This is a genomic window from Curtobacterium sp. NPDC087080, from assembly GCF_044745105.1.
Classification (GTDB): Bacteria; Actinomycetota; Actinomycetes; order Actinomycetales; family Microbacteriaceae; genus Curtobacterium.
The window spans coordinates 858,265-908,118 of record NZ_JBIUZP010000001.1; the positions used below are offsets into that span (position 1 = coordinate 858,265).

At 70.8% G+C, this 49,854-nt stretch carries 42 protein-coding genes (1 of these 42 only partly in view); 19 read left to right on the forward strand and 23 right to left on the reverse strand.

Annotated features, from left to right (window positions below; translation table 11 throughout):
• From ACIPEQ_RS04040 to ACIPEQ_RS04055, 4 genes are all read left to right on the forward strand, one after another.
• Positions 1 to 242, forward strand: partial view of an HNH endonuclease family protein gene (locus ACIPEQ_RS04040; RefSeq protein WP_402714152.1) — the end only. Its footprint begins 553 nt before the window's first position; only the last 242 of its 795 coding nucleotides appear in the window; its start codon lies off the left edge, out of view; its stop codon occupies positions 240 to 242.
• 135 nt (positions 243 to 377) lie between these two features.
• On the forward strand, positions 378 to 1,169 hold the full coding sequence (locus tag ACIPEQ_RS04045; RefSeq protein ID WP_402714153.1) for an SDR family oxidoreductase: 792 nt from the start codon (positions 378 to 380) through the stop codon (positions 1,167 to 1,169).
• Between the two features lie 181 nt (positions 1,170 to 1,350).
• On the forward strand, positions 1,351 to 1,791 hold the full coding sequence (locus ACIPEQ_RS04050; RefSeq protein WP_209676676.1) for an SseB family protein: 441 nt from the start codon (positions 1,351 to 1,353) through the stop codon (positions 1,789 to 1,791).
• Between the two features lie 319 nt (positions 1,792 to 2,110).
• Complete coding sequence (locus tag ACIPEQ_RS04055; protein WP_402714154.1) at positions 2,111 to 2,899, forward strand: hypothetical protein; 789 nt, start codon at positions 2,111 to 2,113, stop codon at positions 2,897 to 2,899.
• Positions 2,900 to 2,918: 19 nt separating this feature from the next.
• On the opposite strand, the gene ACIPEQ_RS04060 is transcribed toward ACIPEQ_RS04055, so the two are convergent.
• A complete protein-coding gene (locus ACIPEQ_RS04060) occupies positions 2,919 to 6,404 on the reverse strand; it encodes a TM0106 family RecB-like putative nuclease (RefSeq protein ID WP_402714155.1) in 3,486 nt (1,161 codons plus the stop codon).
• A gap of 451 nt (positions 6,405 to 6,855) precedes the next feature.
• On the opposite strand from ACIPEQ_RS04060, the gene ACIPEQ_RS04065 reads away from it, so the two are divergent.
• Positions 6,856 to 8,028: an HNH endonuclease gene (locus ACIPEQ_RS04065; protein ID WP_402714156.1), complete on the forward strand. Its 1,173-nt coding sequence runs from the start codon at positions 6,856 to 6,858 to the stop codon at positions 8,026 to 8,028.
• Between the two features lie 210 nt (positions 8,029 to 8,238).
• Here ACIPEQ_RS04065 and ACIPEQ_RS04070 read toward each other — a convergent pair whose 3' ends face one another.
• The 3 genes from ACIPEQ_RS04070 to ACIPEQ_RS04080 form a co-directional block, all read right to left on the reverse strand.
• The gene (locus ACIPEQ_RS04070; RefSeq protein ID WP_402714157.1) at positions 8,239 to 9,273 is read right to left on the reverse strand and encodes an HIRAN domain-containing protein; all 1,035 of its coding nucleotides are present in this window, start codon (positions 9,271 to 9,273) and stop codon (positions 8,239 to 8,241) included.
• Between the two features lie 78 nt (positions 9,274 to 9,351).
• Complete coding sequence (locus ACIPEQ_RS04075) at positions 9,352 to 11,073, reverse strand: DNA/RNA helicase domain-containing protein (RefSeq protein ID WP_402714158.1); 1,722 nt, start codon at positions 11,071 to 11,073, stop codon at positions 9,352 to 9,354.
• The gene (locus ACIPEQ_RS04080) at positions 11,060 to 11,380 is read right to left on the reverse strand and encodes a nucleotide pyrophosphohydrolase (protein ID WP_400337622.1); all 321 of its coding nucleotides are present in this window, start codon (positions 11,378 to 11,380) and stop codon (positions 11,060 to 11,062) included. The genes ACIPEQ_RS04075 and ACIPEQ_RS04080 overlap by 14 nt, the downstream gene beginning before the upstream one ends.
• A 180-nt stretch (positions 11,381 to 11,560) precedes the next feature.
• Between ACIPEQ_RS04080 and ACIPEQ_RS04085 the strand changes: the two genes are divergently transcribed.
• From ACIPEQ_RS04085 to ACIPEQ_RS04100, 4 genes are all read left to right on the forward strand, one after another.
• A complete protein-coding gene (locus ACIPEQ_RS04085) occupies positions 11,561 to 13,651 on the forward strand; it encodes a UvrD-helicase domain-containing protein (protein WP_402714159.1) in 2,091 nt (696 codons plus the stop codon).
• A gap of 75 nt (positions 13,652 to 13,726) precedes the next feature.
• Positions 13,727 to 16,405, forward strand: a complete 2,679-nt coding sequence (locus ACIPEQ_RS04090; RefSeq protein WP_402714160.1) for a DEAD/DEAH box helicase — start codon at positions 13,727 to 13,729, stop codon at positions 16,403 to 16,405.
• 91 nt (positions 16,406 to 16,496) lie between these two features.
• On the forward strand, positions 16,497 to 17,693 hold the full coding sequence (locus ACIPEQ_RS04095; protein ID WP_402714161.1) for a hypothetical protein: 1,197 nt from the start codon (positions 16,497 to 16,499) through the stop codon (positions 17,691 to 17,693).
• Complete coding sequence (locus tag ACIPEQ_RS04100) at positions 17,690 to 18,307, forward strand: GIY-YIG nuclease family protein (protein WP_402714162.1); 618 nt, start codon at positions 17,690 to 17,692, stop codon at positions 18,305 to 18,307. Before ACIPEQ_RS04095 ends, ACIPEQ_RS04100 begins: the two co-directional genes overlap by 4 nt.
• Before the next feature lie 61 nt (positions 18,308 to 18,368).
• Here ACIPEQ_RS04100 and ACIPEQ_RS04105 read toward each other — a convergent pair whose 3' ends face one another.
• Positions 18,369 to 18,896 carry a DUF6998 domain-containing protein gene (locus tag ACIPEQ_RS04105; RefSeq protein WP_402714163.1) on the reverse strand — a complete coding sequence of 176 codons (528 nt, stop codon included), beginning with the start codon at positions 18,894 to 18,896 and terminating at the stop codon, positions 18,369 to 18,371.
• 101 nt (positions 18,897 to 18,997) lie between these two features.
• Positions 18,998 to 19,984, reverse strand: coding sequence for an AraC family transcriptional regulator N-terminal domain-containing protein (locus ACIPEQ_RS04110; protein ID WP_402714164.1), 987 nt, complete (start codon positions 19,982 to 19,984; stop codon positions 18,998 to 19,000).
• 122 nt (positions 19,985 to 20,106) lie between these two features.
• Here ACIPEQ_RS04110 and ACIPEQ_RS04115 point away from each other — a divergent pair, with 122 nt between their 5' ends.
• Complete coding sequence (locus ACIPEQ_RS04115; RefSeq protein WP_402714165.1) at positions 20,107 to 20,880, forward strand: SDR family NAD(P)-dependent oxidoreductase; 774 nt, start codon at positions 20,107 to 20,109, stop codon at positions 20,878 to 20,880.
• A gap of 82 nt (positions 20,881 to 20,962) precedes the next feature.
• Here the strand turns inward: ACIPEQ_RS04115 and ACIPEQ_RS04120 are convergent, their stop codons facing one another.
• Positions 20,963 to 21,178 carry a DUF1653 domain-containing protein gene (locus tag ACIPEQ_RS04120; protein ID WP_402714166.1) on the reverse strand — a complete coding sequence of 72 codons (216 nt, stop codon included), beginning with the start codon at positions 21,176 to 21,178 and terminating at the stop codon, positions 20,963 to 20,965.
• A 207-nt stretch (positions 21,179 to 21,385) separates the two neighbouring features.
• On the opposite strand from ACIPEQ_RS04120, the gene ACIPEQ_RS04125 reads away from it, so the two are divergent.
• Positions 21,386 to 22,138: a hypothetical protein gene (locus ACIPEQ_RS04125; RefSeq protein WP_402714167.1), complete on the forward strand. Its 753-nt coding sequence runs from the start codon at positions 21,386 to 21,388 to the stop codon at positions 22,136 to 22,138.
• Between the two features lie 119 nt (positions 22,139 to 22,257).
• Entirely contained in the window at positions 22,258 to 22,707 is a 450-nt protein-coding gene (locus ACIPEQ_RS04130) for a very short patch repair endonuclease (protein WP_402714168.1), read from the forward strand.
• An 83-nt stretch (positions 22,708 to 22,790) separates the two neighbouring features.
• Here the strand turns inward: ACIPEQ_RS04130 and ACIPEQ_RS04135 are convergent, their stop codons facing one another.
• From ACIPEQ_RS04135 to ACIPEQ_RS04155, 5 genes are all read right to left on the reverse strand, one after another.
• Positions 22,791 to 23,723 carry an NADP-dependent oxidoreductase gene (locus ACIPEQ_RS04135; RefSeq protein ID WP_402714169.1) on the reverse strand — a complete coding sequence of 311 codons (933 nt, stop codon included), beginning with the start codon at positions 23,721 to 23,723 and terminating at the stop codon, positions 22,791 to 22,793.
• A 93-nt stretch (positions 23,724 to 23,816) separates the two neighbouring features.
• The gene (locus ACIPEQ_RS04140; protein ID WP_402714170.1) at positions 23,817 to 24,272 is read right to left on the reverse strand and encodes a hypothetical protein; all 456 of its coding nucleotides are present in this window, start codon (positions 24,270 to 24,272) and stop codon (positions 23,817 to 23,819) included.
• The gene (locus ACIPEQ_RS04145; protein ID WP_402714171.1) at positions 24,269 to 25,135 is read right to left on the reverse strand and encodes a hypothetical protein; all 867 of its coding nucleotides are present in this window, start codon (positions 25,133 to 25,135) and stop codon (positions 24,269 to 24,271) included. The genes ACIPEQ_RS04140 and ACIPEQ_RS04145 overlap by 4 nt, the downstream gene beginning before the upstream one ends.
• A gap of 9 nt (positions 25,136 to 25,144) precedes the next feature.
• A complete protein-coding gene (locus tag ACIPEQ_RS04150) occupies positions 25,145 to 25,450 on the reverse strand; it encodes a hypothetical protein (protein WP_402714172.1) in 306 nt (101 codons plus the stop codon).
• Positions 25,443 to 26,279 carry a hypothetical protein gene (locus ACIPEQ_RS04155; protein WP_402714173.1) on the reverse strand — a complete coding sequence of 279 codons (837 nt, stop codon included), beginning with the start codon at positions 26,277 to 26,279 and terminating at the stop codon, positions 25,443 to 25,445. Before ACIPEQ_RS04155 ends, ACIPEQ_RS04150 begins: the two co-directional genes overlap by 8 nt.
• A gap of 112 nt (positions 26,280 to 26,391) precedes the next feature.
• Between ACIPEQ_RS04155 and ACIPEQ_RS04160 the strand changes: the two genes are divergently transcribed.
• From ACIPEQ_RS04160 to ACIPEQ_RS04185, 6 genes are all read left to right on the forward strand, one after another.
• Positions 26,392 to 28,827, forward strand: a complete 2,436-nt coding sequence (locus tag ACIPEQ_RS04160) for an ATP-binding cassette domain-containing protein (protein ID WP_402714174.1) — start codon at positions 26,392 to 26,394, stop codon at positions 28,825 to 28,827.
• A 166-nt stretch (positions 28,828 to 28,993) separates the two neighbouring features.
• Positions 28,994 to 29,278 carry a hypothetical protein gene (locus tag ACIPEQ_RS04165; RefSeq protein WP_402714175.1) on the forward strand — a complete coding sequence of 95 codons (285 nt, stop codon included), beginning with the start codon at positions 28,994 to 28,996 and terminating at the stop codon, positions 29,276 to 29,278.
• A gap of 259 nt (positions 29,279 to 29,537) precedes the next feature.
• Positions 29,538 to 30,383, forward strand: coding sequence for an ABC transporter ATP-binding protein (locus ACIPEQ_RS04170; protein WP_402714176.1), 846 nt, complete (start codon positions 29,538 to 29,540; stop codon positions 30,381 to 30,383).
• Complete coding sequence (locus ACIPEQ_RS04175) at positions 30,380 to 31,195, forward strand: ABC transporter permease (protein ID WP_402714177.1); 816 nt, start codon at positions 30,380 to 30,382, stop codon at positions 31,193 to 31,195. The genes ACIPEQ_RS04170 and ACIPEQ_RS04175 overlap by 4 nt, the downstream gene beginning before the upstream one ends.
• A gap of 53 nt (positions 31,196 to 31,248) precedes the next feature.
• Positions 31,249 to 32,454, forward strand: coding sequence for a sensor histidine kinase (locus tag ACIPEQ_RS04180; protein WP_209824931.1), 1,206 nt, complete (start codon positions 31,249 to 31,251; stop codon positions 32,452 to 32,454).
• Positions 32,451 to 33,077 (forward strand): response regulator transcription factor, encoded by a 627-nt coding sequence (locus tag ACIPEQ_RS04185; protein WP_250368542.1) that lies wholly within the window; start codon positions 32,451 to 32,453, stop codon positions 33,075 to 33,077. The genes ACIPEQ_RS04180 and ACIPEQ_RS04185 overlap by 4 nt, the downstream gene beginning before the upstream one ends.
• 77 nt (positions 33,078 to 33,154) lie before the next feature.
• Here ACIPEQ_RS04185 and ACIPEQ_RS04190 read toward each other — a convergent pair whose 3' ends face one another.
• The 8 genes from ACIPEQ_RS04190 to ACIPEQ_RS04225 all read right to left on the reverse strand — a co-directional run bounded on the left by ACIPEQ_RS04190 (position 33,155) and on the right by ACIPEQ_RS04225 (position 41,604).
• A complete protein-coding gene (locus tag ACIPEQ_RS04190; protein WP_402714178.1) occupies positions 33,155 to 33,337 on the reverse strand; it encodes a hypothetical protein in 183 nt (60 codons plus the stop codon).
• Between the two features lie 33 nt (positions 33,338 to 33,370).
• Positions 33,371 to 33,667: a hypothetical protein gene (locus ACIPEQ_RS04195; protein ID WP_402714179.1), complete on the reverse strand. Its 297-nt coding sequence runs from the start codon at positions 33,665 to 33,667 to the stop codon at positions 33,371 to 33,373.
• 244 nt (positions 33,668 to 33,911) lie between these two features.
• On the reverse strand, positions 33,912 to 36,080 hold the full coding sequence (locus ACIPEQ_RS04200) for a glycoside hydrolase family 36 protein (protein WP_402714180.1): 2,169 nt from the start codon (positions 36,078 to 36,080) through the stop codon (positions 33,912 to 33,914).
• Positions 36,077 to 36,970 (reverse strand): ABC transporter ATP-binding protein, encoded by an 894-nt coding sequence (locus ACIPEQ_RS04205; RefSeq protein WP_250368545.1) that lies wholly within the window; start codon positions 36,968 to 36,970, stop codon positions 36,077 to 36,079. Before ACIPEQ_RS04205 ends, ACIPEQ_RS04200 begins: the two co-directional genes overlap by 4 nt.
• The gene (locus ACIPEQ_RS04210; RefSeq protein WP_250368546.1) at positions 36,967 to 37,824 is read right to left on the reverse strand and encodes an ABC transporter ATP-binding protein; all 858 of its coding nucleotides are present in this window, start codon (positions 37,822 to 37,824) and stop codon (positions 36,967 to 36,969) included. Before ACIPEQ_RS04210 ends, ACIPEQ_RS04205 begins: the two co-directional genes overlap by 4 nt.
• Entirely contained in the window at positions 37,821 to 38,885 is a 1,065-nt protein-coding gene (locus ACIPEQ_RS04215; protein WP_402714181.1) for an ABC transporter permease, read from the reverse strand. The genes ACIPEQ_RS04210 and ACIPEQ_RS04215 overlap by 4 nt, the downstream gene beginning before the upstream one ends.
• A 12-nt stretch (positions 38,886 to 38,897) precedes the next feature.
• The gene (locus ACIPEQ_RS04220; protein WP_209824948.1) at positions 38,898 to 39,887 is read right to left on the reverse strand and encodes an ABC transporter permease; all 990 of its coding nucleotides are present in this window, start codon (positions 39,885 to 39,887) and stop codon (positions 38,898 to 38,900) included.
• A 28-nt stretch (positions 39,888 to 39,915) separates the two neighbouring features.
• Positions 39,916 to 41,604, reverse strand: a complete 1,689-nt coding sequence (locus ACIPEQ_RS04225; protein WP_402714182.1) for an ABC transporter substrate-binding protein — start codon at positions 41,602 to 41,604, stop codon at positions 39,916 to 39,918.
• 106 nt (positions 41,605 to 41,710) lie between these two features.
• Here ACIPEQ_RS04225 and ACIPEQ_RS04230 point away from each other — a divergent pair, with 106 nt between their 5' ends.
• Positions 41,711 to 44,221: a glycosyl hydrolase 2 galactose-binding domain-containing protein gene (locus ACIPEQ_RS04230; protein WP_402714183.1), complete on the forward strand. Its 2,511-nt coding sequence runs from the start codon at positions 41,711 to 41,713 to the stop codon at positions 44,219 to 44,221.
• A 68-nt stretch (positions 44,222 to 44,289) separates the two neighbouring features.
• On the opposite strand, the gene ACIPEQ_RS04235 is transcribed toward ACIPEQ_RS04230, so the two are convergent.
• The 3 genes from ACIPEQ_RS04235 to ACIPEQ_RS04245 all read right to left on the reverse strand — a co-directional run bounded on the left by ACIPEQ_RS04235 (position 44,290) and on the right by ACIPEQ_RS04245 (position 49,702).
• Positions 44,290 to 46,443 (reverse strand): alpha-galactosidase, encoded by a 2,154-nt coding sequence (locus ACIPEQ_RS04235; RefSeq protein WP_402714184.1) that lies wholly within the window; start codon positions 46,441 to 46,443, stop codon positions 44,290 to 44,292.
• Complete coding sequence (locus tag ACIPEQ_RS04240) at positions 46,440 to 48,455, reverse strand: beta-galactosidase (RefSeq protein WP_402714185.1); 2,016 nt, start codon at positions 48,453 to 48,455, stop codon at positions 46,440 to 46,442. Before ACIPEQ_RS04240 ends, ACIPEQ_RS04235 begins: the two co-directional genes overlap by 4 nt.
• Positions 48,456 to 48,538: 83 nt before the next feature.
• A complete protein-coding gene (locus tag ACIPEQ_RS04245) occupies positions 48,539 to 49,702 on the reverse strand; it encodes an ROK family protein (RefSeq protein ID WP_402714186.1) in 1,164 nt (387 codons plus the stop codon).
• Between the last annotated feature and the right edge of the window lie 152 nt (positions 49,703 to 49,854).

The following is a 49,854-nucleotide window of genomic DNA, read 5'->3' on the forward strand; positions in this document are numbered from 1 at the left end:
GCGCGCAGCAGCTCAGCCAGGAGCAGCGCGAGGCCCTGGCGAACGACCCTGCGAACCTGTTCGCCGTCGACGGCCACTCGAACGCGCAGAAGCGCTCGGGCGATGCGGCGACCTGGCTCCCCGCGGACACGGCGTTCCGCTGCACCTACGTCGAGCACCAGGTCACGGTGAAGACGGCCTACCGGCTCTGGGTGGCGCCGGCGGAGCGCGACGCGATGGCGCGGGTGCTCGACCGGTGCTGAGCACCTGATCAGATGATGGCCCGCCTATACGACAGGTGTAGCCTAACGTCCATCGATGCACGCGCATCGATCCGGACTCGTCGCCCCACCGCTGGACCCGAGCCCTTCACCGTCGAAGACCGCAGGAGGCCATCCATGACATCCACCACCCGCTTCGCCGACCGCGTCGTCCTCATCACCGGCGGCGGCTCCGGCCTCGGCCGTGCGACCGCCGTCCGCCTGGCCGCCGAGGGCGCGCAGCTCTCGCTCGTCGACGTCTCCTCCGACGGACTCGAGGCCACGAAGGCCGCCGTCCTCGAGGCGACCCCCGACGCCCAGGTGCTGACCACCGTCGCCGACGTCTCCGACGAAGCCCAGGTCGATGCCTACGTCACCGCGACCGCCGAGCGGTTCGGCCGCATCGACGGCTTCTTCAACAACGCCGGCATCGAGGGCAAGCAGAACCCCACCGAGTCCTTCACCGCCGCCGAGTTCGACAAGGTCGTCTCGATCAACCTGCGGGGCGTGTTCCTCGGCCTCGAGAAGGTCCTGAAGGTCATGCGCGAGCAGGGCTCCGGCAAGGTCGTGAACACCGCGAGCGTCGGCGGCATCCGAGGCGTCGGCAACCAGTCGGGCTACGCGGCCGCCAAGCACGGCGTCGTCGGCCTGACCCGCAACTCCGCCGTCGAGTACGGCCAGTACGGCATCAGCATCAACGCCATCGCACCGGGCGCGATCTGGACCCCGATGGTCGAGAACTCGATGAAGCAGATCGACCCGGAGAACCCGCGGAAGGCCGCCGAGGAGTTCATCCAGGTCAACCCCACGAAGCGCTACGGCGAGGCCCCCGAGATCGCTGCCGTCGTCGCCTTCCTGCTGTCCGACGACGCCTCGTACGTCAACGCCGCGGTGATCCCGATCGACGGCGGGCAGTCGGCCAAGTACTGAGCGTGGTCCGTCCGGCGCCCGGCCAACCTGGTGGGTCGGGCGCCGTCGTCGGTCTGGAGGCACGCCCCACCCCCGCAATGCCGCTGACGTCCGGTGGGGAGCCGGCAGCGGCGGCGCCGCGTTCGGTTCCGCTCCGGCGACGTGGGAGCATGGCCGGGCACACCACGGCGGAGGGAACCCCATGAGCAGCAACGACACGAGCGGGTCGGCGTTCGGCCCCGGTGCCGGCAAGACCGAATCGCCCGCCGGAGCCCTGCGGCGCCGCATGGCATCGTCGGCGCAGGGGTTCCTCGGCAGCGCAGCCTGGGTGCCGTGGAAGCCGGCGGACGACCCCGAGGGTGGGAGCATCGCGCACGTGATGATCCGCGACCTGCCGTTCGTCCCGGTGTTCACCGACCCCGCGCAGCTCAGCGAGGGTGTGCCCGGCACCGAGGCCCGCCCGGTCCGCATGGCCGAGCTCGTCACCGCCGTGCCCGAGGAGTTCGGCATCGTCGTCGACCCGACCAGCGCCGAGGACGCGAACTTCCTGCACGCCGACGTGCTCGCCGGGATTCGGGCGCAGATGCGCGGCGAGATCCCCGGCGACGACGCCCCCGACGCCGCGGACTCCACCCAGGGCTAGGTCGCTGCTGACCGCGCGGGTCCGCCCGGGACCGGCGCGGCGGACCTGCTGACTGCGATCCGCGGCTGACGATCCCGGTTCAGGATCCCCGACGATCGCGCACCGAGATCGTCACGCGCCGGATCGCGATCGTAGTGGCGCGACTGCCCCTCTCTGACCACTGCACCGACCCAGTCCTGGGGATTCTTCAGGATCGGCTCGATCGGCACCATGGGATGGTTGCCGAACCGAGGGGGCGCACGTGCCGTTGGGTGGACCCGGACCGCGAGACTGGTCGCCGAGCGAGCCGTCGACCCCGCCAACGCGGACACGTCGAGGGATGCCGCCGCTGTACGCGCCGTCTCCGCTCCTCACCGCAGCCTCCGCAACGGACTGCACCCCGCCCCGCACCCGCCCGTGGGCCTTCGCGACCCTGTCGATGCTGCTCGGCCTGGGGAGTGTCGTGCTCGCGCTCGTGGAGCCGCAGCACCAGGGCGTGCCGTCGGGCTTCATCGTCAGCACGATCGGCGTGACGGCGATCGTCTGCGGCGTCCAAGCAGTCCGTCGTGCCCGATGGGGCTCGGTCGTCTCGAGGGCGTTCGGCCGGGTCGGGATCGTCCTCGGCGCGGTCGGCTCTGCGCTGATGCTCTACGCCCTGCTGGCGTTCGGGCTGGTCAGTGTGGGGGTCCAGCTGCCCGCGCTCTCGCTCCCGGCTCTGACGTCGACGACGACCCCCGCGCCCTCCGTCGTCGAGCCCGACACCGGCACGGCCGCGCCTCCTCCCGCAGCTGACCCAGCGGCCGTTCCCGAGGCATCCAGCGAGCAGCCGTCGGGAGCCCTGACCGTCGACGGCGAACACAACGCCCTGATGCAGAGCGCTGGCACGCTGTCGTTCGCCATGCGTCAGTACTTCCCGAGCGGCGTCTACCCGTCGGAGCTCGTCGTCGCTGAACAGCCGAGCAGGCTCGCGCTCACGGATGGGACCGGGCTCGCCTCGTTGCCCGAGGGCACCCGAGTGCTCTACTCGGTCGCCGCAGATCGCTCAGCATGGTCAGTCACCCTCGTAGGTTCGCAGCACGGCTCCGTCGTGACCTACAGCTCGGCGGTCGGCACGATACAGGCCGGTTGACCTCGGTCGCCCTGCGGCGTCAGCGGCGCGGCTCCACCAGCTCGATGAACCGCGAGAGCAGGGACAGCCCACTGATCGACGGCGGCAGCCCTGTGGTGAGCGCCGGCGAGTAGACGAGGTACGCCGCCCACTGCGCCCGGGACAGCGCCACGTTGAGCCGGTTCGGCATGAGCAGGAAGTCGAGCCCGCGCGGGATGTCCGCCGCACTCGAGGCCGCGAGCGATGTGATCGACACCACGGCCTCGCGCCCTTGGAACATGTCGACCGTCCCGACCTGGGTCCCTCGGAGTCCGGCGCGGTCGAGGGCCTCGCGGATGAGGGCCCCTTGCGCGTTGTACGGCGCGACGACGATGACGTCCTCGTCCGTCAACGACCGCGACACCTCGCCGTCGACCCACCGGCGGCCGATCAGGCTCTGGGCGAGCTCGACGACACGTGCAGCCTCCTCCCCCGACGACGTCGTGTTGCCGCTGTGCACGACCGGCACCGGGTGGACGCCCGGGTCGAGATCGTCGAGGTGCCGACCACTCACGATCGACGTCAGCTGCCCGTCGTACGACAGCCCCGAGACCGACGCGGTCAGCGCGGGCTCCATCCGCCGGGTGTGCGCCAGGAAGTAGCCGAACTCGGGCGGGAGCACGTGCCCCCCGTCCGCCAGCCACCCGAGCGCGGACTGGTCCACCGGCTCGGGGTGCGACCCCTGCGACACCTGGGGCAACTGCTGCGGGTCACCGAGCAACAGCAGGCGCTGCGCGGCGATCGACGACGCGATCGTCGGGGCGAGCGAGAACTGCCCGGCCTCGTCGACCACGAGCAGGTTGAGGGAGCGCCGCGGGATCGTGCCCTCGTTCGCGAACGTCCACGCGGTGCCGCCGACGACTCCCCCGGTGCCGGTCTCCGCGCAGGACGACAGGAAGGCCGAGACGGCGGCGTTGTTCTTCACCGGCGTCCACGCGGCGGCCTCGAGCTCGTCCTCGCTGGCACCGGACTTCGGCACCTTCACCACGCGGTCGGCGGACACACCAGCGCGGACCACCGACGACAGGAAGTTCTCCGAGGTCGCGTGCGACTGGCCGACGACCCCCACGCGCCACCCGTGCTCGCGGACGAGCCGGGCGACGACGTTCGACCCGACGTAGGTCTTGCCCGTGCCGGGAGGGCCCTGGATCGCCAGGTACGACCGGTCGAGCCCGAGCAGCGTCGTGACGACCGCGGAGACTGTGTCGTCGCCTGCCACCGGGGCGAGGGCACCGCGCGGCGGCACCCGGCGCAGCAGGTCGAGCGCGGGGTCGGGCAGCATCGACGGCAGGGCGTCGAGCACCTCCTGCCCCCACTCGGCGATCGCCTCGGGCTGCGGCTTCGCCCGCGGCGGGGCGGCCGGCGCAAGCGCGACCGGGAAGTCGTGGTGCGGTTCCCCGCCGCCGACCGGCAGGCTCTCCTTCACGAGGACCTCGAACGCGTCGCCGTTGTCGGCCGCTTCCAGCACGACCGCGCGAGCCGACGCGCCCTTCGAACCCGGCGCCGGAGCGCTGACCGACGGCGGGAGTGGGTCGTCGTAGACGAGGTGGGGCGTGCCTCCCGGCCGGATCCGCGAACCGGGCGCGAGCGTCCCGGACAGGCGGATCTCCCGTGACTGCGAGCGGGCACGCGGCAGCGTGTCCCAGTCCCGCTCGACGGATGCGCGCTCGACGACGAGGACGTCGCGGGTGTCGGCCCAGTCGTCGACGGGGTTGCGGAGGCGGTCGAAGTGGTCCTGCCAGAAGGTCTTGGCCTCGCGGCGGTGGTAGTCGATCGCGGCGGCCGCGAGTGCCAGAGCGGTCTGGTCGGCGTCACGGTCGAGGGGGTCGACGTCCGCGATCTGCGCGGCGAGGGCCGTGTACACGGGGTTCGGCTCGCGCTCGACGGGGATCGGTGGCAGGAGTTCCGTGTCCTCGGTCGCCGGCTCCGTGCGCGGGGGCCGGAGCGACAGCAGCCAGTCGCGGAGCCGGAGCGTGGAGCGGCAGTCGTAGGCGTTGTAGTCGGCGACCTGGTCGAGCATCCGCTGGCCCTCGGCGGCGTCGCCGTTACGGAGTTCCTCGATCGCCTCGACGTAGGCGGTGATGCTGTCGGCGGCGTTCGTGACGTCACTGAGGCGGAGGTCCTCGCCCATGTACAGCGGCTCGAGCTTCTTGATCGAGTAGCTGTGGCTGCCGACCACCAGGGCCTTGCGGACGATCGGGTACAGGTCGACGAGCACGCCGGCGCGGAGCAGGTCGTCGACGTCGTCCTCCCCCACGCCGTGTCGGGCGGCGAGGGACAGCAGGTGCGTCCGCTCGTACGCGGCGTAGTGGTACACGTGCATGCCCGGGTGGTGCGCGCGGCGTTCCTTGACGAAGGCGAGGAAGTCGACCAGCGCCTGGCGCTCGTCGCGGATCGTGTGCGCCCAGAAGGCGGTGAAGTCGGCGCGGTCGTCGACCAGGCCGAACAGGTAGTCGAGACCCCAGTGCACGCCGTCCTCGGTGTGCAGGGGGTCGCCCTCGAAGTCGAAGAAGACGTCGCCCGGGTCGGGCTCCGGGATCGCGTCGAGGGCGCGGGGGTCGTGGAGTTCGAAGCGCGGTTTGGTCTTGTTGGCTCGGCCTGCTTGCTGCTCGGCTTCGGTCTCGGTCTGGAGGCGCGCCTGCCGTACCAGCCGATCTTGCGTCGACCGCGACATGCCGGGCACGGCGGCGGTGCGGTCCGCCAGGTCGTCGATCGTCCGCACCCCCTGCCGGATCAGCTTCGTCCGCTGGTCGAGGCGCATACCGGCGACGAGGACCAGGTCGCGGTGCTGCTGCACCTGGGTCTGGCAGATCGTGCAGCGGCCGCAGCTGGAGTAGCGGGGGTCGCCCCACTGCAGTTCCTCGTGCTCCTGCATCCGCTCGGCGATGACCCGTTCGAGCTCGGCGCGCTGCGTGCGGTAGACCGGGGCGATGTCGGCGAGGTCGTGGGTGGTGGTCGTTCGGTCGCCGAGGACGAGGTGGACCTGCTCGCCGGTCGGGATGCCGTGCGCCTGCATCTGCTCGGCGTAGGCGGCGAGCTGAAGCAGGGCGCTGATCTTGGCGTGGCGGGCGAGCTTGGTGTCGTAGACCTCGTAGGCGCCCTGGCCGTTGCGGAGGATGAAGTCCGCGAAGCCGATGAAGCCCGGGCGGTCGGGGGTGGGCGGCTCGTGGAAGGTCGGTTGGTAGAGGACGTCGGCACCGGTGGTGAAGGCGGCTCGCGCGTCGGCTGCGGCTCGGGCGTAATCCGGCGGGGCGGGGCGCTCGAACTCGACCACCTGCCGGGTCTGCTTGAGGATCTCGAGGTAGTCGAGCTCGTGCTGGTCCCCCAGGCGTGCGGTGCGATCGAGCATGTCGTCGTGCTCGTCGGGCAGGGGGCCGCCGCGGCCGAGCTTGGCGTCGAGGCGGCGGAGGAACGCCCACTCGCAGGTCGCCCACGTGCTGAGGTCGCTCGGGCTGAGGAGGACCTGGCCGTCGGTGCTGATCTGCATGCGCTCCCCCGTGTCGTCTGGTGCTCTCCGAGCCTAGGGGCGAGAGCCGACAGGCCGGCCTCCGACCAGACGGACATCGATGTCTCTCACCGGGATCGCTACAAAGAAGACAGGTTCGCTGCGTCAAGCCGCCAGGACGACAGGCCACCGGATCGCGCTGCGCGGCCGCCGGCAGCTACCTCAGCGTCTCCCTGGGTTCCACGACGAGCACCTCACTCGGAGCCACACCGGCCTGCGGCTCCTGCACTTCACGGACAGCGAGGACCTCGGTCCATCCAGACTGTCTTGCCGGACGACGTCCATCCTCTTCGCCGACGATGGTCCCGGCAGCAGGACGCTGGCGGCCTACCAGCCTTTTGCAGTCGCCTTCTTACATGCGACACCCAGGCACGCGCACGAGGCCAGCTTCCAACCTGCTGCCGCGCTTAGACATAGCAGGCAAGATGTAAAAGTGACGCTCACTTCCCATTCGACACTCCGGGATCGGCTCCTCACCTACCTTGCTGGAGTAGGGGGCTCCTCGACGAGGGCCCAAGCACTCGACGCACTCGACGTGCTTTACGCCGGCCAGTGGACAACAGAGGACATCTCACACCAGAACACCAGGCAGTTCGAAACAAAGTGGCGAAATCGCGTCAGCTTCGAACGACAACGGCTGGTGGAACGCGGAGTGTTGCAGGCTCGTTCGGACGGCGTCTGGGCGCTAGCCGACGGCTTCGATCCCTCCCGCATAGACCTGCCGCGACTGGCAGCTCGGAACGCTGAGATACGACGTCGCGAGTATATGTGGGTCGCCGCGAAGGCTGCTGGAGCCCCGGACGACATCCTCCCGAGGGCACTGGAACCGTTACACCTGCGAGCGGGTGGGCGCGGAATCTATGTCGACGTGGCCACAACGAAAAGTGCGATCGCCCCCGCTGGCGTTGCAGTCTCCTTTCTCGATCTCGGACAGGCCTACGCTAACGAGCGCAATGTACACGGAGTCATCTACCGGCTGCCGCGGACCACGCGTGAAGGTAGAGATCAGGCGGAAATTGCGGCCACCGTTCGTGCTTACGAGCTGGCGATGCCGGTGTTCGTAATCCTGCCGGGTGCCCGACCGGCGTCCCGATCGGTCCGCCGCGCAGTCGTCGAGAGCGTCGACATTACGCGGGGTTCGGTACTCATCACGTTCCTGGACGATGATCCGCTTCCGCCAGAGCCTGGGAATGATGAGAACGACGAGTTCGAGCTCGTCATCGATGACGTCGAGACTCGTTGGCAACGACGCAAAGCAAGACCGAACCAAGCGCGATTCGCATTTGCAGTACTGCAGAGGTACGGAGCTCGTTGCGCTGTGTGCGACCTCGACGCGGAGCCCGTCATCGAAGCCGCACACATCCGCACTAAAGCCTTACAGGGCTCCGATGACGCCCGCAATGGGATCCCGCTCTGCAGCAATCACCACCGAATGTATGACGCAGGATGGTACGCCTTCGAACCCCTGACAACCGAGGTGGTGTTCAGGGTTCAGCAAAACAAGGGCCAGTCGCGGGTGATCCGGAGCAACCTCAGCCATCTCCCGCTCCAGCCCAGCAGGAAGGCTCTGGAGGATGCATGGGAACGTTGGTCTGCCACGTCCTAGCGGGGCGTCACCAATCAACGGCCACAGAAGCCGATGAGACACCCCTCCCTCAACACCTCGCATCGGCGGGCGATGTCTACCCGACCCTTAGCAGCGAAGTCGAGCACCTCGCGGGGCGCTCTCCAACGTTCCGGTCAGCCCAGGGCGCGGCCTGCACAGTCCGCGGAAGCGGTCGTGACCACAGCGTGGCGGACAATGACCAGAGCGAGATCAGCTGAGAAACTGATGGACCGCGGTCACCAGGCCACCACCGAGGCTGAGGAGCCCCACGCCTACCACGGCACATCCCGATTTCGCTGCCGCAGCTACTTGCTTCTTCCCGGCCGACGGCGCGGTTCCCGGCGCTTTCCTCGGGGTCGCCTCGGTCCGTTGCGGAGACGCCGAGCGAGGGAGTCCAGTGTAGGACGGTGGAACATCGTAGCTGGCCGCGGGTGCGACGAGTTGTGCCATTGTCCGGGCGTCACCATCCAAGTATGAATTCTCAACTTCGCTGGCCTTCGAAGCCTGCAGCACGACCTCCGCGGCAAGAGCTGAGCCTTTGAGGTGTGCCCATGCTGCGACGGCGAGGCCCTTCGCGGCGTGGTGGTCAACGAGCGCGAAGTAGTGCCGAGACGACTGAGTACTCAGCTCCCCAACCCGCTGCCCGTTCACACGTACTTCGATGAACTCGCGCTGCCCACCACGCGCCTTCTCCTCGCTTCCTCGATGCAGCGTTACCAGCAACAAAGACCGGTCCGCTTGACCGGCAAATGGAGCGAGAACGTCAAAGTGCTTTTCCTCGCCCGTAACCTGCAACCCCGACCCCCAGGGCAGGATCGAGTACGGCTCGGATGGGCCGTCATTCAGCGGTACGATGAGGTGCGGTTCTGGAAGCGCTACTCGAACATTCGAGTGGAAGCGGGCTCCCTTGCCCTCCCAGTCATCGCGCAATACGCCCCAAACTCTTGCGGGAACGACCGCAGTCACTCCCGACGCGGCGAGTCGGTGCAGGATCGGAGCGAATGCTCGGGCATCCGCGCGAGTCAGGTACCCCACTACCGCGCCCTGGACCCGTACGCTGATCGCGCGCGAATCATAGGGGTTGTCGGGCTCTGGAACAAGGAGCGCCTCGGTCTGTAACTCCTTGTCCTGGTCCTTGGCCAGGCGCCCAAGTAGGGCACGGATGGACGCTTGGTACTGCGACTCCCCTGCCACCTCGAGATTTGGCCACGTGGCGTTGGGGACGGCGTAGAGGGAACTGCTCACGACCTCACCATAGTGAGTCATGCCTCCCTTCAGCAGCCCCCAGCATTGGTGGCTTGTTCTGTGGACGGCGAGCTCGACTCACCCGTCCCGCATGGCCTCTCGCAGCCGCTCACGCAAAGCTGGGTCCACGACGTAAACGTACGTCCCGAGCACTCCTCGCGTCATGAGGACCGCGTAGACGTTGGACACGAACCGAAGGATGTCGTCGTCCGAGTACGCGATACCGAGGCGCGGATTGTTCTCCATGCCCTTCTTGTCGAAGTAGTTCGTCCGATCGAACACGATCCGCTGGGTCTCCGGATCGAAGCGCATGTCCGGGCCGATGATGACTCCCGCGTAGTTCAGGTCGTAGCCCTGCACAGTGTGGATCGAACCGACTTGCTCCAACGCGCCCGCTGACGTGATCCAGTCCTTCTGCGTCTGGTTCCACCTCAGGCGTTGCCCGTGTATTTCGATGTCGTAGGCGTCCGCGTCGTTCTTGCTCTTCCATTCCCATGCGTACCCGGCCACGAGGCGTGCGAGCCCCACCTCGCCGTCGCGTGCACGGATTGCCTCGTGCATCTCCCCCAGGTCGTCGAAGAAGCGCAGCTCGTAGTCGCCGAAGTCCGCTCGCTCCCGCTGCTCACCACGGAGCAACCCGCGAACGAACGACACGTAATCCGAGCCACCTCGCACTCGCATCTGTGTGAAGAGCCGGTAGTGGCGATCCGCTTCGCGAGCCCCTGCGATGAGTGCCCTCTGCGTGCTCTGCGGGAGGTCGGCCGGTCGGACACTCTGGTCGGAGTCGATCAGGAAGATCTGGTGCCGACTCTGTCTACGGATCCAGTCGGCCTGGGTCAGGTGGTCCGCGTCCTCACCGAAGAGCTTCCGGTTGATCTCGCCGAAGTTCTTGTTCTGCATGCCGGAAACTTGGTTGGCTCGATGATTCAACCGATGAGACTCGTCCACGACGAGCAGGTCCCATCGCTCATCGCTCTGCCCCACCTCGAACGGTGTCAGAACCATCCCCTTGTCGAGCCCCGGGGTCTTCGCAAAGATGCGTTTGAGCGATGCGCGCAGTGCCTGCTGCGGCACGACGAGCCCGAGCCGCGCGCTGCTCAAGCGGTTGCGATTCTCCTCGGTGAAGAAGTCGGAGAACAGCGCGTCGCTCTCGAGATCGTCGAATCCCTTTCCTGCAGCGATGTCACGGAGGAGCTTGAGGAGGTAGACCGCGACGATGGTCTTGCCCGTGCCGGGGTCACCCTGAACTGCGATCGGCGCAGCTGCATCGAGCTCCCAATCGTCGAACAGGCCCTCGAGGATGTCCTCCATCACGACCGCTTGATCACGATTGAGGGCCTTGAACGGTGACAGCTTGAAGAGTTCCCGGTTCTCGATCTCCGGCAAGCTCCGCGTGAACACATCCTGACGCCGCAGGGCATCGAAGATTTCCCGGAACGTCTCGCGGTAACGAGGCCGGTCGTAGTACTCGGCGTCGACGATCCCCTTGTTGCTGTTCAAGACCGTGTACTTGCCATCTGCGGCGAGCAGAGCGATGAGTTGCGACTCAAGATCGAGGCAGACGGACTTGTTGAAGGTGTCATCGAGCACGAGGCGAACCGCCTTCAGCGCTCCGCGCTCAGGGGAGTCCAGGTGCTGACGCATGCGGGCGGCCGTGTTCAACGTCTCCCCGACGTAGACCCGTTTCCCGTCGTCGAGGATGTACACGACCGGCCAGTTGATGAAGCGATGGTCGACGTCTCGCCAAGACCGAAGATGCTCGGCGGTGAAGGGCAGCTTCTCGATGTCAAAGCTGGTCATACTTGGTGCTCCGCCCTCGAGCTCGCTCAACCGGGTACTTGGTCCGCGTCACGGCGAGCTTCTCCCGGATGAGAGCGTCGGGCGAGACACCGACCCGGTCGGCCAAGAGAAAACAGTACGTGAGGACGTCCGCAAGCTCGCCGCGCACCCGCGACTCGTCACCCTCCGCATCCCATTGGAAGCACTCGAGCAGCTCCGCCGCTTCGATCGAGATGCTCTTCGCGAGGTTCTCCGAGGTGTGGAACTGCGCCCATTCGCGTTCTCGGACGAACGCGCGGAGTTCTTCCTGGAGTTCGTCTTCGGCCATGCCGAGACGGTAGCAGCGCGGACGTCGCGGACAGCATCTCCGTTGAGCACCAGAGCGCAACTCACTTGCACCCCAAACGGGTACTGACCCCGCGCGCCCCACATCCACGAGGATGGTTCAGCACCGCACGCCCAGGGGACGACGCGCGCTGCGACGCACAGGATCCCCGGGGAACGCACCATGACGATGGCCGGAGAATCGGCAGGCGCTGAAGCCCGCCGCCAGCGAAGCCTCGCAGCCGAGCACCGCCGCCGCGCTGACGACGCCGAGCAACGCGCCTCCCGCTACGAGATCGCCGAACGCACCGAGAGCGAATCCGCTCGGATACTCGCCCCACTCGCCGGCATCGGCTACCACCTCCTCGCCGACCGCCGCTGGCCCGGCAGCCGCACCGCCCAGGTCGACATGGTCGTCGTCGGCCGCTCCGGCGTCTTCATCGTCGACACCAAGGCATGGCGCGACGTCGCCGTCCACAACGACCGCATCACCCGCGGCCAGGAGGACGTCACCGACGACATCGCCCGCCTCGCCGACCTCGCGTACAGCACCGAGGCCGCCCTCGTCGACATCGGTCTCGCGCCCGGCGAGGTCCACGCGGTCGCCGCACTCGCCGGCCAGAAGAAGATGCACGCCAGGGTCGCCTCCGTCGACATCGTCGGCGTACACGACCTGATCGGACACCTCACGAAGCGCGGCGCACGGCTCTCCGCCAAGCGCGTCGACGAGGTCCTTGCCGCGCTCCTCGAGCACTTCCCCGTCATCGGCGAGGCACCGGCGGCACCGCAACAGCTCGTCGTCCCCGCCCCGGTACTCCCCCGTGACCCGGCGCCGGTGCTCGACGACGAAACGGTCGACCACCTCCTCGACGGCGTTCTCGAAGCACCCATCGAGGACTGGATGGCCTTCCTCGACCCGGCTCAGGCCAAGCTCGTCCGCCGCAACTTCAACGGTCCCGCTCGCATCCGCGGTGCCGCCGGCACCGGCAAGACCGTGGTCGGTCTGCACCGTGCCGCTTACCTCGCGCGCGCCACCGGTGGTCGCGTCCTCTTCACCACCTACATCCGCACCCTTCCCGCGGTCCTCGAGTCGCTGCTCGAGCGGCTCGCGCCCGACATGGTCGGCCGCGTCGACTTCGTCAACGTCCACGCCTTCGCCAACCGTCTCCTGAAGGAGCGCGGGGTCACCTTCACGATCGACACCCTGGAGGCACAGCGCGCGTTCTCCGATGCGTGGAACGTGATCAGCGCCTCCAGTCCGTTGAAGGCGGCCCGCTTCACGCGCCGCTACTGGGAGGACGAGATCGCCTACGTCATCAAGGGTCGCGGTCTGACGCACTTCGACGAGTACGCTGACCTCGCCCGCGTCGGCCGGAAGCACGCGCTGCCCGTCGAGGTCCGCCAGGCGGTCTGGGACCTGTACGAGGCGTACTCGGCGAACCTCCGCCGTCGGGGCGTGTGTGACTTCGAGGACACGGTGCTCCTGGCGCGCGATGCGCTGCGCGAACTCCCCCTCGACCGGTACGACGCCGTCATCGTCGACGAGGCCCAGGACCTGTCGTGCGCGATGGTCTCGCTCCTGCACGCCCTCGTCGGCGACCGCCCCGACGGCTTGACGCTCATCGGCGACGGCCAGCAGACGATCTACCCCGGCGGCTACACCCTCGGCGAGGTCGGCATCAGCCTCGCGGGCCGAGGCGTCGTCCTCGACGTCAACCACCGGAACACCGCCGAGATCCTCGACTTCGCGAAGCAGATGGTGACGGACGACCAGTTCATGGACATCGAGGGCATCGACGGGGCCGGCGACGCGGTGTCTGCGGTGTCGCGGTCCGGCGAGCGCCCCGCAGTGCACCACTTCGCCGATCGTGACGCGCACGACGCAGGGTTGCTGGCGCGGGTCGAGCAGGTCCTCCGGCTCGTCGGGACGGGCCACGGCGACGTCGGGATCCTGACGGCGACGAACCCCCAGGCCGACAAGGTCCGGGCGGTGCTCGACGCCGCTGGTGTGCCCTCGGTGTCGCTCAAGTACTACGCCGGCAAGAGCTCGGACCAGATCCGCGTCGGCACGATCAAGCGCGCGAAGGGCCTCGAGTTCAAGCAGGTGCTCCTGCCCCACGTTCCAGCGAAGCTGCTCGCGGATGCGCCGGAGACTGAGTCGGTCGCGGATCGCGAACGGCGCGAGCTCGACCGGCGGGAGCTGTACGTGGGGATGACGCGGGCCCGTGACGGGCTCTGGGTTGGATCGCTCGGGAAGACTCGCGCGAGCCGCTGACCCACGGCCGGGCTCCCGGTACCGTCGGAGCACGCCGCATCCTCTCGTTCCACCAACGACACCTCGGAGCACGCCATGGCCGACAAGGCAGCACGCAACCGGATCGACGCCCTGAGCCAGGCAGCCATCGGCGTCACGGAACACCGGACCGCCGTGCAGGCTGCCGCCGATGCTGCCGTCGTCGCGCTCCGCCAACGGCGAGCGTCCGTCCACGTCGACGACGTCCGGGCCGATCTCGTCCCGCTCGTTCCATCGGATGCCGACTTCGCAGCTGACCTGGTTCGCCGGCAGATGTTGCCGCGGGTCGACGCTGAGGCGAGCTCGGTCGTGCGCGTGCTGTCTGATGACGTCCCTCAGGCTTTTGAGGACGCGCGCCGCGGAACCGGCTTCACCGCCCTGTTCTCGGGCCGTGAGCGCCGTGAAGCGGCCGCTCGGGGCGATGCGTTCCTCGACCAGACGCTCAAGTGGTTGGACCGTACCGGAGCCGTGCAGCGCCTCCAGTCCGTCGATGACCGGCACGTCCCCAGGCCGGCCGTGCCGCTGGAGGCGCTGACCGACCCACGCGGTCCGCTGGCGACGGTCGCACCCGACCTGAGCGGTGGCGCCCCGCTTGCACTCGACGGCATGAAGGACCTCCCCGCGATCGTGACCCGACTCGCTGACGCGATCACGCGCGAACGCATCGCCCACGCCGACGTCGTCGAAGCGGGCCGAGCGGACCGGGAAGCGGCAGCACGGTACGAGCTCGACCGCATGGACATCGATCGGCTGCGCGATGCGACTGGCGACCGCCTGCGCCTCGGAGCACTGCGCGACGCCGGGGTGACCACCGTCGGTGCGGTGCTGCGGAACCCGGTGTTCCCCGGACAGTTCGCCGGGGTCGGCGAGGCGACGGCATCGCGTATTAACGGCGCCGCCCGCGCGCTGGAAGTGGCAGCGAGAGAGGACGCGGTCGTCCGCATCGACCCCGCCCGGCGTGACGACCAGTCGCTCGCACTCGTGCGTGCCCTGCTCGAGTGGGAGGTCGCGAAGGCCGTCGTCGGCCCGCGTGAACAGAACCTCGTCGACGGACTGCGACCGCTGTCCACGATGATCGAGCGCGGCGCATCGATCGCTCTCGTCATCCCGGACCAGCGCGCGACGGACCCGACCGCCGTCCGTCAGACGATCCTCGCGGCGGCCGAGGATGCCTGGCACCGTGCGCAGCGGGTGGACGAGCGCGCTCGGGCGACACCGGGCGACCCGTGGCAGGACTTCCTGCAGCGGCCCGCTGCGTTCTTCGCCCTGCTCGACGAAGCCGGACTGACGAAGCCAGCGGGTGCTGCTGCCCGCGGCGACCTGGGCGACGAGTTGATCGCGCAGGTGGAGGGCTTCTCGCTCGACACTTCGCGGCTGTCCGCGTCACTCCGCGGGTACCAGCGATTCGCTGCGGCCTTCGCGCTCGTGCAGCAGCGGGTCGTCATCGGCGACGAGATGGGCCTCGGCAAGACCGTCGAGGCACTCGCGACGATCGCACACGTCGCCGGCACGACGCCCGGTCAGACTCCGCACTTCCTCGTGGTCTGCCCGGCGGCCGTCGTCGCGAACTGGGTCCGTGAGGCCGAGCGGCACACAGACGTCCGCGCCTTCCGGCTGCACGGTCCGGCTCGACTGCTCGGTCTGCGGCTCTGGACCGACGAGGGCGGCATCGGCGTCACGACCTACGAGACGCTCGAGTGGCTCCGCACCCGTGTGCCCGAGGAGCTGCGGTTCGCCTCCGTGATCGTCGACGAGGCGCACTACGTCAAGAACCCCGAGGCGAAGCGCACGATGAACACGCGCGCGCTGCTCCGGCGAGCGGATCGAGCAATCCTGATGTCGGGCACGCCGCTCGAGAACCGCGTCGACGAATTCCGGGTGTTGATCGACCACATCCGCCCGGACCTCGTGGTGGACCAGTCCGACGACAGCCCGATGCTGTTCCGGAAGCAGATCGCGCCGGTGTACCTGCGCCGTCGTCAGGAGGACGTGCTCACCGAGCTCCCGGAGCTGGTCGAGGTCGAAGAGTGGACCGACCTGACGGACACCGAGGCAGCGCAGTACGCTGATGCAGTTGCCGCAGACGACTTCCACGCGATGCGTCAGCTCGCGATGCTCGGCGGCACACAGTCGAGCAAGGTCGAGTCGCTCGTGGAGATCGTCGACGAGGCGCGGGCCAACGGCCGGAAGGTGCTCGTCTTCTCGTACTACCGCTCCGTCCTCGCCGCGGCTGTCCAGGCCGTTGCTGACGGCGGCGCGGTATTCGGTCCCCTCACCGGGAGCACGCCCGCCGCGGCACGCCAGGACCTCGTCGACGAGTTCGCCGCCGCCGAACCAGGAGCGGTGCTCGTCTCGCAGATCGAGGCTGGCGGCGTCGGTCTCAACATTCAGGCCGCATCGGTCGTCGTGATCTGCGAGCCCCAGCTCAAGCCGACCACTGAATGGCAGGCAATCGCCCGGTCGCGGCGGATGGGGCAGCTGCAGTCGGTGCAGGTCCATCGGTTGCTGTCCGAGGACGGCGTCGACGCAGCGCTCGTCCGGATGCTGGCTCGCAAGGCGCAGACCTTCGAGGACTTCGCGGCGGTCAGCGAAACGGCCTCGGTGTCGGCGCAGGCGGTGGACGTGTCGGACTCGAAGCTGATCGCGCAGGTGTTGCGAGAGGAGCGGGAGCGACTCAACGTCTCGGAGCCGGTTCCCGAGCGAGCTGACGAGGGCGCCGGCGCCGGCGCCGTATGACTCAAGGCTGGCTCCGTAACGTCTCTCGTTCGTGCAACCATGTGCTTCATCACCGCGTACCCGAGCGCGGCTCAAGACGAAGGACCCCGCGATGACCGACATCGACGCCCCTGACGAGACGCTCGAAGCAGAGGTCCCAGCCGAGGAGGCGACCCGGGAGATCGCTAAGGCCGTCACCGGCCGACGCGCGCTCGCCCGTCAGTACGTGAAGTGGCTCCGGCGACGGAACCCGTCGGCGACGCCGACTGAGATCGTGCAGATGCTCGAGCGTCACTACGTCACCTCGATCACCACCGCTGGTGCGGCGATCACGGTCGGCTCGATCGCCGCTGACATCGCGATCGCGTCGATCCCGATTGCCGGCCCTGCCGTCGCCGGAGCGAAGAGCGCCGGCGCACAGGCTGCGAAGACGGGCACGAAGGTGGCCCTGAAGACTGCCGCGAAGAACGCGGCACGCACGGGTGTCAAGGGCGCCGCGGCGCGACTGCTCCCCGCCGGTGACCAGCAGCTGCAGTTCGAGATCACCGCCGTCTTCGGTCTCGCTGTCGCTGACCTGCACGGCATGGACCTCGACAAGGACCAGGCTCAGGCGCTCGTCCTCGGCCTGACCAACGAGCGGGTCAGCCAGCAGCAGATCGCAGCCATGGCGACCGATGTCGCCGAGGTGACATCCGAAGGCACCGTCTCGACCGGCCAGAAGATCGCCGCTGGTCGCGACGACTGGTCGCACTGGGCGACCACGTTGTCGGATGCGCTCCCGGGCGGCGCCGCGCAGAGCCTGATGCGCACGATCCAGACCGGTGAACTCGATCCGGTCCGAGAGGGGCTCACGGGCAAGCAGCGTGCCTCGATCGAGTACGGCGTCGGCGCAGTCACTGGTGGGGTCGCGCGCTTCGTCTTCGGACGCGACGTGGTCAAGTCTGCGAAGACTGCGTTCCCCGAGCCGCCGGCGGAGTTCCCGGATCACCTCGCCCTGACCGTGAAGACCGACGGTGACGACGAAGAGTCCGACAACCGCGCCCTCGCCGCTCTCGAGGACGCCGCTCGATCGACCGGCACGTGGGTCAGCGGGGCTGCGGGCGCCGTCGGCTCCGGCGTATCGAGCGCGGCGAGTGGTGCGACGCGGGTGTTCCGCCGAGTCGACCTGGACGGCGACGGCGAGCCGGATGAAGCGCAGGCGCTCACTGCGGTGAAGAACGTCGGCGGCAAGGTCGCGGGGGCCGCGGACGCCGTCGGAGAACGAGTCGCGGGGCTGTTCAAGTCCAAGAAGAAGAGCGACGGAGAATGAGCGCGCTCACCTCGGCCGCTCGGCCCGAGGAAGTACTCGCTGAGGCCGTCGGAGATGCGGTCCAGGCGCTGGGCGGGCAACCTCGCCGCGCAGGCGCAGCGGACGTGCCGAACGCGCCGGGGCTCTACGCGATCTGGGCAGATGGAGCCGTGACCGAACAGCTCGGCATCGGCCAGGACGGCCGCGCAGCGCCGATCTACATCGGCAAGGCAGAACGGAGCCTGCGCGAACGCGACCTCCGCGCCCACTTCGGCGTCGACGACGCGAACGTGCGATCCGGTTCCTCGACGCTCCGCCGCTCGTTGTCGGCGCTCCTCGCCGATGAACTCGCACTGCGTCCCGTCCCGAGGGGCAAGATCGCGGGCGACGCGTCGAAGGGCTTCTCGCTGCATCCGGAGGACGAGCGACGCTTGTCCGCGTGGATGCAAGACCGGCTCGAACTGACGACCTGGGCGCTTCCTACGGCGCTGGGCATCCGACTCGGGGACGTCGAGTCGCGGGTCATCCGGCACTGGGATCCGCCGCTCAACATCGTGCACGCACTCACTCCTCGGACGGCGCTGCGTGCGGCACGGGCGGCGTTGCGGTCCAGAGCACACGCCACGATCCCCTGAAGGCAGTCGAGGCTGGTCTCCGCAGCTGGACGGGATCGAACGATCCGGGCGATCGCCGCGTTCAACCCAAGGGTCGATCGTCGGCGGGACCGTCGATGCGCCCGTACGCGGCCTCGACCCGGGCGGTGACGTCGACACCAGCCCCCTGCACCTGCCGCACGAGGATCGCGAACGAGTTCGTGTGCTCCACACGCCGTCCGAGCGCTTCCGTCTCGACCCGGCCGACCTCGCGCGCCCATACGAGGTCGTAGGTCGACGCGTCGAACACCAGGAACAGTGCCGCGTCGAAGTCCCACGACCGGAACGCCGAGAACGTCTGCGACCGCTTGTCGTCCGGCCGCACGAGTCGCGCCTTCACCTGCAGTCGCCGCCCGTCGGCGGACCACAGGTCGAAGCTCTTCTCCGAGTTCGGCGCGAGCTCGCCGCCGTAGGCGCGGAGCGCAAGGCTCTCCGCAAGGTCACCGAGCGGCGAGTTCCGTGTCCGAATCAACCCGCGCCGCAACAGCTCGTCGATGACCGCCACCGAGGAGGCGAGGAGCTGCCGCACCGTCAGAGCGGCCGGGTCGAACGGTGGTCGGTGCGTGGGCATGCGCCGAGCCTACGAAGTCACCACAATCTGACGGGAGGCGCGGGACCGGCCGGCACCGCGCCTCCCGGCCGTCCGCGGCTCACCACCCGGACGCAGCGGGATCAGACGGCGACCGCGACCGCCAGCTGCCCCCGCACCACCACCGCATCCGCCGCCGGCGGCCTCCCGTACGCCTCCCGGTAGTCCCGCGAGAAGTGCGACGCACTCCGGAACCCCACCGCAGCCGCAGCCCGCGCCGCAGTGTCCCCGTGCACCACCATCCGCCGCCGCGCCTCCCCCAACCGCGTCCGCTTGAGGTACTGCGCCGGCGTCATGCCCGTCGCCTCCTTGAACCGGGCGAACAACGTCGACTCGCTCACCCGGAGTTCTCGCGCGAGCCGTTCCATCGACCACCCCTCGGCCATCCGTCCGGTGAGCAGCGCCGTGGCTCCGGCGACCACCGAGGGCCCGGTCCCGTCGAGCGCCGCCGTGATCCGCGGCGCCTGTTCGGTCTGGAGCAACCGCAGCACGATCTCCCGTGACACCAGCGGGAAGAGCACGGGAATGTCCTCCGGCGCGTCGAGCAACCCGACCAGCCGGGCGAACGCGTCCGCGAGCGGCGCCGTCCAGCTCCCCAGCCGAGGCAACGACGACACCGCACCGGACGCCGACGAACCCGAAGCAACCGCAGCCGCGATCGCAGCACCAGCCGGCACCGTCATCGAGGCGACGACCTCCCCGACCACCGCCGGGTCGAGCCGCCACACCACGGCGACGAAGCCGTCCTCCCCCGCCGCGTCCACCACCCCGGCGACGACCGGCAGGTCCACGGGCGTGATGATGAACCGCTCCCGCCCCCACACCTGGTCGTCATCCCCGACGATCGAGCGCTTCCGCCCGCGCAGCACGACCGACATCGACGGCTCGTAGCGCCGGTCGAACAGCCCGGTCGGCTCGTACACCTTGGACACCGTCAACCCGAGCGCTTCCGCGTGGTGCGCCGACCCGACACGAGCAACCGCATCCTGCCGGTCCCGCCCCGGCACGGCTGCGTGCGCGGACGCGGTCGCCGCCGCACGGTCGAGGTGCTGCGCGATCCGCTCGTCCACACCGCCACGCTACCCACGCGTCGAGCGCTGCGACAGCGTGCAGGGGTGCCGCTGCGGGATCCGGCAAGCTCCTCGCGGATCCGGGCAAGCCGCGGCGACCGAGCACGCCGGAGCATCGACCCATGACCACCGCACCGAACGACCAGACCACACCCCGCACCGCCCTCGTCACCGGCGCCTCGAGCGGCATCGGCGAGGCCATCGCCCGCGAACTCGCCGCCGCCGGCCTCACGGTCGCCGTCCACGGCCGGAACGAGCAGCGCACCCGCGCCGTCGCCGAGGACATCGAGCGCCAGGGCGGTCGCGCCGTCGCCCTCACCGCCGACCTGTCGCAGAGCCCCGACGTCGTCCGGGCCCTCGCCACCGAGGCCCGGGACCAGCTCGGCGGTCACGTCGACGTCCTCGTCAACAACGCCGGCGTCTACCCGGGAGGCCCCACCGAGTCCCTCGACGACGCCACCGTCGACGCCCTGCTCGCCACGAACATCCGCGCACCCCACGTCCTTGTCGCGGCCCTCGCCCCCGGCATGGCGGAGCGCGGCAGCGGCCACATCGTCAACATCGGCTCGTGGATGGCCCGCGTGGGCGTCCCGTTCATGGCCCTCTACCCCGCCACGAAGGCTGCCGTCGAGCAACTCACCCGCGCCTGGGCCGCCGAGTACGGCCACCGCGGCATCCGCGTCGTCACCGTCGCTCCGGGAGCGACGGCCACCCCGGGCAACGCCGACTCGGCCGACGTCCTCGCCGCGATGACGAAGGGCACCCCCGCGGGCATCCCGGTACAGCCGGTCGACATCGCCCGCGCGGTCCGCTGGGTCGTCTCCGACCAGGCCGCGTTCGTCACCGGCGGCACCATCGACGTCGACGGCGGCATCGCGTCGACGCGGCTGAGCTGACCGCAGCCGAGCGGTCGACGGAACCACGTGACGGACGGGAGGCGCGGTGCCAGCTGGCACCGCGCCTCCCGTCCGTCAGCGCTCAGTCCGTACCGACGAACCGCGGCCCGTCGTACCCGTCCCGTGAAACGTGCGCCGTGAAGTCGGCGAGCGACCGCACCCAGTGCCCGCGCTCCCCGTAGAGCGCCTGGTACACGACGACCGGTTTCTCGGTCTCGACGTCCTTCGCCACGAGGACCACCTCGTACTCCCCGCCCTTGAAGTGCCGGTACCGCCCAGGGGTCACGTCGCTGCTCACCCGCACGATCGTAGGGCTCCTCGCAGCCGCGAGCCGTCGAGGGGTGACCACCCGACGGACGGCAGGCACGCAGGGGTCCGCCACCGCGCCTCCCATCCGTCACCGGGTCGCGTCCGACCGGACTGACCAGGACCGCGGGTCCTGCTTGACTGGACTCACCAAGGGGAACGACGGTCGGCGTGGCCCGACAGCACGAGGGGGAACCACATGACCACGCTCAGCACCCGGGAGCGGGACCGGCGCGGCGGACGCATCGTGCTCGCCATCCTCGCGCTCGTCGCCGCGGCGGTCTCGGTCTGGCTGCACTTCCACACCGGCACGATCCGCCCGTCGGTGTTCTGGGTGCCGACGCTCGTCGGGCTGGCGTACGGAAGTGTCGTGTGGCCGATCGGTCAGCGTCGCAGCTCCGGGTGGTGGCCCAACCTCGTCTGGGTCGGGTTCCTCGGCGTCTTCTTCGTCCTGATCGCGACGAAGACGTTCTCCGCGCCGGCATGGTTCCTCGCCGTCATCGTCGGGGCGCTGCTCACCGAGGCCGTCGTCCCGGCGAAGCGCGCCGCACCGTCCACCGTCGCGAAGCTGCCCCTCGACCAGGTCCGCCCCTGGTCCGGCTCCGGTATCACGGCGGCGGTGACGGAGCGGCCCTTCGGCCAGCCTCACGCGAAGCCGGCCGTCCGCGTGACCACGCAGGACGGGAGCACCGTCTTCCTCGTGATGGCCCTCGCGACGTTCTTCGACGGCGAGACCGGCATCGCGGAGTCCGCGAACGGCGAGCAGCTGACATTCCTCACGCGCAAGGGTGTGGCGCCGAAGTCGTCCGTGCTCGACGACGCGACGCCGGGGTTGGCGGACGGCACGCTGTTCCTCTTCACCGGCCGACAGGACGCCCGGCCGTCCGCGGTCTTCAGCGACGAGGATGCGACTGCCTTCGAGCAGTGGGTGCGGACGATCCCGGAGGACTGAGGAGTCGACCCAAGAGGCGGCGGGTCGGTCGTTCCTGCACAGCTCGACGAGCGTCGAGGCTCCCCACATCGTCGAGGCTCCCCGACCGCGATCCCGCTTCGCCGCGCAAGGCTCGAGTCGTGGAGCAGTGGGAAGCGGACGACGCGCGCCGCCGGCACATGGCGCGCTTCGGTCAACGGGACACCGCGCCCGAGTTCGCTGTCCGGCGGGAACTCCACCATCGGGGCCGCCGGTTCTTCGTCGATCGACAGGTGAGTCGCCGGTGCCGCGTCCGCCCCGACCTCGTCTTCCCCCGCGCACGGGTGGCCGTGTTCGTCGACGGCTGCTTCTGGCACCACTGCGAGGAGCACGTGCAGCTCCCAAAGGCGAATGCTGAGCTGTGGCGGCGCAAGCTGCTGGCGAACCGGCAGCGCGACGCCCGGAACCAGGCGATCCTGACCGCTGAGGGCTGGCGCGTGGTCCGATCGTGGGAGCACGACGACCCCGCGGCGGTCGCAGACCGCGTCGAGGACGAGCTCGACCGCTGGGCCGCCATCGTCGGCCGCCCCGCAGAGCGGAGACGACCGTGAAGGGATGAACCGACGGACGGGAGGCGCGGTGCCAGCTGGCACCGTCCTCCCGTCCGACAGATGGTCGCGACCGCGACCCGCACTCACCAGGTGAGCACGAAGCGTCCTCGCGTCCCACCGGCAGCCAGCCGCTCGTGCGCCTCCGCAGCACGCGTAGCGGGCAGCACCTCGGCCACCCGCGGCGTGAGGACCCCGTCCTCCACCGCCTGCCGCAGCTCCTCGAGCAGGTCGAACGACGTGTACTCCGAGAACACCATGATCCGCTCGAACCGGATGCCGCGAGCGCCGTTGCCCTCCCAGCCCCGAACGTCCGCGAAGAACCCGCCGTCCCGCACCGCGTCGACGACCTCGTCCCGCTGCACCGCGGCGTCGGCGAGCGCGTCGACCCCGTCGTGCTCGATGCCCCGCACGGCCGCTGCGAACCCGTCGCCGCGGCGCACCATGTGGTACGGCCCGAGGGAACGCACGAGGTCCTCGTCCTTGGGCGCTGCATCGGCGATGACGGTGATGCCGCGCTTCTCCGCGAGCTGCACGACGTAGTTGCCGAGCAGCCCTGCGGCGCCGGTGACGGCGAGTGTGTCACCCTCCGCCAGATCGGCTCGCGCGAGGATCTGCAGCGCGGTCAGCCCGTTCATCGGGACGGTCGCGGCCTTCTCGATCGACAGGCCTGCCGGGATCCGCGTGAAGGACCCAAGCGGTGCGACGAGGTACTCCACGTAGGCGCCGCCGTGCTCGGACAACGGCAGGGCGATCGCCATGACCTGGTCACCGACCTGCCAGTCCTCGACGTCGGGTCCGACCTCGTCGATCACCCCGGCGGCGTCCATCCCGGGCACGTACGGCGGCGAGGCTTGGGACGAGTCCCGCTGCCCTTCGCGCAACCCGGTGTCGGTGGGGTTCACGGCGAACGCCTGCACCCGGATGCGGACGGTGCCGGGGCCGGCGTGCGGCTCCGGGACCTCGTGGACGGCGAGGGCTTCGGGCCCTCCGAACGTTTCGACTCCGACGACCTTCATGTCCTCCGGTCTACGCGCCCCGGACCCTGCGGATTCAGCGGACGTTGCAGGAGCGAACGCTTGCGGCGGATGCCGAATCCTCTCGCTCGGTCGTCACGACAGGACCTGGGCGAGCTGGAGGAAGAGCATCGGCAGGAGCGTGCAGACGGCCAACAGCAGGACGACCGCGCACACGGCTGGTGCCGCATCGCCGCTCGGCCGGCCGAGCCGCTCCTGCCGTCGCATGCGGAGGAGGCCTAGGGCGGGCACCCCGATGCCCATGACTGCGGCGATCACGCCCAGCAGCAGCCTGCCGTCGCCGGACCACTGGGTCGACGAGGGTCCCGCGGTGGACAGGATCGACGCCAGTGCCAGAGACCAGCCGATGAACAGGGAGATGATGCTGCCCGCGATCCACCCGGTGCTCGTCAGGTCCTCGCCGCCCGGCTGGCCCTCACCACCCGGCTGGCCCTCGCCACCCGGCTGGCGCTCACCACCCGGCTGGCGCTCGCCACCCGGCTGGCGCTCGCCACCCGGCTGGCGCTCGCCACCGGGACCGCTGCGGGTCACTCCTCGTCGACAGCGTTCGGGTCGACCAAGCACCCGCTCTCGAGCAGCAGGTCCTCGGCGCGCTGTCCGACCGTCGCCCTGCCGTGCCAGTCGTCCGCTACGAACAGGTGGCCACCGCCACCGTCGAACCGTTGGTACAGCTCGTAGCCCTCGTCCTGCAGCAGGCGCAGCGCGGGCTCGCTCATCCGGGCGCCTTCGGCATCGGACACGGTCGCGGACGGCGAGGGCACCGGCGAACCGGACGCCGCGGGCGCGGGCGCCGCCGCGGACGGTGCCCAGTCTGCGACGAACCAGGAGTAGCGCACCATCGTGCCCGCGCTGTGGTTGTCCAGGCGGCAGGTGTCCGTCTCGACCTCGGCCGGCGGCGCCGAGCTGTCCCGCCCCATCGCCGCGACGACCCGGTCGCCGAGCGCCCGCAGCTCCTCCTGCGCCTCCGCCACGGTCCGCGCCGTCTCCCCGTCCGTCGGCGGCTGCGCACGCTCGGCGGCGTCGGAGGCCATGCGCGCCCCCTGGAAGAACGGCAGCGGCAACAGCGTGACCCCGCCCAGGGCAGCCAGGAGCAAGCACATGGTCGGACCGACGATGCGCGCCGATCGGCCGTCGCGCCGCTCCCGGCGGAGGCTGAGGAAGCCCCAGAACGGCACGCCGAAGCCGAGCGCCGCGGCGATCAGGTAGGCGAGGAGCATGCCGCCGTCGGACCAGCGGCCCGACCACGGTCCGGCGGTCGACAGGACGGAGGCCAGCGCCAACCACCAGCCGACGAACAGCGCGACGATGCTGCCCGCGATCCAGCCGCCGGCGCTCGCACGGCCCTCTCCGCTCGGAGCGCCGCTGCCCCTGGTCCCGTCATCGTCCGTCGTCACGCTTCCCCCTCAGTTCCACGTCCGCATCGCCACGACCACCGCGACCGGCAACGACACCGCGAGCACGATCCCCACGACGACCGCCAGCGTCCGCGCCACCCGGATTCCCTGCTGTCCGACCCAGATCAGCAGCAGGATCGCCGCCAGGTAGAGCGGCGGGACGAACAGCAGCGGCACGAAGCCGAGCCCGGTCCACTCGACGAGCGCTCCCGCGAGCATCTCGTATGCGGTGCAGCCGGCAGCCACCAAGAGCGCGACCCAGACGCCGACGGGTGTCCGACGTCCCCGCGCACCGACAGACACGTGCTCACTCATCCTCGTCGTACCCGTCGCCCGGTCCGCCCGCCAGGCAGGTCGTCTCGAGGTCCACCTCACCCGAGAGCTTCGTCACCCCGGCGTACGCCTCGTGCAGCCATCCGTCCCCGTACCCGCGGACGTCCCAGCCGAGCGGGTCCGCATCCCGGAGTCCGGCGTCACGGAAGACGTCCTGCACGGGAGCGATCCGCTGCTCGAGCTCCGCCGCAGGTAAGTCGTCGGCCTCGCGCTCCGCATCGGAGCGCGGGTCGTCCTCCGGCACCGAGGTCGCGGACCACCGCCACCGGTACTGCGTGCCCTGGTCGAGGTTCGACAGGGCGCACGCCGCGGTGTACTGCCCGACCTCCCCGGAGCCGAACTCTGCACCCATCGCTCGCACCGCGCGCTCCCCCACGGCCGTGAGGTCCTGCTCGGCCTGCGCCTGCGTCCGGCTCGTCTCGATCGCGGTCGGAGGCTGCGCCCGCTGCTTCTCCTCCGCAGCCCAGCTCTGCGCGATCCCGACGGTCGGGTACCCGAGCGACACGGCCGCGAGGACCGCGAACACCGCGCACGCGATCGGCCCGACGAGCGTCACCGACCGGTTCCGCCGCCGTTGCACCAGCAGCACGACGATCCCGGCCAGCGGCACCCCGGCGCACACCACCGTGACGACGATGCTCCCGATCGTCTGGTTCGAGAGCGTGTGCGTCGAGTTCCCGGCGCCGTTGTACCCGGCGAGCGCGACCAGCAGCCACATCACCCACCCGGCGGGCAGCAGCAGCCCGCTCGCCACGATCCACCAGATGCCGTTCCGCCGCCTCGGCGGCGACCACGCGACGTCGTCGACCATCGATCCCCCGTTCCCCACGACCACCGTACCCACCGACGGGAGGCGCGTGACCAGCCCGCCCCGCGCCTCCCGTCCGGAACACCAGCCGACGGTTCCGCCTACGCTCGAACGAATGCCCGCCCCGCACCACCCTGCCGACCAGCCGTCGCCGTCCGACGGGTTCATCCGCGTCCGCGGCGCCCGTGAGCACAACCTGCAGGACGTCGACGTCGACATCCCCCGCGACCGCATCGTCGCCTTCACCGGTGTCTCCGGCTCCGGCAAGTCGAGCCTGGCCTTCGGCACGGTCTTCGCCGAGGCACAGCGTCGCTTCCTCGAGTCCGTCGCCCCGTACGCGCGCAGGCTCATCGCGCAGGGTTCGACCCCGCACGTCGACTCGATCACGGGCCTGCCCCCGGCCGTGGCACTGCAGCAGCGCCGCGGAGCCCCGAGCACCCGCTCGACCGTCGGCACGCTGACGACGCTGAGCAACTCGGTGCGCATGCTGTACTCCCGCGCCGGCACCTACCCCGAGGGCGCCGAGCAGCTGTACTCGGACTCGTTCTCGCCGAACACCGTCGCCGGCGCCTGTCCGCGCTGCCACGGACTCGGCACCGCGCACGAGGTGACCGAGGCTTCGGCGGTGCACGACCCGTCGCTGTCCATCCGCGACGGCGCGATCACCGCGTGGCCCGGTGCCTGGCAGGGCAAGAACCTCCGCGACGTGACCGCGGTGCTCGGCTACGACATCGAGCGTCCGTGGCGGGAGCTCCCGCAGGAGGACCGCGACTGGCTGCTCTTCACCGAGGAACAGCCCGTCGTCGAGGTCCACCCGAAGCGCGACCGGGTGGCGAAGCCGTACAAGGGCCGGTTCTGGAGCGCACGGCAGTACACGCTCCACACCCTCGCCGACTCGCAGAGCGAGACGCAGCGGAACAAGGCCCTGCGCTTCGTCGAATCCGGCCCGTGCCAGCTCTGCCACGGCTCGGGGCTGACCCGGGCAGCCCTCGCGGTGACGTTCGGCGGCCACTCCATCGCGGAGTTCAACGCGCTGCCATTGTCCGAGGTCGCCGAGGTCCTCCGACCGGCTGCGACACTGACCGACCCGTCGCCCGCGCAGAGCCGGGTGACCTCCGGGGAGCGGTCCGAGGTCGCGAAGTCGATCGCCGCGGACCTGCTCGGTCGGGTGGAGGTCCTCGTCGGACTCGGCCTCGGGTACCTCGGGCTCGACCGCGCGACGCCGACGCTGTCCCCCGGTGAGACGCAGCGCCTGCGGATCGCGACGCAGCTCCGGTCGGGGCTGTTCGGCGTCGTCTACGTGCTCGACGAGCCGAGCGCTGGGCTGCACCCGGCCGATGCGGAGTCCCTCGTGCAGGTCCTCGACGACCTCCGCGCGAGCGGGAACAGCGTCTTCGTGGTCGAGCACGACATGGACATCGTCCGGCGAGCGGACTGGATCGTCGACGTCGGCCCGGGTGCCGGTTCGGGAGGTGGACGTGTGCTCTACAGCGGGCCGCCCGAGGGGCTCGCCGACATCCCCGAGAGCGTGACACGGCGCTACCTGCAGCCCCGGACCTCGCCCGTCGAGCACGAGCAGCGCGAACCCGTGGGGACACTCGAGCTCCGTGACCTCACCCTGCACAACCTGCGAGGCCAGGACGGGAACGGGCTCGACGTCGACCTGCCCCTCGGGGTGATGACCGCCGTGACGGGCGTCTCGGGTTCCGGCAAGTCCTCGCTCGTCGGCGGCGTCCTGCCGACGGTCGCCACGCAGCACCCGCTCGTGTCCCGCGTGGTCGAGGTCGACCAGAAGCCGATCGGTCGGACGCCCCGCTCGAACCTCGCGACCTACACCGGCATGTTCGACGCGGTCCGCCAGGCCTTCGCCGCGACGGAGGACGCCCGGGAGCGCGGCTGGACCGCCGGCAGGTTCTCGTTCAACGTCGAGGGCGGCCGCTGCGAGGTCTGCCAGGGCGAGGGCTCGGTCTCCGTCGAGCTCCTGTTCCTGCCGGGCAGCTGGGCGCCGTGCCCGGAGTGCCACGGCGCCCGGTACAACGCCGAGACGCTCGAGGTCCGGCGGAACGGGTCGACCATCGCGGACGTCCTCGGCATGACCGTCGACGACGCGTCGGAGGCCCTCGCCGACCTGCCCGCCGCCGCGCGCGCGCTGGAGGCTCTGCGGAGCGTCGGCCTCGGCTACCTCCGGCTCGGCCAGCCCGCGCCCGAGCTCTCCGGCGGCGAGGCCCAGCGCATCAAGCTCGCCACCGAACTCCAACGCGCCCGCACCGGTCACACGCTGTACCTGCTCGACGAGCCGACCACGGGCCTGCACCCGGCGGACGTCGAGCTCCTCACCGCCCAGCTGCAGCGCCTGACCGACGCGGGCAACACCGTCGTCGTGGTCGAGCACGTGATGTCGGTCGTGGCGCAGGCGGACCACGTCATCGACATGGGGCCGGCCGGCGGCGACGAGGGCGGCCAGGTGGTCGCGTCAGGCGCCCCGAGCGAGGTCGCGGCAGCGGCCGTGAGTCGGACCGCTCCGTACCTGCGGGCGGCACTGGGGAGTTGACGGACGGGAGGCGCGTCACCAGCCCGCCCCGCGCCTCCCGCGGACGCTCAGCCCCTTTCCGCCAGGATCGCTGCAAAGCTAGGGTGTGCACTGACATGCAACTGGGGCCGTCGTACTGGGTGCTCGAGGCGCTCCCGCAGCTGCTCGAGCGGAGCTGGAGCACCACGTGATCTGGATCGTCGGCGCCGCCCTGATGCTCGTCGGCTTGCTCGGCTACACCGGGCTCTGGCGTGCCTGGGCCAAGGACGGCCTGTCGTACTGGGTCTTCGGCCTCTTCTGGTTCGGCCTCGGCATCGTCCTCGTGAGCATCGTCCTCGCGCTGCCACGCCGCCCGGACTGGCTCTTCTGGATCCCCGCGGTCGTCGCCCTGCTCGGCGCCGGCTCGACCTGGTACCTGCCGCCGGCGCTCACTCCGCGCTGGTTCCGCGCACTACGCAGCAGATGGCGCTGAGCCGTCGCCGAGGTCCGGCACACCGACCACCGTCCGCACGTCGACGGCACCTGCTCCGGCGCCCATCGCCCGCTCGCTGATGGCCTGCTGGGCCGCCGCGGGACAGTTCTCCGCCCGGCGGGAAGCTGGACCGAGCTGAGCCGGGCCGAGCCGAGCCGGGCCGAGCCGAGCCGGGCCGCTGGGCATCCTCCGATCGGAGGATGCACCTCCGCCCGCCCCTCCGATCCGCCGGAGCCCACCCGACCGTCAGGCTGGACGCATGTCCACCACACCGGCCGTCTCGGTCGAGCACCTCACGAAGCAGTACCCCGGCGGCAGGACCGCCGTCGACGACGTCTCCTTCACGATCGAGCCCGGCGAGACCTTCGCGCTGCTCGGCCCGAACGGTGCCGGCAAGTCCACCACGGTCGAGATCCTCGAGGGCTTCCGCTCCCGCACCCGCGGCGAGGTCCGGGTCCTCGGACACGACCCCGCGCACGCCAGCCGCAGCCACAACGTCCGCGTCGGCATCGTCCTGCAGACCAGCGGCGAGTCCCCGAACGTCACGGTCGCCGAGCAGCTGCAGCACTTCCGCCACCTGTACCCGCGCAGCCGCCCCGTGGACGAGCTCCTCGCCGCCACCGGACTCGAGGCCCAGCGGAACACCCGCATCAGCCGCCTCTCCGGAGGGCAGCGCCGCCGCGTCGACGTCGCCCTCGGGATCATCGGCCGACCGGAGGTCCTGTTCCTCGACGAGCCGACCACCGGCTTCGACCCCGAGGCCCGCCGGCAGTTCTGGCAGCTGATCCGGAGCGTCAGCGCCGAGGGCACCACCGTCCTGCTCACCACGCACTACCTCGACGAAGCGGCGCACCTCGCGGACCGGGCCGCCGTGCTCGCCGGCGGCCGACTGCTCGACGTCGCCCCCATCGACGCGATCGGGGGGCAGGACGCACGCACCCCGATCGTCCGGTGGCAGGACGACACCGGCGCGCAGCACGAGCGCCGGACGACCGACCCGACCGCACTGGTCCGGAGCACCACGACCCCGATGCACGCGCTCGAGGTCGTCCGCCCCTCGCTCGAGGACGTCTACCTCACCATGATCTCGGAGCACGCAGCATGAACCCCGCAGTCAGCATCCGCCTCGGCGCCCACCGCGTCGCGTACGAGCTCCGGTCGTACTTCCGCGCACCGGACTCGGTCTTCTTCACCTTCCTGTTCCCGATCGTCATGCTCGCGCTGTTCTCGGTGGCGTTCAGCAGCGCCTCCGACATCCAGGCGGGCCCGGGCGTCAGCGTCGACTACGCCACGTACTACCTGCCCGGACTCGTCGCCACCGGCTTCCTGCTCTCCGGCACGCAGGCACTCGGCGTGGACATCGCCGGCGAGCGCAGCGACGGCACGCTCAAGCGCCTGGGCGGTACCCCGCTGCCGGTCGTGAGCTACTTCGTCGGCAAGATCGGCATGGTCCTCGTGACCTCGATCGTGCAGACCGCACTGCTCCTCGTCGTCGCGGGCCTCGTGTTCGGCGTCGACCTGCCGACCGACGGCGGTGCGTGGGCGCGGTTCGCCGGCATCATGCTCCTGGGTGTCGCGACGGCGAGCGTCCTCGGCATCGCGATCTCGGCGCTCCCCCGTGAGGGCCGCCGCGCCACCGCCACGGTCGTCCCGATCGTCCTGGTCCTGCAGTTCATCTCCGGTGTGTACCTCCCCTTCACCCAGCTGCCCGACTGGCTGCAGACCGTCGCGGGCGTCTTCCCGCTGCGCTGGATGGCATCGGGGATGCGCTCGGTCTTCCTGCCGGACGCGTTCGCGTCCGCCGAGCCGGGAGGCGCGTGGCACCTCGGACTCGGAGCCCTCGTCCTGGCAGCATGGCTGGTCGTCGGTACCGTCGCGTGCCTCCTGACGTTCCGGTGGAACCGACGGGACTCCTGATCGTGCCTGTGGAGAACGCCCGCACCGGCCGCACTCGATGGGATGCTGTCGGCATGGACCGGATCACCAGGCACCGCAACTGGGGACTGCACGTCGCGGTAGCAGTCGCCGTCGCGCTCGTGTCGGTGATCGCAGCGACCGACTGGTCGCCCTGGCCGTCACGCTGGCCGGCCTTCGTCGCCCTCGGGCTGCTCACCCTGGCGTACGTGACGTACGGCTGGCGTGGGTACGACGAACCCCGCGCCGCAGCAGCCTTCGTGCCGTTGCTCGTGGTCGTCGCCCTCGTGCTGCCCGCGGTCGTGCCGAGCACCGCGTTCGTCCAGTCCGTCCTGTTCCCCGTGGCATGGTGCCAGGTCGAGCGCATCCGCACCGCCGTCTGGGTCTCGGTCGCCATCGGCATCGCGTCGGGCGTCGGCCTGCAGATCGCGTCCGGCCCGGACGCCCTCGCCGGCACGATCATCATCGAAGCGATCAGCGTCCTCGGCGCGTGCGCGCTCGGGCTCTGGATCTCCCGGATCGCACGGTTGTCCGACGAGCGCCGCAGGCTCATCGAGCAGCTCGAGGCGACGCAGCAGTCCCTCGCCGAGGCGAACCGCGCTGCCGGCGTCACGAGCGAACGGGAACGCCTGGCCCGCGAGCTCCACGACACCGTGGCGCAGGACCTCGCCGGCATCGTCATGCTCACCGAACGGGCACGCGCCGACCTCGCCGCCGACCGGCCCGACCGGCTCGACGAGCGCCTCGCCGTGCTCGAGGAGTCCGCCCGGACCGCGCTCGAGGAATCACGGGTCCTGGTCGCGGCCGGCGCAGCCGGGGTCGCCAGCGACGGCCTCGGCGCTGCACTGCACCGACTCGGTGAGCGCTTCACCCGCGAGACCGGCATCCCGGTCGTGGTCCATGCCCCGGACTGCCCGCTCGACCGCGACGCGCAGGTGGTCCTGCTCCGCGTCGGACAGGAGGCCCTGGCCAACGTCCGCGCGCACGCCCGTGCGGCCTCGGCCCGCGTCGCACTGCACGTGGACGGTCCGCGCACCGTCCTCCGTGTCGAGGACGACGGCGTCGGCTTCGACGCCGACGCTCCGACCGCCGGGCACGGCCTGCGCGGGCTCCGCGACCGGCTGGCCCTGGCGGGCGGGACGTGCGTCGTGCGGTCGGCGCCGGGGACCGGCACCGTGGTCGAGGCATCCGTGCCCACCGGAGCCGAGCCGAGCCTCCAGTCCGCACCGGCGCAGCCGACCGCCACGGGAGCGGCACGGTGATCCGGGTCGTGGTGGCGGACGACCACCCCATCGTCCGCGCGGGCATCGTCGCCCTGCTGCAGGACGCCGACGACGTCCGGGTGATCGGCCAGGCCAGCGACGGTGACGAAGCCGTCGCGACCGTCCTGGCGGAGCGTCCCGACGTCGTGCTCATGGACCTGCGCATGCCCGGGTGCAACGGGGACGAGGCAACGGCACGCATCCTCGCGCGTGAGCCGGGCATCCGCGTACTCATCCTCACCACGTACGAGTCCGACGACCAGATCCTGGCGGCGATCGAGGCCGGCGCCTCGGGGTACCTGCTCAAGGCGGCGCCCGAGTCCGAGATCCTCGCGGGCCTCCGCGCCACCGCCCGGGGCGAGACGGCTCTCGCACCCTCCGCAGCCGCAGCGCTCGTGCGCCGGACCACCGCGAAGGCCCCGGTCGGGCCGGCGCTGAGCCCGCGCGAGCTCGAGGTGCTCCAGCTCGTGGCGCAGGGGAACTCGAACCCCGCCATCGGCCGCACGCTCTTCGTCAGCGAGACCACGGTGAAGACGCACCTCGGGCACGTGTTCGAGAAGCTCGGCGTGAACGACCGCACCCGGGCGGTCACCCGCGCGATGGAGCTCGGGATCCTCCGCTGACGGACGTCCTCGCGGGTTCGATGGCGGTCGATCCCGGGAGCAACGGCAGGTTCAGCGGTCCGACCTCCGTCGGGCGCTCACCGTCCACGCTCTCCGCGGTACCAGCGAGGTCGGAGCCGCCGCGGAACGCCGGACAGCAGGATCCACAGGCCGAGCCCACCGGCGACGGCGGCGCAGACCGCGAAGACGAAGGAGAACCCGAAGACCGGCGTTCGGATGAAGCTCGCCGCGAGCCCCATCGACAGCACTGCCAGACCCAACCAGAACCACCCGAACCGCGATCATCGCCCAGATCATCCGAGGATCCCCTTCCACACGTCGTGCACGCCCTTCGCGAAGTCCGATCCCTCGTCCACGTCCTTCAGCTCGTCGCCGAGCACCTCGCCGCCTGTCCCGCCGAGCCGAACCCCGATGGCGCTCCCGACGATACCGCCCACGACCATCCCGACCCCGGGGAACAGCGCGGCTCCGACGGGGCCGCCGATCCGTGCACCGGCCGCCGCTGCGTCGACCGTCGCGCCTCCCTCGACGACGGTGGTCGTGACCGCGCTCTCAGTGCGTCGCGAGTCGGACCGACCGGGGTGGTCCACTTCGTCGTCGTGCCACTCCGCAGCACGCCGCCGCACCACGCCGACGTGGAACGACGACGCCGACGTCGTACGACATCGCAATCGTCGTACCGAGTCGACTGCTCCGAGCGCACCGACCCCCACACGCACCACGCACCACGCACCACGCACCACGCACCACGCACCGAACAGGAGGCGCAGCACCTGCCCGCACCGCGCCTCCCGTCCGCCGACGCGCACCGTCTGCCATCCGGCGCACGTCCCCTCAACGTCCCGTGTCCGCCCCCTCGGTCCGGACACGGAACACCCGAGCCGTCGGGGTCGCACCGCCGTTGTCGACGTGCAGCACCCCCGCGGCCTCGTCCCACGACACCGCCCACGGCGCCGCCGTCGTCGGGAACAGCGGCTCGACGACGACAGGACCCGCTGCCGGACCCGGGTCGAGCGGCACCGCCACCGTCCGCGGAGCCCCTGGCAGCGACCACACCGACAGGTACAGGTCACCCGACGCCGCGCGGAGGCCGAGCGCGACCCACGGGTCCTCCCACCCGGGCAGCCCGAGCGGCCACACCGGCAGCGCGGTGTCGACGACCTCCAGCACCTGACGGTGCGCGGCGACCGCGTCCGCGACGACCGCCCGCTGCTCCGCCGACATCCGGGGCAGGTGCCCCGACAGGTACATCCGCCCGAGCACCCCGTTCACGAGCGACAGCGTGAACAACTCGTCGGACATCTCCGGTGCCGGGTACGCCCAGTTCCCCGCCTGCTCGGGCAGCATCGCAGCGGGGGCCGCGGCGGCGATCGAGGCGGACAGCACGGGGTCCTGCTGGTCCGAGGTGGACTGCAGGTGCAACCGGGACAGCATCGCCTGGTCGGCGCGCATCGCCCCGGACGCGCAGTTCTCGATGAGCAGTCGCGGGTGCCGGGCCTGCACCGCGTCGAGCCACTCGAGCAACGCACGACCGCCGTCCACCGAGCCGGCCCACGGACCGGTCATGGTGTTGTCGTCCATCTTGAAGAAGGTCACGCCGAAGGTCCCGACGAGCCGGTCGACCACGGCGTCCAGGTGCGCTCGTGCGTCCGGCGAGCGCAGGTCGAGCACGTGCCGTCCGTGCTCGGCGACCCGGACGCCGTGGTGCTGCACGAACGCGGAGTCGGGCAGCGAGGACGCGAGCGGCGAGTGGATGCCGATGACCTCGGGCTCGAGCCAGAGCCCCGCCTGCATGCCACGACTCCGGATGTGGTCGATGACCTCGCCGAGCCCGCCCGGGAACCGGGAGGCCGCGGGCTCCCATGCCCCGACGGTGTCCCACCAGTGCCCTTCGGCGTACCAGCCGGCGTCGATGCAGAACAGGTCCGCCCCGGCGTCGGCGGCGGCGTCGACGAGCGGCAGGAGCTTCTCGGTCGTCGGATCGCCCATGAGGGTGTTCATGTAGTCGTTGAACACGAGCGGCATCGCGGCGTCGGCGGCCCGCGTCCTCCGGGACGCCCGTCGCTGCGCGGTCAGCACGCCGAACGCCTGGTCGATCGAGCCCGCGATCCCCACCGACACCGGCACCGAGACGAACGGCGACGTCGGCGTGACCACCGTGGTCCACTGGTGCTCCTGGTCCGTCGGACCGCTGAGCACCAGGTACGCGGAGGTCCTGGTCTCGCCGAGCTCGTACAGCCACGGCCCGTTGTGCTCGACCTCCCAGACCAGCGCGTACCCGGGCCCGGTGAGCACCCCGATGGGCAGTGCCTCTCCCGTGGACCACGACCCGCGGTTCTGCACGACGGCGCGGCTGCGGGGCGGGTGGTGCTGCGCCTCGCGGTCGATCCGCGCGAGGCCGATCTCCCGCAGCGGGTCGGTGCGCCACCGGCTCTCGGCTGCCCAGTCGTTCGCCGCGTGCGTCAGCGACAGGTCGTCGACGTCGACGCCCGGATCGGTCAGCCAGGCGCCGCTGGCGAACGAGGACACGGAGTCGACGACGTGCTCGCCACGCTCGGCCCGCACCTCGGTCCAGGTCCGGAACGCCGGCACGCCGTCGTGCGCCCGGAAGACCGAGACGGTCTGGAGGCCCGTGGCTGCGTCCTCCTGCACGATGCGGATCTCGGGTCCGGTCACCACCACGGCCGCGCTCGCGTCCGCCCCCTCGGGCGCGTCCGCCGTGTCCGCCGCGACCGTCGCGCCCGTCGCGCCCGTCGCGTCCGTCGCTCCGTACGACGTGCACCGCAGCCGCGCGCCGATCGTGGAGTCGACGTGCCGGAAGCCGCCGGGGAAGCGCCCGTGCCCGATGGTCGTCAGCTCGACGAGCGGCTGCGGCTGGGCAGCCCCGTCCGACAGCGTCCCGCCGGCCGACACGAACGACACGAGCGCCACGGGGTGCTCCGGCTCGATCCGGAACCGGACGGCGAACCCGGACGTGACCCAGTCGACGAACGGCGCCGTCACCGGGCACCGACGGGCGCCGCCGGGGCGTCCACCCAGGCCCCGATCCCGTGGTCGTAGCAGGTGGTGTTGTCGATCGCCGACCGGTCGACCGCGGGCCCGGCCGTCACCCGTCGGTCCACCCGCTCGGGGTCCGGCGCCGCGTCGGCGAGCAATCGCGTGTAGTCGTGGTGCGGATCGAGGATGACGGCGTCCGACGGTCCCCGCTCGACCACCCGGCCCCGGTACAGCACGAGGATCTCGTCCGAGAAGTGCCGCGCGGTCGCGAGGTCGTGCGTGATGTAGAGCACGGCGAGGTGGTCCTCGCGCTGCAGCCGGCCCATCAGGTTGAGCACGCTGAGCCGGATCGAGACGTCGAGCATCGACACGGGTTCGTCGGCGACGAGCACCTGCGCGCCCGGTGCCAGGGCGCGGGCGATCGCGACGCGCTGCCGCTGTCCACCGGAGAGCTCGTGGGGGCGACGCTCGGCGAAGTCCTCGTCGAGGTTGACCCGGTCGAGCAGCTCACGGACGCGCTGGCGGGTCTCCTCGGCCCCGCGGGTCCGGTGGTGCAGCTGCAGCGGCCGCGCGATGTGGTGCTCGATCGAGTGGAACGGGTTGAGCGACGCGAACGGGTCCTGGAACACCATCTGCACGTGCCGGCGGTACATGCTCCCGACGACGGGCGTGCCGTCCTCGAGCCGGACGTCGATCGCCCCGCTCGTGACGGTCTCGAGCTTCGCGAGCATCCGCGCGATCGTGGACTTGCCGGAGCCGGACTCCCCCACGAGCGCGACGGTCCGACCGGGCAGCAGCTCGAAGGACACGTCGTCGACGGCCCGGAGGGTGTTCCGGCGCAGGCCCTTGCGGACGTGGAAGTCCTTGGTCAGGTGGGTGACGGTGACGCTGGTCACGATGCGACCTCCTCGAAGCCGGTACCCGTGCGGATGAAGTCGCCGCGAGCGCCGGACAGGCTCGGGAACGAGCGCAGCAGGCGCTGCGTGTAGGGGTGCTGCGGCTCGTGCTGGATGCGTGCAGCGGTGTCGCACTCGACGACCTCGCCGCGGAGCATGATCGCGATCCGGTCGCTGATCTCGAGCAGCAGGGGCAGGTCGTGCGTGATGAACACGACCGCGAAGCCGAGCTCGTCCCGCAGCCGGACGATCTCGCGCAGGATCTCGCGCTGGACGACGACGTCGAGCGCGGTGGTCGGCTCGTCCATGATCATCACCTGCGGTTCGAGCAGCATCGCCATCGCGATCATGACGCGCTGCCGCATGCCGCCGGACAGCTCGTGCGGGTACGCGGTGATCCGCGCGGGGTCGACGCCGACGCGGCGCAGGGCGTCCTCGGCGATCGCCCGTCGCTCCTTCCTCGGCATCCCCCTGCGGTGCTCGACGAGGGCGTCGTCGAGCTGCGCCCGGATCGTGGTGACCGGGTTGAGCGCGTTCATCGCCCCCTGGAACACCATCGACAGCTTCGACCAGCGGACCGCGCGGAGCCGCTCGTCGCTCAGCCCGAGCAGGTCCACGTCGCTGCCGTCCCGGTCGTGGAACGTGATGCTGCCGGAGGTGACCTTCGCCGGCGGCTTGTGCAGGCGGGTGATGGCGTAGGCGAGGGTCGTCTTGCCGCAGCCGGACTCCCCCGCGAGCCCGAGGATCTCCCCCGGTGCCAGCGTGAGCGAGACGTCCTTGACGGCGTGCACCGGGCGTTCGGTCTCGTAGACGACGTCGAGGTGGTCGATGGTGAGGACGGCGTCCCGGGTCATCGGGTGACCCCCTTCCGGTCGGTGGCGGCCTGCGCGGAGCGAGCCGCGCCTCCCGGGCCCGACGAGCGGCGAGCTGCGCGCCGCGCCTGCCGCTCGCGTCGTCGCTGGGCCCGCACGTTGGCGAGTCGCGGGTTGATGACCTCGTCGATGGAGAAGTTCACCAGCGACAGGCCCATGCCGAGCAGCGCGATGAGCAGGCCCGGGGGCACGAACCACCACCAGGCGCCCTGCGCGAGCGCGAACCCGTTCTGCGCGTAGAAGAGCATCGTGCCGAGCGTCGACGAGTTCGACGCGCCGAGCCCGAGGAAGGACAGGCCGGCTTCCCCGAGGATCGCCGCGATCACGGCGAACACGAACTGCGACGCGAGCACCGGCAGCAGGTTCGGCAGGATCTCGACCGCGATGACCCGCCACGGTCGTTCGCCGGCGACCCGGGCGGCGGACACGTAGTCGCGGCTGCGGATCGACATCGTCTGCGCGCGGAGCACCCGGGCGGACCCGGCCCACGAGGTGATGGCGAGGACGATCGCGATGGTCCAGAGCCCGCGTGCCTCCTGCGGGACGAGGCCCGAGATGACGATGACCAGCGGGAGGCCCGGGATCACGAGGAAGACGTTCGAGAACAGCGAGAACGCCTCGTCCATGATCCCGCCGAGGTACGCGCCGAGGATGCCGAAGAACGCGGACAGCACGGTCGCGAGGACCCCGACGATGAGTCCGATCTGCAGGCTGCCACGGGTGGCGTACGCCAGTTGCGCGAGGACGTCCTGGCCCGTCTGCGTGGTCCCGAGCAGGTTGTCCCCGCTCGGCGGCTGCATGCCGGAGTCGCGGATGGCGTTCGGGTCGCCGACCAGGAACGGACCGAGCAGCCCGAACGCGGTGACGCCGAGGATGAGCACGATGCCGGTGACGAGCCACGGGGTCATGGTGGGGAGGAAGCGACGGAACCCGCCGCGGGGCTTCGCCGAGCGTACGGTCGCGATGCTGCGTGTGGACTGGCCGTCGGCCTCCTCGGCGAGCGCGCCGACCGTGGGCTCGGTGTCCTCTTGGATGTTGGTCACGATCGTTTCCTCCTAGCTCCGGGCCCGGGTGCGCGGGTCGATGAGCCCGTACAGCAGGTCGACGACGAGGTTCGCGCCGAGCACGGCGAGGGTGATGAACAGGAAGATGCCCTGCATGAGCGCGTAGTCGTTGTTCGTCACCGCGGACAGGAGCTTCGAGCCGATGCCCGGGTACGAGAACACCTGCTCGGTGACGACCGAGCCGGAGACGATGAACCCGAGCGAGATCGCGAACCCGGCCACGGACGGCAGGACGGCGTTGCGGGCGGCGTAGTTGCGGAGCACCTTGCCGGGCGGCAGGCCCTTCGCGAGCGCCGTGGTGATGTAGTCCTCGGACAGCGTCGACACCATCATGTTCCGCATCCCGAGCAGCCACCCGCCGAGCGACGCGAGCACGATCGTCGCCGCGGGCAGGACGCCGTACTCGAGTGCCGACATGAGGAACGGACCGTTGAACCCCGGGTCCAGGACGACGTCGTAGCCGCCCTGGGCCGGGAACAGGTGGAGGCCGGTGGCGAACAGGTACACCAGGATGAGCGCGAGCCAGAAGTACGGCACGGCGGCCAGCAACGTGGTGGCCGGCACGAACGAGTCGAGCCAGGTGCCGGGCTTCCAGCCGACGAAGGCACCGAGCGCGACGCCGATCACCGCGGCCAGGATCGTGGCGATCCCGACCAGGGCGATGGTCCACGGCAGCGAGCTCCCGATGACCTCGGTGACGGGTGCCGGGAAGTAGCTCACCGACACCCCGAGGTCACCGCGGAACACGTTGCCGAGGTACTGCCCGTACTGCACGATGAGCGGCTGCGAGGAGTCGCCACCGAGGAGCAGCTGGTACGCCTCCCTGGTCTCCGGGGTGATCTGCCCGCCGCGCTGCTGCAGCTTGGCGAGCAGGATGTCCACGGGGTTCCCGGGCAGGAGCCGGGGGATGATGAAGTTCAGCGTCAGCGCCGCCCACAGGGCGACGACGTAGAAGCCGATCTTGCGCAGGAAGTACTGCATACGAGTGCTCCTCGGTCGCGGTCCGCCGTCAACCCTTGACGGGCTTCAGGGCCTTGAACACCTCGGCGTTGTCCGGGCTGGCCCAGATCGCCGGGAAGGCGTACAGGTCGTCCTGGGTCGGCCACCCGGTGAACTTGGCGGTGTGCACCTCGCTCGTCGTACCGCCGGTGAGGATCGGGATGTACGGCATGTCCTCGACGAGGTGCTGCTGGATCGTGTCGAGCTCGGGCTGGGTCGCGGCGGTGTCCTCGGGGTTGATCGCCTTGAGCTTCGCGAGCGCGGCGTCGACGTCGGGGTTGCTGTAGCGGGACAGGTTCGTCGCGGCGCCCTCGCCGACCTTCGCGGTGTTCGACGTCGCGAGGTTGTTGTTGTACAGGTAGTACGGGTTCGCGGTCGGGCCCTGGCCGAGCGAGTCGATCGCGAGCTGGAACTGGCCCTTGGTCTTCTTGTCGGTCCACTCGTTCCACGACGACTGCTGCGCCTTGAGCTCGATGCCGGCGGCCTTGAGCTGCTGGGTCATCGTGTCGATGGCGGTGATGTAGTCGGTCCAGCCGGTGACGACCTCGACGGTCAGCGAGAGCTTCTGCCCGTCCTTGGCATAGATGCCGTCGGAACCCTTCTTCCACCCGGCGCCCTCGAGCGTCGAGGCGGCCGCGTCGGTGTCGGGCGAGTCCGGCATCACCGCCGGCTCGATCTCCTTCGAGATCATGTCCTTCTGCGTGGTGGTGAGGGCGAAGGTCGGCGAGATGTCGCTCGCGGTGTTCGCGAACGCCAGCGAGTTGAGCTGCTTTCGGTTGATGGCGTCGGCGACGGCGTGCCGGACGGCCGGGTCGGTCTGCGGTCCGGAGCAGCCGAGGTCCGTGTTCGCGCAGGTGATCAGCGCCATCTGGTTCTGCCCGATCGTGATGCCGTCGTAGCCCGGGTAGTTGCCCTTGATGTCGTCCATGTTCGGGACGGGGCCGGTCTGCCAGTCGATCGAGCCCTGCTTGAGCGCGTCGGCACCGGCGGTGTTGCCGGAGAGCGACAGGTAGCGGACCGTCTTGACGGCCGGGGCACCGCCCCAGTAGTCCTCGTTCGCCGTGAGGGTGAACGCCTGCGCCTTGAAGTTGCCGAGCGTGTACGGGCCGGTCCCGACCGGCTCGCGCATGACGTCGGTGGCGGGGTCGATGCCCTTCCACAGGTGCTCGGGCACGATCCAGGTCTTGCCGAGCAGGTTCGGGCCGAGCACGAACGACGGCTCGTCGAACGAGACGACGACCTTCGAGTCGCCCTCGGCCGTCGCGGTCCCGGTGTAGCCGATCGAGTTGAGCGACTTGTCCTGCTTGAGCATGTCGAGGGTGAACACGACGTCCTTCGCCGTGAAGGGCTTGCCGTCGCTCCACTTCACCCCGTCACGGAGCTCGATGGTCAGCTGCGTGCCGTCGGCGTTCCACTCGTAGCTCTTCCCGAGGAGCGGCTTCGGGTCCTCCGTGTTCACGTTGGTGATGAAGAAGAGGCCTTCGTAGATGGTGCCGATGCCGCCGATGTTCGACGGCGACCACGGGTTGAAGTTGATCTGGTAGTCGCCGGACTGTCCGGTGTAGGCGACGAGCGTGGACGCGGAGTCGGACGACGCTGCGTTGCCGCTCGAGCTGCAGCCGGTCAGGGCGAGTCCGGCAGTGGTGACGATGGCCGCGGCTGCGATGGCGAGCCGCCGTGAACGGTTGAGTACTGACATCGTTGTCCTCTCGGTCTGCTCCGTCGCAGTCCAGTTCGTTGACGGCGATTGTTACACGGCTAAACTAACCCGGTCAAGCACCTGCACGACGATCTGAGGAGGCGCGATGGAGCGCACGACACTGGACGGCCCCTGGACCCTCGAGGCGGTGACCGGTCCGGCGGAGTCCGAGCCGTTCCGGTCCCCCACCGAGGCGGTGGTGCCGGGATGCGTGCACACCGACCTGCTCCGCGCGGGACGGATCCCGGACCCGTTCGACGGCGACGGCGAGGCGGCGACGCAGTGGATCGGCGACACGGTGTGGCGCTACCGCCGGACCTTCGCCTGGGACGGGTCCCGCCCGGAGGAGCGGCACGACCTGGTGGCCGAGGGACTCGACACCCTCGCGACGATCGAGCTGAACGGCCTCGTGGTCGGCACGACCGCGAACCAGCACCGCTCCTACCGGTTCCCGGTCGGCCACCTCCTCCGACCCGGCGACAACGAGCTCGTGGTCACCTTCGACGCGCCCGTCCCAGCTGCCGTCCGACTGTCCGAGCAGCACGGCGGCGAGCTCCCCCACGTCAACCACCACCCGTACAACGCGCTCCGCAAGAATGCGTCGAACTTCGGCTGGGACTGGGGCGTCGACGTGGCGACGAGCGGCATCTGGCGCTCGATCGGCATCGAGTCGTGGAGCGGCGTGCGGATCGCCGCGGTCCGTCCCCTCGTCGACGTCGACGGCACCACCGGCGTGCTCACCGCGCACGTCGACGTCGAGCACGCCGGCACCAGCGGCGGCTTCCGCCAGCACATCGGGTCCGCGCCCGAGGTCGCGGGCTCCACGAGCACCGGCCTGGAGGCGCGGGTCACCGTCTCCGGACACGGCGCGTCCGTCTCGGGGTCGCGTCCCGTCACCGGCGGTCGCGCAGCAGGGTCCGCCACGGTCCGTCTCGAGCTCCCCGACGTCGCGGTCTGGTGGCCGCGGGGCCACGGCGAGCAGCCGCTGTACGACGTCCGCGTCGAGGTCGGCGACGACGTCTGGGCCGGGCGCGTCGGCTTCCGGACGGTCACGCTCGACACCGCTGCCGACGCCGGCGGCGCGCCGTTCCTGCTCCTGGTCAACGACGAGCCGGTGCTCGTGCGCGGGGCGAACTGGATCCCGGACCACGCGTACCTGACCGAGATGACGCCGGAGCGGTACGCCGAGCGGATCGACGACGCGATCGAGGCGAACGTCAACCTGCTCCGGATCTGGGGCGGCGGGATCTACGAGTCCGACGACCTGTACGACCGCTGCGACGAGCTCGGTGTGCTCGTGTGGCAGGACTTCCTCTTCGCCTGCGCCGCCTACGCCGAGGAGCCCTGGCTCGCCGACGAGGTCGAGCCCGAGGTCCGCGAGGCCGTGACCCGCCTCAGCCCGCACCCGTCGCTCGTGGTCTGGAACGGCAACAACGAGAACCTCGTCGCCTACGCCGAGTGGGGCTGGCGCCCGTCGCTCGTCGGCCGGACCTGGGGCAACGGCTACTACCGGTCCCTGCTGCCCGCGGTCGTCGCCGAACTCGACCCGACCCGGCCGTACACACCCGGCTCCCCGTTCTCGTTCGACGAGTACCTGCACCCCAACGACGACCGCAACGGCACCGTCCACATCTGGGACGTGTGGAACACGAAGGACTACACCGCCTACGCCGACTGGCACCCCCGGTTCGTCGCGGAGTTCGGGTACCAGGGTCCGCCCGCCTGGTCGACGCTCACCGCCGTGGTGCACGACGAGCCCCTCGACCCGGACGGCCACGAGATGCTCGTCCACCAGAAGGCGCACGAGGGCAACCGGAAGCTCGCCGACGGCATGCGCGGACACCTGCCCGAGCCCCGGAGCGCCGAGGACTGGCACTGGGCGGCGCAGCTCAACCAGGCGCACGCGATCCGGTTCGGCATGGACTGGTTCCGCTCCCGCACGCCGGACAACACCGGCATGGTGGTCTGGCAGCTGAACGACGACTGGCCCGTGGTCTCGTGGGCGCTCGTCGACCACGCCGGGCACCGGAAGCCGGTCTGGTACGCGGTCCGGCAGGCCTACCGTCCGGTCCTCGCCACGGTGCAGCCGGCGGAGGACGGCAGCGGCTCGGAGGTCGTCGTCGTGAACGCCGGCGCCGGGCCGGTCACGGACGACCTCGTCGTCGAGCGGCGGTCGTTCGACGGCGGGGTGCTCGCGTCGACGAGCGCGTCCGTGACGGTCGCCCCGGCGGACGCGATGCGGGTGCCGGTCCCGGCCGAGGTCGCCCGGTCGGAGGACCCCGCCGGCGAGGTGCTCGTCGTCACCGGCACCTCGTCCGGCCGGCGGGTGCACGACCTCGCCGAGGTGGTGGACCAGCGACTGGCACGCCGGCCGTTCACGACCGGTGTGGAGCCGACCGACGACGGCGCCCGGGTCACCGTGACGGCGTCCGGCTACGTCCGCGACCTGTCGCTCTTCCCGGACCGGCTCGTGTCGACCGCCCGGGTCGACGACGGCCTGGTGTCCCTGCTGCCGGGTGAGGACGTCGTGTTCACCGTCTCACGTGCCCCGGGCATCGACGTCGACGCACTCGTCGGGCCGCTCGTCCTCCGGCACGCCGGCGACCTGCTGCCCTGATCCGCCGACGTCCTGACGTACGACGACGAAGGGGGCCCTGCACACGCAGGGTCCCCTTCGTCGTCCCGTCAGACCGCCTGCGCCTCGAGCACCAGCGCGGTGCCGGGCGCGAGCGACGGCAGTCGTACCCCGAGGTCCTCGAGCACCGCTCCGGACAGCTCGACGCTCCCCCGTTCGAGCCACGGCGTCCGGGTGACGTCCACGCCCTTCGGCACGCGCAGCCCGGTCACCGGTGCCACCCGGTAGCGCCGCTGGCGGTCGAGCCCGCGGAAGTGCAGCGGGACCGCGAGCGCCCGCGGCCCGGTCTCGCTCCGCACGACCCGCGCGAGGGCACGGTCCCGGTCGGTGCCGACGACGATCGTCGTCGCGAGACCGGCGTCACCGAGGTCGACGTGGTGCACCCGCCCGGAGTGCAGCAGCCCGCGCTCCCGCTTGTACAACGCCGTCCACTCCCGGAGCCGGTCACGCTCGGCGGGCGTGCAGCGCGTGACGTCGGTCTCGATGCCGGCGCTGCCGAACAGCGACACGGCCATCCGGAGGTCCAGGTCGAGGTGCCGTCCCGTGGTGTGGGAGACCTCGGGCCCGACGTGCGAACCGATCAGCTCCGGCGGCAGCAGCAGCTCCGTCCAGCGTTGGATCGCCAGCCGTTCCATCGCGTCGTTCGAGTCCGAGGCCCACACCCGGTCGGTCCGCTCGAGCACCCCGAGGTCGACCCGGGCGCCGCCGGAGGCACACGCCTCGATCTCGAGCCACGGGTGCCGTCGGCGGAGCTCGTCCATCACCGCGTACACGCCGCGGGTGTGCGCGCCGAGGCCGACCCGTCCCGCGTGCACGGTCTGCACGACGTCGCGGTTCTGGTCCCACTTCACGAAGTCGACGTGGTGCTCCTCGATCACCGCGGACATCCGGTCGAGCACGTGTTCCCTGACCTCGACGCGGGCGAAGTCGAGCGTGTACTCGTGCCGCCAGGTCCGCGCACGGTCGGGGTCCTGCAGGAACCAGTCCGGGTGCGCCTCGGCGAGGGCGGACACCGGGCTGACGCACTCCGGCTCGAACCAGAGCCCGAAGTCCATGCCGAGCGCGCGCACCCCGTCGACCAGCGAGCCGAGCCCGTCCGGCCACACCTCGGCGTCGACCGTCCAGTCGCCGAGTGAGGTCGTGTCGGATCGACGGCCCGTGAACCAGCCGTCGTCGAGCACGAACCGCTCGACCCCGACGTCCGCCGCGGCCCGCGCGAGGTCGAGCAGCGGCTCGAGCTCCTGCCGGAAGTACACCGCCTCCCACGTGTTCAGGACGACCGGTCGCGGGGTGACCGGGTGGCCGGGCCGCGCGCGGAGCGAGTCGTGCAGCCGCGCGGACAGCCCGTCGAGGCCGGCCTCGCTCCACACGAAGACGGTCTCTGGTGCCGCGAACACCTCCCCCGGTCGGAGGACCACCTCGCCGGCCCGCAGCAGTTCGCCGGCGCCGAGCAGGGTCCGCGCCTCCGCCAACCGGTCGATGCGGTGCACCGTGTCCGCGCTCCACGCCGGGTGCACGGCCCACAGTTCGCCGAGCGCGTCGTCGAAGCCGGCCGTGCCGAGCACCGTCAGGGTCGGAGCGTCGTGTCCGGTGCGCCCGCGACGACTCTCGCGCACGTGCACCCCGTCGGTCAGGGCCCGTCGCTGCGGGGTCCGTTCACGCGTCCACCTGCCGGCGAGGTCGAGCACCTCGGCTGCGCGGTCGCCCACCGGCAGCACGGCCTCGAGCGCGGTGAGCTCGACGTCCTCGACGCCGGTGTTGGTGAGCGTCTGCCGGATCCGGAGGACACCAGCTGCGTCGAGCGAGAGGACCAGCCGCAGCGTCAGTTCCTCGGACACCGCGTCGACGAGGAACTCGTCCTCGGTCCCGGTGGCGGCGACCTCGTGCCAGACCGGCACGAGCGGTCGCCCGCCGACCTGCCCGGCGATCCCCGGCCGTCCCTCCCACCCGTCGTGCTCGGTGGGCAGCAGCGTCAGCGGCCACGCGGCGTCGTACGCGCTCGGCGAGACGGCGCGGTCCTGCGCGAGCACGAGGTCGTGCGCGTCCGATGCCGACACCGGCCCGGTGTCCCGACCCCAGTGCAGCACCTCGGGCAACCCGTCCGGACGCGTCGCGACCACCAGTCCCACGCCGCCGCCACGCAGCACGTGCAGGATCCGCTCCGGCACCCCGGTCGCCGCGATGTCACGGTCCACGACGGTCATGCCGTCGCCGCCTCGAGGAGCACCCGGACGCCTCCGGCGGGCACGACGGTCTCCGGGCCCTGCCCGGAACCGTCGAGCAGGTCCGTACCGGAGGCGACGACCGTGACGTCGTCGTCGCGGTGGTTGATCAGGAACAGCACCCCGGAACCGTCGTCGCGGACGCGACGCACCGCCTCCAGGCCGGGAGGCGCGGTGACCGTCCGCGGGACCGCCCGCTCCTCGACGACCCGGTCGACGATCCGCTGCACCCCGTCCTGGTCGAGCATCGCCGAGACGTACCAGGCGCCGCCGCCGACGGCGCGACGAGTGACCGCCGGACGGCCGGCGAGCGGCCCGTCGACGTGGCGCAGCACCACGTCGGCGTCCTCGACCACGAGGTCCTCCGTCCAGTCGGTGACGACCGTGCCGTCGTCGAGCCGCGCCCGCTCGTCGCGCTGGAGCGGGACGAACTCCTCCGCCCAGACACCGAGCACCTCGCGGAAGGCGCCCGGGTACCCGCCGGCCAGCACCCGAGCGGTCTCGTCCACGATGCCCGACGCGTAGGTGACGAGCAGGGTCGCGCCGCGGTCGACCACGGCGCGGATGCGCGCCGCCGACGCCGCGTCGACGACGAAGAGCGTCGGCAGGACGACCACGTCGTAGCCGGCGAGGTCGGCGTCGAGCGGCACCACGTCCGTGGTGACCTGCCGGCGCCAGAACGCGGTGTGCCACGCCCGGACCTCGCGCCCGTACCGCAGTCCGCGGTGTGGCTTCAGTCCGGTCTGCAGCGCCCAGCCGGAGGCCTCGTCCACGACGATCGCGACCCGGGCGGGTTCGACGGGTGCGCCCTGCACCGGAGCGAGCGCCTCGAGCGCACGGCCGAGGGTGCACACCTCACGCCAGACCCGGGTGCGGGTACCGGCGTGCGGGACCATCGCGGAGTGGAACTGCTCGGCACCGGCCGTCGACGCACGCCACTGGAAGAACAGCGCGCCGTCCGACCCGCGGGCGACGTGCGCGAGCGAGTTCCGGACCAGCTCACCGGGCTCCTTCGCACGGTTGCGCTGCTGCCAGCTCGGCCCGCCGGTCGAGTGCTCCATGAGCAGCCACGGGGTCCGACCGCGGGCGATGCCGCGCATCCGGTCGGCGGAGGCCGCGAGGTCCTCGGCCCGGTCCGGGTCGTCCACCAGCGTGTAGTGGTCGTTCGCCGGGATCGCGACGTGCCGTGCCCACCCGGCGTAGTCGACGACGTGCGAGCCCGCGCCGACCATGAAGTTCGTCGTGACCGGGACGTCCGAGTGCTGCTCGATGACCTCCCGCTCGGCGACGTAGTGCGCGAACAGGGCGTCCGACGAGTACCGCTCGAAGTCGAGTGCGAGGCCCGGGTTCGGCGCCCCTCCGACCCCGCGTGGCGGCGAGACCTCGTCGAACGACGTGTAGGTGTGCCCCCAGAAGGCCGTGCCCCAGGCCGCGTTCGCCGCGTCGACGTCGGGGTACCGCTCGCCGAGCCACCGTCGGAAGTCCGCCGCTGACACCTCGCAGAAGCAACGGGCGTTGCCGCCGCCGAGCTCGTTGCTGACGTGCCACAGCCGCACGGCCGGGTGCCGGCCGTACCGCTCGGCGATCGCGCCGACGATGCGCAGGGCGTGTTCGCGGAACACCGGCGATGCCGGGCACCAGCCGAGACGTCCGCCCGGTCGCTCGCGCCGTTCGGTGGCGTCCACCGGGAGCACCTCGGGGTGCGCGGTCAGCAGCCAGTTCGGCGGTGCCGCCGTCGGGGTCGCGAGGTCGACCGCGATCCCGTTGGCGTGCAGCAGGTCGAGCACCTCGTCGAGCCACGACCAGGTGTACTGCCCCGGTGACCGCTCGAGCAGCGCCCAGGAGAACACCCCGACCGTGACCAGGTTCACCCCGGCCTCGCGCATCAGCCGGACGTCCTCGTCCCACACCTCGCGTGGCCACTGCTCGGGACTGTAGTCACCTCCGAAGGAGAGCCCTTCGGTGGGCCAGGGCACGGAACGGGCAGCGGTCACGACATCTCCTTCGACGGTGGACCAGACCAGCATCCCGTTCGCCGCCGACGTTTGTCAACTCGTGTAACTAAGAGGCGTGGCGCTCAGTACCGGAGCGACCGGCGGATCGCCAGCACCGCGGCCGCCCGGGCCCACTCCGAGAACTCGAACGGCTGCACCACGACCGTCACGTCAGCGTCGTACGGTCGCATCCCCTGCCGGAACGCCTCGTCCACCTCGGCACGCGCGATGTCGTACACCGGCAACCCGTCGCCCGTGAGGACGATCGACTCCGGGTCCACGAGGGTCACGACCGAGGAGAGGAGCGAACCGAGGGCCCGCCCGGCATCACGGAAGGCCTGGAGCGCTCGTGGCTCCCCCGTCCGTGCCCGCTCGACGACCTCGTCGTAGGAGGCACCGACGGCACCGGCGTTCTCGACGATCACGGAGCTCGGCAGGTAGCTCGACACGCACCCGTGGTGCCCGACGCCGCAGTCCGGGCCGTCGCCGTACACCGGCAGGTGCCCGACGCGACCGAACCGCCCGTGGGACCCCTCGGACACCTCGCCGTTCGTCACCAGTCCGAACCCGACGCCCGTCCCGACGGTCACGAGTGCCATGGACCGCACACCGGCCCCGGCGCCGATCCAGTGTTCCTTCGCCGTGAGGGCATCGACGTCGTTCGACGTGTGCGTCGCCAGCCCCGTCGCCACCTCCAGGAGACCGGACAGCGGCACGTCGCGCCACCCGAGGAACTGCGACACCTCCACCACGGTGACCCCGTCGCGCGTGACGACGTCCCCGGGCACGGACACACCGAGCGCGCAGATCGCCGGGGACGCCCGTCGGAGCGCGCGGACGACCTCGGCGACCTGCGCCACGAGTTCCCGGGGCTCGGTGTCCCGCAGGGTCTCCTCGTGCAGCGCCAGCACGCGACCACCGAGGTCCGTGACCGCGGCGTAGACCCGGTCGCGCGTCAGCTTCACCCCGACGAACTCCCACGCGCCCGCACTCGCCCGGAGCAGCTCGGAGGGCCGGCCGGTGGCGCCACGGACACCGGTGCCCACCTCCGTGACGAACCCGTGCTCCTGCAGGGTCCGCACAGCACGCGTCAGGCTGGCCCGCGACAACCCGAGCGCCCGGGCGATCTCGGCTCGCGAGAGCACGCCGTGCACGAGGATCTCGCGCAGTGCCGCTCGGGTGGCATCGGTCAACACCGGCCACGCCGCTCCCGGCTCCGGGAGCGTGACCTCGAGGTGATCGGTCATCGCTCTCCTTCGTCGTCGGCCGATCCTACTGCCGCAGAGGACTGTCGTCGGCCCGGTAACGCAGGAAACCCCTGACCGGTCACGGTCAGGGGTTTCCTGGTGTTGCTGAAGTTGAGTCCGGCGGCGTCCTACTCTCCCACAAGGTCCCCCTT

Excerpts from the sequence above, each read along its gene's own strand:
- ACIPEQ_RS04090 (WP_402714160.1), top strand. The coding sequence starts at position 13,727 with ATGGCCGACAAGGCAGCACGCAACCGGATCGACGCCCTGAGCCAGGCA.
- ACIPEQ_RS04235 (WP_402714184.1), bottom strand. The coding sequence starts at position 46,443 with ATGACCGTCGTGGACCGTGACATCGCGGCGACCGGGGTGCCGGAGCGG.
- ACIPEQ_RS04170 (WP_402714176.1), top strand. The coding sequence starts at position 29,538 with ATGTCCACCACACCGGCCGTCTCGGTCGAGCACCTCACGAAGCAGTAC.
- ACIPEQ_RS04100 (WP_402714162.1), top strand. The coding sequence starts at position 17,690 with ATGAGCGCGCTCACCTCGGCCGCTCGGCCCGAGGAAGTACTCGCTGAG.
- ACIPEQ_RS04225 (WP_402714182.1), bottom strand. The coding sequence starts at position 41,604 with ATGTCAGTACTCAACCGTTCACGGCGGCTCGCCATCGCAGCCGCGGCC.
- ACIPEQ_RS04045 (WP_402714153.1), top strand. The coding sequence starts at position 378 with ATGACATCCACCACCCGCTTCGCCGACCGCGTCGTCCTCATCACCGGC.
- ACIPEQ_RS04135 (WP_402714169.1), bottom strand. The coding sequence starts at position 23,723 with ATGAAGGTCGTCGGAGTCGAAACGTTCGGAGGGCCCGAAGCCCTCGCC.
- ACIPEQ_RS04115 (WP_402714165.1), top strand. The coding sequence starts at position 20,107 with ATGACCACCGCACCGAACGACCAGACCACACCCCGCACCGCCCTCGTC.
- ACIPEQ_RS04050 (WP_209676676.1), top strand. The coding sequence starts at position 1,351 with ATGAGCAGCAACGACACGAGCGGGTCGGCGTTCGGCCCCGGTGCCGGC.
- ACIPEQ_RS04150 (WP_402714172.1), bottom strand. The coding sequence starts at position 25,450 with ATGAGTGAGCACGTGTCTGTCGGTGCGCGGGGACGTCGGACACCCGTC.
- ACIPEQ_RS04075 (WP_402714158.1), bottom strand. The coding sequence starts at position 11,073 with ATGACCAGCTTTGACATCGAGAAGCTGCCCTTCACCGCCGAGCATCTT.
- ACIPEQ_RS04060 (WP_402714155.1), bottom strand. The coding sequence starts at position 6,404 with ATGCAGATCAGCACCGACGGCCAGGTCCTCCTCAGCCCGAGCGACCTC.
- ACIPEQ_RS04180 (WP_209824931.1), top strand. The coding sequence starts at position 31,249 with ATGGACCGGATCACCAGGCACCGCAACTGGGGACTGCACGTCGCGGTA.
- ACIPEQ_RS04175 (WP_402714177.1), top strand. The coding sequence starts at position 30,380 with ATGAACCCCGCAGTCAGCATCCGCCTCGGCGCCCACCGCGTCGCGTAC.
- ACIPEQ_RS04160 (WP_402714174.1), top strand. The coding sequence starts at position 26,392 with ATGCCCGCCCCGCACCACCCTGCCGACCAGCCGTCGCCGTCCGACGGG.
- ACIPEQ_RS04095 (WP_402714161.1), top strand. The coding sequence starts at position 16,497 with ATGACCGACATCGACGCCCCTGACGAGACGCTCGAAGCAGAGGTCCCA.
- ACIPEQ_RS04105 (WP_402714163.1), bottom strand. The coding sequence starts at position 18,896 with ATGCCCACGCACCGACCACCGTTCGACCCGGCCGCTCTGACGGTGCGG.
- ACIPEQ_RS04055 (WP_402714154.1), top strand. The coding sequence starts at position 2,111 with ATGCCGCCGCTGTACGCGCCGTCTCCGCTCCTCACCGCAGCCTCCGCA.
- ACIPEQ_RS04080 (WP_400337622.1), bottom strand. The coding sequence starts at position 11,380 with ATGGCCGAAGACGAACTCCAGGAAGAACTCCGCGCGTTCGTCCGAGAA.
- ACIPEQ_RS04230 (WP_402714183.1), top strand. The coding sequence starts at position 41,711 with ATGGAGCGCACGACACTGGACGGCCCCTGGACCCTCGAGGCGGTGACC.
- ACIPEQ_RS04125 (WP_402714167.1), top strand. The coding sequence starts at position 21,386 with ATGACCACGCTCAGCACCCGGGAGCGGGACCGGCGCGGCGGACGCATC.
- ACIPEQ_RS04155 (WP_402714173.1), bottom strand. The coding sequence starts at position 26,279 with ATGGTCGACGACGTCGCGTGGTCGCCGCCGAGGCGGCGGAACGGCATC.
- ACIPEQ_RS04245 (WP_402714186.1), bottom strand. The coding sequence starts at position 49,702 with ATGACCGATCACCTCGAGGTCACGCTCCCGGAGCCGGGAGCGGCGTGG.
- ACIPEQ_RS04220 (WP_209824948.1), bottom strand. The coding sequence starts at position 39,887 with ATGCAGTACTTCCTGCGCAAGATCGGCTTCTACGTCGTCGCCCTGTGG.
- ACIPEQ_RS04210 (WP_250368546.1), bottom strand. The coding sequence starts at position 37,824 with ATGACCCGGGACGCCGTCCTCACCATCGACCACCTCGACGTCGTCTAC.
- ACIPEQ_RS04085 (WP_402714159.1), top strand. The coding sequence starts at position 11,561 with ATGACGATGGCCGGAGAATCGGCAGGCGCTGAAGCCCGCCGCCAGCGA.